The organism is Pseudomonas rubra (assembly GCF_028656935.1).
Classification (GTDB): domain Bacteria; phylum Pseudomonadota; class Gammaproteobacteria; order Pseudomonadales; family Pseudomonadaceae; genus Aquipseudomonas; species Aquipseudomonas rubra.
Map to the genome: position 1 here is coordinate 1 of NZ_JAMDGZ010000048.1, position 57219 is coordinate 57219.

At 58.0% G+C, this 57219-nt stretch carries 49 protein-coding genes and 2 pseudogenes (1 of these 51 only partly in view); 20 read left to right on the plus strand and 31 right to left on the minus strand.

Features of this window, described 5'->3' with window-relative positions; translation table 11 throughout:
• Positions 1-136: 136 nt before the first annotated feature.
• A complete protein-coding gene (locus tag M5G17_RS20535) occupies positions 137-772 on the minus strand; it encodes a hypothetical protein (RefSeq protein ID WP_273894739.1) in 636 nt (211 codons plus the stop codon).
• A 424-nt stretch (positions 773-1196) separates the two neighbouring features.
• On the opposite strand from M5G17_RS20535, the gene M5G17_RS20540 reads away from it, so the two are divergent.
• Positions 1197-2915 carry an ATP-dependent nuclease gene (locus tag M5G17_RS20540; protein ID WP_273894740.1) on the plus strand — a complete coding sequence of 573 codons (1719 nt, stop codon included), beginning with the start codon at positions 1197-1199 and terminating at the stop codon, positions 2913-2915.
• 2 nt (positions 2916-2917) lie between these two features.
• Positions 2918-4546 (plus strand): UvrD-helicase domain-containing protein, encoded by a 1629-nt coding sequence (locus M5G17_RS20545; RefSeq protein WP_273894741.1) that lies wholly within the window; start codon positions 2918-2920, stop codon positions 4544-4546.
• Positions 4547-4776: 230 nt separating this feature from the next.
• Here the strand turns inward: M5G17_RS20545 and M5G17_RS20550 are convergent, their stop codons facing one another.
• From M5G17_RS20550 to M5G17_RS20560, 3 genes are read right to left on the minus strand one after another with little or no spacing between them, the layout of a single operon-like run.
• A complete protein-coding gene (locus M5G17_RS20550; protein WP_273894742.1) occupies positions 4777-5589 on the minus strand; it encodes an SIR2 family protein in 813 nt (270 codons plus the stop codon).
• Complete coding sequence (locus M5G17_RS20555) at positions 5586-6146, minus strand: non-canonical purine NTP pyrophosphatase (RefSeq protein WP_273894743.1); 561 nt, start codon at positions 6144-6146, stop codon at positions 5586-5588. The genes M5G17_RS20550 and M5G17_RS20555 overlap by 4 nt, the downstream gene beginning before the upstream one ends.
• Positions 6143-7117 carry an adenosine deaminase family protein gene (locus tag M5G17_RS20560; protein ID WP_273894916.1) on the minus strand — a complete coding sequence of 325 codons (975 nt, stop codon included), beginning with the start codon at positions 7115-7117 and terminating at the stop codon, positions 6143-6145. Before M5G17_RS20560 ends, M5G17_RS20555 begins: the two co-directional genes overlap by 4 nt.
• A gap of 356 nt (positions 7118-7473) precedes the next feature.
• On the opposite strand from M5G17_RS20560, the gene M5G17_RS20565 reads away from it, so the two are divergent.
• Entirely contained in the window at positions 7474-8298 is an 825-nt protein-coding gene (locus M5G17_RS20565; RefSeq protein ID WP_273894744.1) for a restriction endonuclease, read from the plus strand.
• A gap of 590 nt (positions 8299-8888) precedes the next feature.
• On the opposite strand, the gene M5G17_RS20570 is transcribed toward M5G17_RS20565, so the two are convergent.
• The 4 genes from M5G17_RS20570 to M5G17_RS20585 form a co-directional block, all read right to left on the minus strand.
• Positions 8889-9344, minus strand: coding sequence for a toll/interleukin-1 receptor domain-containing protein (locus M5G17_RS20570; protein ID WP_273894745.1), 456 nt, complete (start codon positions 9342-9344; stop codon positions 8889-8891).
• Positions 9345-9457: 113 nt separating this feature from the next.
• Positions 9458-10003 (minus strand): hypothetical protein, encoded by a 546-nt coding sequence (locus tag M5G17_RS20575; RefSeq protein WP_273894746.1) that lies wholly within the window; start codon positions 10001-10003, stop codon positions 9458-9460.
• Between the two features lie 286 nt (positions 10004-10289).
• Positions 10290-10757: a TIR domain-containing protein gene (locus M5G17_RS20580; RefSeq protein ID WP_273894747.1), complete on the minus strand. Its 468-nt coding sequence runs from the start codon at positions 10755-10757 to the stop codon at positions 10290-10292.
• Between the two features lie 2 nt (positions 10758-10759).
• Positions 10760-12205, minus strand: coding sequence for an SIR2 family protein (locus tag M5G17_RS20585; RefSeq protein ID WP_273894748.1), 1446 nt, complete (start codon positions 12203-12205; stop codon positions 10760-10762).
• 286 nt (positions 12206-12491) lie between these two features.
• Between M5G17_RS20585 and M5G17_RS20590 the strand changes: the two genes are divergently transcribed.
• From M5G17_RS20590 to M5G17_RS20600, 3 genes are all read left to right on the plus strand, one after another.
• Positions 12492-13184, plus strand: a complete 693-nt coding sequence (locus tag M5G17_RS20590) for a hypothetical protein (protein ID WP_273894749.1) — start codon at positions 12492-12494, stop codon at positions 13182-13184.
• A gap of 107 nt (positions 13185-13291) precedes the next feature.
• A complete protein-coding gene (locus M5G17_RS20595; RefSeq protein ID WP_273894750.1) occupies positions 13292-13651 on the plus strand; it encodes a histone-like nucleoid-structuring protein, MvaT/MvaU family in 360 nt (119 codons plus the stop codon).
• Positions 13652-13680: 29 nt separating this feature from the next.
• The gene (locus tag M5G17_RS20600; RefSeq protein WP_273894751.1) at positions 13681-14961 is read left to right on the plus strand and encodes an SH3 domain-containing protein; all 1281 of its coding nucleotides are present in this window, start codon (positions 13681-13683) and stop codon (positions 14959-14961) included.
• A gap of 63 nt (positions 14962-15024) precedes the next feature.
• On the opposite strand, the gene M5G17_RS20605 is transcribed toward M5G17_RS20600, so the two are convergent.
• The 4 genes from M5G17_RS20605 to M5G17_RS20620 form a co-directional block, all read right to left on the minus strand.
• A complete protein-coding gene (locus tag M5G17_RS20605) occupies positions 15025-16122 on the minus strand; it encodes a tyrosine-type recombinase/integrase (RefSeq protein WP_273894752.1) in 1098 nt (365 codons plus the stop codon).
• Positions 16123-16382: 260 nt separating this feature from the next.
• Positions 16383-16892 carry a hypothetical protein gene (locus tag M5G17_RS20610; RefSeq protein WP_273894753.1) on the minus strand — a complete coding sequence of 170 codons (510 nt, stop codon included), beginning with the start codon at positions 16890-16892 and terminating at the stop codon, positions 16383-16385.
• 3 nt (positions 16893-16895) lie between these two features.
• Entirely contained in the window at positions 16896-18830 is a 1935-nt protein-coding gene (locus M5G17_RS20615) for a site-specific integrase (RefSeq protein ID WP_273894754.1), read from the minus strand.
• Positions 18830-20941, minus strand: a complete 2112-nt coding sequence (locus M5G17_RS20620; protein ID WP_273894755.1) for a hypothetical protein — start codon at positions 20939-20941, stop codon at positions 18830-18832. Before M5G17_RS20620 ends, M5G17_RS20615 begins: the two co-directional genes overlap by 1 nt.
• An 82-nt stretch (positions 20942-21023) precedes the next feature.
• On the opposite strand from M5G17_RS20620, the pseudogene M5G17_RS20625 reads away from it, so the two are divergent.
• Both M5G17_RS20625 and M5G17_RS20630 read left to right on the plus strand, forming a co-directional pair.
• Positions 21024-21471: pseudogene (locus M5G17_RS20625) on the plus strand (magnesium chelatase subunit ChlI family protein); the annotation flags it as partial.
• A gap of 55 nt (positions 21472-21526) precedes the next feature.
• Positions 21527-22954, plus strand: a complete 1428-nt coding sequence (locus M5G17_RS20630) for a mechanosensitive ion channel family protein (protein ID WP_273894756.1) — start codon at positions 21527-21529, stop codon at positions 22952-22954.
• 3 nt (positions 22955-22957) lie between these two features.
• On the opposite strand, the gene amaA is transcribed toward M5G17_RS20630, so the two are convergent.
• A complete protein-coding gene (amaA, locus tag M5G17_RS20635) occupies positions 22958-24244 on the minus strand; it encodes an L-pipecolate oxidase (RefSeq protein ID WP_273894757.1) in 1287 nt (428 codons plus the stop codon).
• Positions 24245-24340: 96 nt separating this feature from the next.
• Positions 24341-25831 carry an L-piperidine-6-carboxylate dehydrogenase gene (gene amaB / locus M5G17_RS20640; protein WP_273894758.1) on the minus strand — a complete coding sequence of 497 codons (1491 nt, stop codon included), beginning with the start codon at positions 25829-25831 and terminating at the stop codon, positions 24341-24343.
• A gap of 135 nt (positions 25832-25966) precedes the next feature.
• On the opposite strand from amaB, the gene M5G17_RS20645 reads away from it, so the two are divergent.
• Together M5G17_RS20645 and hglS are read left to right on the plus strand one after the other, a co-directional pair.
• Positions 25967-26863, plus strand: a complete 897-nt coding sequence (locus tag M5G17_RS20645; protein WP_273894759.1) for a LysR family transcriptional regulator — start codon at positions 25967-25969, stop codon at positions 26861-26863.
• A gap of 95 nt (positions 26864-26958) precedes the next feature.
• On the plus strand, positions 26959-28356 hold the full coding sequence (gene hglS / locus M5G17_RS20650; RefSeq protein WP_273894760.1) for a 2-oxoadipate dioxygenase/decarboxylase HglS: 1398 nt from the start codon (positions 26959-26961) through the stop codon (positions 28354-28356).
• A 66-nt stretch (positions 28357-28422) separates the two neighbouring features.
• Here hglS and M5G17_RS27700 read toward each other — a convergent pair whose 3' ends face one another.
• From M5G17_RS27700 to M5G17_RS20660, 3 genes and pseudogenes are all read right to left on the minus strand, one after another.
• Complete coding sequence (locus tag M5G17_RS27700) at positions 28423-29292, minus strand: methyl-accepting chemotaxis protein (RefSeq protein WP_420793614.1); 870 nt, start codon at positions 29290-29292, stop codon at positions 28423-28425.
• A pseudogene (locus M5G17_RS27705) lies at positions 29290-30402 on the minus strand (Cache 3/Cache 2 fusion domain-containing protein); the annotation flags it as partial. The pseudogene M5G17_RS27705 and the gene M5G17_RS27700, both read right to left, overlap by 3 nt.
• Before the next feature lie 155 nt (positions 30403-30557).
• The gene (locus M5G17_RS20660) at positions 30558-31502 is read right to left on the minus strand and encodes a LysR substrate-binding domain-containing protein (protein WP_273894762.1); all 945 of its coding nucleotides are present in this window, start codon (positions 31500-31502) and stop codon (positions 30558-30560) included.
• A gap of 157 nt (positions 31503-31659) precedes the next feature.
• On the opposite strand from M5G17_RS20660, the gene M5G17_RS20665 reads away from it, so the two are divergent.
• Positions 31660-33051 carry a NorM family multidrug efflux MATE transporter gene (locus tag M5G17_RS20665; RefSeq protein WP_273894763.1) on the plus strand — a complete coding sequence of 464 codons (1392 nt, stop codon included), beginning with the start codon at positions 31660-31662 and terminating at the stop codon, positions 33049-33051.
• Positions 33052-33117: 66 nt separating this feature from the next.
• On the opposite strand, the gene M5G17_RS20670 is transcribed toward M5G17_RS20665, so the two are convergent.
• Positions 33118-34782: a putative bifunctional diguanylate cyclase/phosphodiesterase gene (locus M5G17_RS20670; protein WP_273894764.1), complete on the minus strand. Its 1665-nt coding sequence runs from the start codon at positions 34780-34782 to the stop codon at positions 33118-33120.
• A 265-nt stretch (positions 34783-35047) separates the two neighbouring features.
• Here M5G17_RS20670 and rep point away from each other — a divergent pair, with 265 nt between their 5' ends.
• Positions 35048-37057: a DNA helicase Rep gene (gene rep, locus M5G17_RS20675; protein ID WP_273894765.1), complete on the plus strand. Its 2010-nt coding sequence runs from the start codon at positions 35048-35050 to the stop codon at positions 37055-37057.
• 63 nt (positions 37058-37120) lie between these two features.
• On the plus strand, positions 37121-37693 hold the full coding sequence (locus M5G17_RS20680) for a xanthine phosphoribosyltransferase (RefSeq protein ID WP_010225834.1): 573 nt from the start codon (positions 37121-37123) through the stop codon (positions 37691-37693).
• Positions 37694-37771: 78 nt separating this feature from the next.
• Here the strand turns inward: M5G17_RS20680 and M5G17_RS20685 are convergent, their stop codons facing one another.
• The 6 genes from M5G17_RS20685 to dadA all read right to left on the minus strand — a co-directional run bounded on the left by M5G17_RS20685 (position 37772) and on the right by dadA (position 43823).
• Positions 37772-39685: an acetyl-CoA hydrolase/transferase C-terminal domain-containing protein gene (locus M5G17_RS20685; RefSeq protein WP_273894766.1), complete on the minus strand. Its 1914-nt coding sequence runs from the start codon at positions 39683-39685 to the stop codon at positions 37772-37774.
• Positions 39686-39807: 122 nt separating this feature from the next.
• Entirely contained in the window at positions 39808-40212 is a 405-nt protein-coding gene (locus tag M5G17_RS20690; protein ID WP_130266740.1) for a c-type cytochrome, read from the minus strand.
• Between the two features lie 157 nt (positions 40213-40369).
• Positions 40370-40918 carry a cupin domain-containing protein gene (locus tag M5G17_RS20695; RefSeq protein WP_010225839.1) on the minus strand — a complete coding sequence of 183 codons (549 nt, stop codon included), beginning with the start codon at positions 40916-40918 and terminating at the stop codon, positions 40370-40372.
• Positions 40919-41026: 108 nt separating this feature from the next.
• Positions 41027-42100: an alanine racemase gene (gene alr / locus M5G17_RS20700; protein ID WP_273894767.1), complete on the minus strand. Its 1074-nt coding sequence runs from the start codon at positions 42098-42100 to the stop codon at positions 41027-41029.
• A gap of 96 nt (positions 42101-42196) precedes the next feature.
• On the minus strand, positions 42197-42550 hold the full coding sequence (locus tag M5G17_RS20705; RefSeq protein WP_273894768.1) for a RidA family protein: 354 nt from the start codon (positions 42548-42550) through the stop codon (positions 42197-42199).
• On the minus strand, positions 42522-43823 hold the full coding sequence (gene dadA, locus M5G17_RS20710) for a D-amino acid dehydrogenase (RefSeq protein WP_273894769.1): 1302 nt from the start codon (positions 43821-43823) through the stop codon (positions 42522-42524). Before dadA ends, M5G17_RS20705 begins: the two co-directional genes overlap by 29 nt.
• A 156-nt stretch (positions 43824-43979) precedes the next feature.
• On the opposite strand from dadA, the gene dadR reads away from it, so the two are divergent.
• Positions 43980-44468, plus strand: a complete 489-nt coding sequence (dadR, locus tag M5G17_RS20715) for a transcriptional regulator DadR (protein ID WP_008366790.1) — start codon at positions 43980-43982, stop codon at positions 44466-44468.
• A gap of 3 nt (positions 44469-44471) precedes the next feature.
• On the opposite strand, the gene M5G17_RS20720 is transcribed toward dadR, so the two are convergent.
• Complete coding sequence (locus M5G17_RS20720; protein ID WP_130262014.1) at positions 44472-44825, minus strand: YkgJ family cysteine cluster protein; 354 nt, start codon at positions 44823-44825, stop codon at positions 44472-44474.
• 114 nt (positions 44826-44939) lie between these two features.
• Between M5G17_RS20720 and M5G17_RS20725 the strand changes: the two genes are divergently transcribed.
• The gene (locus M5G17_RS20725; RefSeq protein WP_273894770.1) at positions 44940-46232 is read left to right on the plus strand and encodes an NAD(P)/FAD-dependent oxidoreductase; all 1293 of its coding nucleotides are present in this window, start codon (positions 44940-44942) and stop codon (positions 46230-46232) included.
• Here the strand turns inward: M5G17_RS20725 and M5G17_RS20730 are convergent.
• Positions 46229-46459 carry a DUF1127 domain-containing protein gene (locus M5G17_RS20730; protein WP_273894771.1) on the minus strand — a complete coding sequence of 77 codons (231 nt, stop codon included), beginning with the start codon at positions 46457-46459 and terminating at the stop codon, positions 46229-46231. The genes M5G17_RS20725 and M5G17_RS20730 overlap by 4 nt on opposite strands.
• 178 nt (positions 46460-46637) lie before the next feature.
• Between M5G17_RS20730 and M5G17_RS20735 the strand changes: the two genes are divergently transcribed.
• Positions 46638-48068 (plus strand): aminotransferase-like domain-containing protein, encoded by a 1431-nt coding sequence (locus M5G17_RS20735; protein WP_273894772.1) that lies wholly within the window; start codon positions 46638-46640, stop codon positions 48066-48068.
• A gap of 60 nt (positions 48069-48128) precedes the next feature.
• Positions 48129-49685, plus strand: a complete 1557-nt coding sequence (locus M5G17_RS20740) for a phospholipase D family protein (RefSeq protein ID WP_273894773.1) — start codon at positions 48129-48131, stop codon at positions 49683-49685.
• Here M5G17_RS20740 and M5G17_RS20745 read toward each other — a convergent pair.
• Positions 49682-50821, minus strand: coding sequence for an MFS transporter (locus M5G17_RS20745; RefSeq protein WP_273894774.1), 1140 nt, complete (start codon positions 50819-50821; stop codon positions 49682-49684). The two genes, M5G17_RS20740 and M5G17_RS20745, sit on opposite strands and share 4 nt — an antisense overlap.
• Before the next feature lie 89 nt (positions 50822-50910).
• Positions 50911-52404 carry an aldehyde dehydrogenase gene (locus M5G17_RS20750; protein ID WP_130262020.1) on the minus strand — a complete coding sequence of 498 codons (1494 nt, stop codon included), beginning with the start codon at positions 52402-52404 and terminating at the stop codon, positions 50911-50913.
• Between the two features lie 199 nt (positions 52405-52603).
• On the opposite strand from M5G17_RS20750, the gene M5G17_RS20755 reads away from it, so the two are divergent.
• On the plus strand, positions 52604-52969 hold the full coding sequence (locus M5G17_RS20755; protein WP_273894775.1) for a cupin domain-containing protein: 366 nt from the start codon (positions 52604-52606) through the stop codon (positions 52967-52969).
• 80 nt (positions 52970-53049) lie between these two features.
• On the opposite strand, the gene rpmG is transcribed toward M5G17_RS20755, so the two are convergent.
• Complete coding sequence (rpmG, locus tag M5G17_RS20760) at positions 53050-53205, minus strand: 50S ribosomal protein L33 (RefSeq protein WP_010225867.1); 156 nt, start codon at positions 53203-53205, stop codon at positions 53050-53052.
• Between the two features lie 11 nt (positions 53206-53216).
• Positions 53217-53453 (minus strand): 50S ribosomal protein L28, encoded by a 237-nt coding sequence (gene rpmB, locus M5G17_RS20765; RefSeq protein WP_010225868.1) that lies wholly within the window; start codon positions 53451-53453, stop codon positions 53217-53219.
• Positions 53454-53815: 362 nt separating this feature from the next.
• Here rpmB and M5G17_RS20770 point away from each other — a divergent pair, with 362 nt between their 5' ends.
• Positions 53816-55405 (plus strand): ABC transporter substrate-binding protein, encoded by a 1590-nt coding sequence (locus M5G17_RS20770; protein WP_273894776.1) that lies wholly within the window; start codon positions 53816-53818, stop codon positions 55403-55405.
• Here M5G17_RS20770 and radC read toward each other — a convergent pair.
• Entirely contained in the window at positions 55402-56076 is a 675-nt protein-coding gene (gene radC / locus M5G17_RS20775; protein ID WP_273894777.1) for a RadC family protein, read from the minus strand. The genes M5G17_RS20770 and radC overlap by 4 nt on opposite strands.
• Before the next feature lie 133 nt (positions 56077-56209).
• Between radC and coaBC the strand changes: the two genes are divergently transcribed.
• Positions 56210-57219 carry the 5' portion of a bifunctional phosphopantothenoylcysteine decarboxylase/phosphopantothenate--cysteine ligase CoaBC gene (gene coaBC / locus M5G17_RS20780; RefSeq protein WP_273894778.1) on the plus strand. It continues 199 nt past the right edge of the window, so only the first 1010 of its 1209 coding nucleotides appear in the window; its start codon is at positions 56210-56212; the stop codon falls past the right edge of the window.

The window sequence follows — 57219 nt, forward strand, 5'->3', positions numbered from 1 at the left end:
AGTTCGCCGGACGCTTACGCTTGATCATCCTCCAGAACCCAATGAGGCGCTCCGCAACCTCCTCGCGCTACGCTAAGCACTACCGATGGCATTCATAACTCAACGTCGGCAAGTCGGTTGCAGCCACTCACTTCGGCTACTGAGAGTCTTCGACGCCAGGCTCGCCCAGAACTGTCGGGTCGAACAGCCAGGAGTGATCAGGATTTCGAGTACATCGCACAATGGTCGCTCGCTGCTCTTTTTTTCCAATATCCCGCAGCTTCAACACGCCATCGCATTTAGAGCATTTGCCCTCGATTTTGGTCAGAAACACATCGCCTGCATTGTTCGACTCAATAGTGAGAAATTGAGACAGTCGTGTGAAGCGCTGACGGCTCAGGCCCATGCCCACCACTAGCGTTACCATGCTGAATCCCATCAGGAATATCCAGAAGTACTGGGTTGTCGACTGCCATACGCTCCAGATACTGGCGATACTTCCCACCATTCCAAGAGCGCCTGAGAATATTAGCCAAGCGGCTTTGACCGGATGCCCAGCAATCGTCAAAGGACGAGTTTTGACTCGATCAATGTAGGCCTGCGGCTCAGGATCACTTCGACTTGGTTCCAGATTGATCGTATTTCCGGTGAAAACGTTATGTTGACCAGCGTTGAAGCTGCGGTCGCCAGAGGTGGATACGTTGTGCTGGGTCGAGCCAGCAAGGCTTTCTCCACACTGACTGCAGAACCGATCAAGCTTGTCGTGAGATGCGCTGCAATGGATGCAGTACATTTGTTGCTCCATTTGAGGCTGAAGAAGGTCGGTGGAGGCAATGAGTCAGGCCATCACCGGGCATGTTCCATATGCTCTTTGGACACCTTTGAAATTGCAATCCTACTGGTTGCAGTTACCCATGTTCTCCACCTTCCGTCACGATTCACGTCAACCACTTAATCAGCCGATGCCCCCTGTTCTAAAAGACTCAGTTCAAGAGCGTAATCCCTGTGGATTCAAGAAAAACTCCCACGCTTGATCTGCTGTAGGAATTGAGATGGCCAAAATGGCGGGTGTCTTTTCGGGTGCGCACTGCTGGCTCTTTGATGCGTCGCGGGCTAGCATGATTTTGCGAACTACATGTCCAAGATTATGGCCAAAATAACCGGATTCCATCGTCGACAGCCCCATAACAACGGTAGCAGGAAGCTCTCCGGCACTTATGAAAATTGATTACGTTGAACTGAAGCGGTACCGAAACTTTGCTGACGCTCACATCAATCTGGCCAAAAACAGCTTGGTGATTGGAAGCAACGACGTCGGCAAAACGAACATGATCCATGCGTTGCGGCTTTTGCTGGACAAGAGTTTGTCGGACGCCGATATCGAACCGTCGACGCATGACTTCCATTGCGCTCAAGACGGCGCTCAGGCTGACTCGTTTTCTATCCGAATTGCCTTCTCCGAGGTGACTCAGGATGCAGTGCTCTCTCAGCTCAAGGGGCATGTCAGTGCCGATGGTTGCTTTTTCCTTGAGTTTCGAGGCTACAGCCCGGAATACCGCTATGAGATCGCTGCCGGCCATGATGCCGATGCGCTGGAGGTTATTCCCAGCCGCTTTTATCTAAAGTACCTGCATCTGAAGTACATCCATTCTCAGCGTGACCTTGTGCGATACATCCGCTCGGAGAAACGGCATTTGCTGCGCCTCGCTCAGGCCGCCCGCGGCCAGCCAGAGACGGAGGCCGATACTAAACAATTGCAGGCGCTCAATAAGCTACTGAAGTCTGTAAACGATGGGGTCAGGAGCCTGCACTACGTAGCTGAAGCGACTAAAGACCTCAACGATGAATTGAAGGCGCTCTCCCACCATCATGCTGGGTACAACGTGTCTCTAGATACCGGGGCGATCGGCATCGAACAATTCATCGAACAGTTGGAGTTGGGAGCAAGCACCAACGGTTCGCGGGTGATGCTCGGTGGTGACGGTCGTAACAACCAGATTTTGCTCGCCTTGTGGAAAGCCAAAAGCGTGCTTGAGCACGATCAGAATAGCGAGGTAGTGATCTATTGCGTTGAAGAGCCTGAAGCGCATCTGCACCCTCATCAGCAGCGCAAACTGGCGAGCTATCTCATCAGTTCGCTTCCCGGCCAGACCATTGTCACCTCGCACTCTCCACAGATCGCCGCAAGCTATCGGCCTGACTCCATCGTCCGGCTGCTACGAGACAATGGTGCGTCCCGCGCTGCCAGTCAGGGCTGCTCTGCCTGCATCGACGACGCATGGACAGGGCTTGGCTACCGAATCAGTATCCTTCCTGCGGAGGCGTTTTTTGCCTCGGCAGTCATGCTGGTCGAGGGCCCGTCCGAAATGCTGTTTTATGCCGCATTGGCACGAGCTCATCAGATCGATCTTGATCACCGCAACGTATCGCTATTGTCCGTCGATGGCGTTGCATTTCAGGTTTACAAACGCGTGTTGGACGCCTTGGAAATTCCATGGGCCATGCGAACCGACAATGACATCTCCAATATCCTCCTAGGTCCTCAGGGAGCACAGGTGATACATCGGCATGTGGCGGGTATCAACCGTGCTCTTTCGCTAGCGGGGATGCCTTCCCAGCCTCACCGCCCAGTGCCATATGATCATGCGGCCTGCCAAGCCGATGGCAATTGGCAAGCGGTGAGTGCCGCTGTCGCCCCTTTTGGTATCTATCTCTCGAAAGTCGATCTAGAGAACGACATCGCCATTGAGCTACCGGCGCTGCTGGCAGGTTTTAAAGGCTATACACTGCCTGAAGCTATTGCATACCTTCAGGGCAAGAAGGCTATCCGCATGCAGGAATTCCTTGAGGACTGCGGGGATCAGCTCATCGCACCAGTGCAAGGGGATTTGTTGAAGCCGCTGATGTACTGCCTCAACGCTGCCGAGCAGGCTTAGTGATGACCATCTTCAAACCCAGTCCGGAGCAAGAGCAGGCCATTGAGTTTGTGGGCGACATGGTTGTCGTGGCGCGTCCCGGCAGTGGTAAAACCAGTGTCCTTTCCCGCAAGGTTCGCCACCTTGTATCAGAGTTGCGTCCCTATCAAGGCATCATCGCCATCTCGTTCACGAACAAAGCAAGTGATGAGCTGGAGCGCCGTTGCAAAGCCGACGCTTTTGATGTGAAAAGCTCGTTTTTCGGCACGATCGATGACTTCTGCCTGCGCGAGATCGTCTTTCCGTTCGCGCGACAGTTGATGCCTGTCGCCACCGACGTAAAGACCGCCAAGCTCCGGGAACTGCCTGAAGCGGTGACGCTAACGCTGCCGGAAATTCTGATCCAGGACGCGACTGTTACCAAAACAGCCGATTTCCTGCCTTTCCTGCATGAGGCGTTGGTGCAGGGGTTCGTCCCGCTTGAAGCTGTGGGCATGCTGGCTCGCTACATAATCGAACAGTCTCCGGCTTGTCAGAAATATCTCACGGCCCGGTATCGCGCGGTGTACATCGACGAATATCAGGACAGCGGACATTTCCAGCATGAGTTGTTTTTGAGGCTCAAGTCTCTGGGGTTAATGGCTGTTGCGGTTGGCGATAGCGATCAGTCGATTTATGGGTTCGCGCACAAGGACCCTAGGTACCTACTTGAGCTAACGGCGCACGGCAGTGGCTTTGCACCCTTTGCCATTACTACGAACTTTCGCAGCCACCCATCGATCAACGATTTCGCACTTCGATTGCTTGATCCGAACCACCCTATCGCTCCGACAAACGATATGCGGGTGTTCATTAAGACAGTCGTAGGTGATCAAAGAGCGATTGGGATTTGGTTGAAAACTGCTATTCCGCACCTCATGCAGTACTACCAAGTTGCTTCGGCCGACAAGGTCGCAATTTTGTGTCGGCATCAGCATTCTGCGCGCTTGATTGCTGACAATTTGGAGCTTACTCACCGCCTCGTCGAGGATAGCCCTTTCGAAGCTACGTTGGCTGCTGAGGCAAGCCTTTTCTCGGATTTACTGCGGCTGCGTTACGACCCTCAGATGACTGCCGAGGCGTTGATTGATCGAGCGAATTTGCCCAAGCTCGCCACCCACGAACGGCGTGCGGTTCGTAGAGCAATACTGAGTTGCAGATCCTGTCTTGAATGCCACCTGGTCCAGACAGTGGTGGATGCCGCCACATGCCTGCTGGGACATCAGCCATCAGCGGATGGAGCAATGGAGCTTGGAGTCATTTGTGGGGATGCCAACAAACTCCGATGGTTTCAAAGATCCGATGATGCCGCCATTCAGATCATGACGCTGCATAAAGCCAAAGGGTTGGAATTCGAACTGGTTTTTCATGCTGATCTCTACGATCACGTGATCCCGACACGTCTTTATCCGCCGGGTGCATACGGTCAAGTTATTTTCCAGGATGAAATCCAGTGCCTAAATCTGCATTACGTGGGAATCACCCGTGCAATCAAAGCTTGCGTGTTGATGACATCGAGTTTTCGCTTTAACACGCGGGGAGAAGTCAAGAATGGCTCACCATCCCAGTTCATTGGCAGAAATGGAGCAAACGCGATACCGCTCACTTGGTAAACACGATATCTCGACAGCGCTCCAACAGCGCTGTCGAGGTGCTTGGTGCATGCTCGTACTTTACGCAGTGATCGCCTGGCGAGGACCATCGGCCGCGCCAGTGTTCCCATCCGTGCGCCATATCCCTAGGAGCCAAAAAGCACCAGTGGTAACGTGCCTCTGGCGATGGTAAGAATTCCCATGCCCTGCGCGTAACATGGCTGCTCGGAGAAAGAATGAGCGATCCTTGGTTACCGCGTTGTGCCAGACTCGTCCACCAATTGCCGGAGAAAATCGGTTAGTGCCTGTTTCGGATCGTCTTCCTCGGAAATGATCATTTCGATGCCCCATTGCCCGAGCACTTCCTTAGCAACCGGATTTGGGCGGTTGGTCAAGAAATAAGACTTAGGGCGGGTGGATGCAAGGGAGGAGTGGCCCCACATCTGGGTCAACCTAGAGAACATCAGACGGATGTTGATATCACTTAGGCTGTATCCAATGAACAGTACCGAGTTGCAGAGGACATCGTGACTGAGCTTGATGTCGAGCGGGGAGTCGTAATTCAACCGTTGAAAGTAACTGGTTTCGCCCAAAACTATCGTGGCGTCGTCGTCAAAGTCGCCATGGAACTTGATGATCTGACGGCGGCCCTCTGATGTATTGGCGAGGTCGGCCACGTTGGCAATCCTGTCATACGCAACGCCAAAGGCCTTGTGGGCCAGCTCCAGCCAACGGTCATAGTTTGTGGTGTAAATCCGCGAGAATTGTCCCTCGGCTATCAAACGATGGATATCGGACTGAGTGACATCGGTGGTAGTTTTGTGCCATTCGCGGTCCATCCAACTGCGAAGGGCTCCCAGGCTGCCTTTTTTCTTTATGTAGTACTCTGCTAGGGCTAATGGTGTGCCGTAGGTGGCGAAAATCTTGGGGTCGTACCCTAACTCTCTCGCGATGTGCGCAATCAGCTCGTCCCAGGTAGGCAACTTAAGATTGGCGGAAACGCCGGCGCCGACGAATAGCATCAATTTGTTGGTGCAGTAGGCCTGCAGCAATTCGGCGTTCATCGTGGACCTCTTGCGGTTTTCAGGTGGGCGGCGAACTGGTCCAAAGCTTTGCGACGCATAGAAATGTCGTCCTTGGCGGCACCCATTTCAGCGAAGGTTTGGGTGGAACCATCTGGCACGAACACGCAGTCCCATTGAAACTCCTTCGAGCCGGCCGGCAAAGGGGGCACCGTGCCATCGATGGCGCCTTCGAACAAATAGATTTCACATCCATCACAGTACCCCAGCACCGTTTTCGCCGTGACTGCGGTCTCCCCAAGCCCCGCAACGAGGGCAGCGAAACGATCCGCTTCCAGCCGGTCCCAAAAAATTTGGGTCAGGCCTGCCGGCAACCCATTGAGACCCTTCAGGTACAGGCCAGTGTGCTCGATGAACAGTGGGTGACCGATCGCCTGAAACGCTTTGATCAACTTATCTCTTACCAAGCGCTCGACATCTTCAGTTTGTAATTCCTCGATCTTCCGTGCCACCGGCACGATTTCCACGCCAACGGGACCAAGAATGCGCTGAACTTCGGCAATCTTGTGCTGATTGCCGGACATAAAACGAATTTTCAACTCAGATCCTCTAGGAAGGAATAGCGTTTGGCGGTCGCAAACTGCTGGGCTAGCTCATCCGCAGTGAGACCTTCGGCCATGGCAACTGCGTAATCATCCGCCAAACCACGCTGATGGATGGCTGGATTGTCTGAACAAATAACAAAGGGTACTCCGCGTCGGCGGAACTCCTGCAGAGGGTGGGCCTGGTCGGCAGGAACCGCGCCGGTTAGTCGGTTGCTGATCGGGCAGACCTCGATGCAGATGTCCCGAGCAGCAAGCATTTCCAGCAAGGCAGGGTCTTGGCTAGCGGCTGTGCCATGACCAATGCGGTCGGCGGCAAACAGTTCGACGGCGGCCCTGACGTTATCCACGCGTCCAGTTTCGCCCGCATGGATAGTTACGCCAAGGCCAAAGCGCTCCTTGGCCTCGCGGAACAACGATGGCAATTCTGCAGGATATGGGATCTCCTCATCGCCGGCGAGATCAAGCCCTACAATATCGTCTGGCTCTCCTAGATCGCGATAAGCCTGAAGCAAGGTAGCTAGGTTAACCGCAGCGTAGTCGCCGCGCGTTACCGTCATGATCAGCCCGCAACGCATGCCATAGCGCTCCGCCGCATGACGGGTCGACTCTATGAGGCGTTCCAACGCCTGTGTGGCTGAGCATCGTTGGAGCGTTGACAAATACAGCACGCTGCTGCGCAACTCGACAAAACGGATTCCGTTCGCGGCGAGGCTGGTGACCACTGCCTGGGAAATTACATCTAGATTCTCGCGCTTTTTCGGAATTAGTCGCAGCACCTGCCAAGGCCTCAGGTAGGTGGCCAGGGATGTGCAGGGCGAGCTACGAAGTAGGTCCTCCTCAATCACGAAACCGGGTGGCAGCGCCGTTGCTTCGTCTCTCAGGATCTCGCGGATGGTCGCTGCTGGAATCGCGCCGTTCATGTGGACATGGAGCTCCCCGCGATCGAGGGTTAGAGTTGCCGGCACGGGGGCAGGGAGCGCACCGAGGCGGGGATGGCTGTCACCCAGCGAACGCGCGTAGTCATATGGGCACTGGTTCAAGCGAGGTCCTTTTCTCGTCGGCGTTTAGGGCAGGAGGGAGAATCCTACCTGCTGGTAGAGGTGGGGCACCAGCCAGTTGCTGGGGGGGGCGATGGGGCTGGCCGTTATCGACCGGTTGAATCCACAGCCAAAAGCGGTCAGGCACGACAGGTAGAGTCGACCCAGAGCTTACGCTCGGCAGCATCATTATCGTGTCTGGAGTGGGACGGAGTTATGCAGAAACCTCTACTACCGGTTTATGAAAAAATCCATCTATCCGTTATGCATCAAGGGTACAAGGCATGAAAATCTCTGAAACCTCCACAGATTATGAGAAGTTGGCTCAGAAAATTTATGAGGAGATCCTTGCTCTTCAGGGCGTAGAAAATATTGACGTAAGACATAACGTGAAAATCAAGGGTAAGTCTGGCGTCGAACACCAAATAGATGTTTTTTGGGAATACAAATACGCGGGAATAGCCCACCGGATACTCATAGAATGCAAGCACTATAGCCACGCAGTCAGTTTGTTGCACGTTAGAAACCTACATGGGCTTACAGCAGACATCCCCAATAGCACAGGAATAATAGTTACAACCATAGGCTTTCAATCTGGCGCCAAAGAGTACGCGGAATTTTACGAAATCGGCCTCAAACTGATTAGAAAGCCTCGGGGAGAGGATTGGAATGGCTTTATCCAAATAGTCAATATTCAAATTAAATTCCTCAGAAATCATTACATTGATTTCAAAGTGTCGTATGACGGAAAGGATCAAGCAACGAGGGATATTGTTGAGCAAGATCCATCGGTAATGTCTACCAACTCAGCTGAAATAGTTGTCAGAGACGAGGGTCATGAACCCTGTGCTTTTAATTTATGGCTTGATCGGCATGTCCTGTCAGGATCTGATGGCTTTGGTGTTGAATGCGAGACAACACTGCTTCCTGAGAAGTCTTATCTCGTAACTCCAGACAATCGAGAATTAAAGCTAGGTAAAGTCGTGGTTACGTATTTGTCTACGCAGCTCGAACAAGACCTTGAAGTTGACGCTATGAATCTTGTAGAGGCGGTACTGCAAGATTTCAGCAGTGGAGAAGTTGAGCACATGCATCATAAAAATTCTTAACACGCGCAGACACTTTTGAAAAATTTCGCTTCGCTACAATTTTGCCTGTGCTGCGGGTTTTATACTCTATCTTAAACTACGGAATAAGTAATCAGGGGACAGACCACCGCAATCGACCAATTTCTATCTGTCATCACCGTCAGCTTTGGGTCATTTTATGCCTCTCGCGACGGGCAGACAACGGCTATGTCCGGACATTCGTGGCAGGCATAAAATCGCCAGCGTGACAGGCTTCGGTTGTAGAACCCGGCCCTGAGAAATCGCGAGCATATAGGAGTCGCACCCCATCCGGCTCAGAGCCACAGCTATCGCACTTCATTTAGCAGATAATTGAGCACCTGCGACAGGCCCACGCGACACCGCAAAGCTATACTCTCCGGTGCGAGCGAATCGTTGTATAACTTAGGAATAAAGCGACGACTGTGGCGTGGAGCGACGGTAAACCATCGGTAACCACTTGTCGTCAAATGTACCTTAACTAACATAACGTCTTCGTGAATTGGAAGCTAATGTAGGCTTTGGCACCGTCTCAGGCACAAGAAGTGACAGAGATCGGATGTAGAAATTCACGAGCTTGTTATGTGTTCAGCTTATTTATTTAAATCCCCCAGGTTGAGTTTTTCCAAAACCATATCAGCAAATAAAGGAGGCATAGGTGTTAAATTGATACATAGAATTTCTTTGTTAATTATCGAAGCATGCTCAAGCTCAATTTTCACCCAAGGAGATAACACCCCCCCATTTTCATTAACTGATTTTTCAGTTTGCAAAAACAAAACCCTGGCCGATTGTTCAATTCGAACTTTTATTACAGCTTCGGTGTATTCGCTAACCAGCTCCCTTCTGAGAAAGTCATTATCACTGGTCCAATCGCAATAAATGTTAAATCCATTTTCGTTAAGCACCGGTAGCAACCTACGAACTAAATCGTTATCTTTATAGCTGTGCGAGATAAATAGATCGAAAACTTTCCTGCTTTGAATGCTGCCAGATTTTAATTTGTCAGCAAGGTCAGCTGGCGTCACGATAAACTTATCATTGCTCAAGTAGTATTCTTTTATATTGCCTTTAAATGACCTCCTCTTTCTTACATATGCGTTGATTGATTGCAAATATTCAAAGGCAATGTTTCTGATTTGGTTATTTCTCTCTGAATCATTCAGCTTCTGAAAAATTTTATAATACCAGGAGTTTTAAATTTTTTTAGTTCATTAACTATTTCAATTTTTTCATGTTGAGTCGCTCCACGTTTGTGGTATGCCGAAGTGAAGATATTGAAATGGTATGGATCTGTAAACTGAAGAGTTGAAGATATTGCCTTCGGCTTTTTAGTTTTTCCTGCCAGGTCGTTGATTGCCTTTTCTCTTCTGTCCTCACAATAAGATTTCTTGTGCTCAAGCTTGTAGCCGCCTGAACAAATATATTTAACTTTTTCCAAGCTGTAAAAAAAATCATCGGGATTGCTGTGGTTGTATCTTCTCCTTTTCCCAACACTAACTAGATGCTGATCTTTATCTAGATAATAGTCGCAACGACTGACTAAATTAAGCCATTGATTAGGGAAGAATATTTTATAGTAATCTAAAACGATTTTCTTATCATATTCAAAAGGGAGTGCGACAACCAATTTTTTTAGCTGAGGTGTGAAGGCTGCAATGTACCTCTCAGTGTCACTGCTAAATTTCCTTTTCATCATCCCAGGCATAATTTATCCCATAGCAATTTCTGTTGCGATCAGTCACATAGCGAACAAACAACCATAACCCATACGAAGAGCGATATAACTGCACTTAATGCATATTTTATCGCCCTCCCTGAGTGACTTATAAATTACAATTCTTTTTGCACTGATGCATTTCTCCCCATTGTGCTGAAGTTTATTTACCCACATAAATATTTGGCAAAGGACAGCTCTGCGCAGGACCCTCAAGGCAGCATATGGGGCAATTAAAATCAGCACGCTGGGTCAAAAGCGAATCAGCGCTAACAAGCTAGAGTTTGATGGCGTTTTCGATCCAGGTAGCCAAGTTTTCCTTGATGTCACCGTAGGCGTCGCTGGCCTTGGGCTCGTACACCAGTGGTTTGACGATTACGCCATTACGCTTAAAGGTGAAATTGTCAAAGGGATTGGAACCTTTCGAGCTATAGCTATTCCGAGGGCAATTGAGCCGATGGATGTAGACGCCGACGACCGGCTTATTAAGCTCCCAAGCACGCTTAATCTCGTATTTGACCCAAGGGCGTTCGGCTGTCTTGCTACCGATCAACACCACGAGACAGGATTTTCCATTTAGGTTTTGGTCGATCCACTCCCTCACCCCTTTCTCGGTGCGTTTAATCTGCTCCCAGGTATTGGGGCTGACGGGCTCGTCTCCTTCCAATGCGCCCATCTGGCGAATCTGTTGCACCCGCATCACATCGTTGTCGAAGTGAAAGCTATAAAAGACCTTGCGTTTCATCCCTAACCCCCAAGCTTCTTGATGATGGACAGAACTTGCTTCTCGATAGTGGCCCGATCAACTGCTAGATCTGCGAGCTTTGCTACTTTCTCCTCCAGCCAAGGGTGCTGGAAGAAGTGATCCGCCGGATTGGCCAGCATCTCGTCAGCCAGCTCCTTGGCCATGTAACCGGTGGCACCAATAGGTAATGCAACGCACCCTTTCCCTTGGGCGATCGAAAACTCACTGCGCACGCCATCAGCATTAACGATGGTGCCGTCTTTGGCCTTATTGCCGAAGACAAACAGAGCAATACCAGAAAGCCCAATCATTCGATGCCTATACTCTTGCCATAGCTCTCTCAGGTCTTTGCCGTTAGAGGCCACCTGCGGGAACGGTCGCATGATGAGCTGGTCTTCGGAATACTTCTCGGGCTTGGAGTAGATGGCGTCGAGTGCACCGTTGATGACGGCACTACCGATGCCCCAGCCAAACCCGTTAACGACTCGATAACCCTCTTTCACCAGGGCGGCGGAGAGGGAGTGCATGAAATTCAGAGCTTCTTGCTTCTCCCAGACGCCATATTCCTCGGCGCTGCCTGAGATGAAGATGGTCTTTTTGAGGAAACGGCTCTCGATCTCCCTCAGGATCTTCGGGATATCTTCATAGTTGTCGACCAGCAGAGCCTGAATTCCGAATCGCTGCAGATCACGGACGTGGTACTCCTGCCGACGCTGGCGGTACTTAGCTAACTCGGCGTCTTCTTTGCCTTGAGGTTCTGCAGGTTCTTTGCGAAGGAAGCAGTAGTGGGTCCGGCGAAAATTATCCGCGACATGGAGGCGGCTTAATACGTAATCTAGGTTCGGGTCCGTGAAGCTGAAGCCGATGAACAGAAATGTTTTAGAGACCAGATCCCCGCTGAGGGCCGTTATAAAGGCTTCATGGGTTCTGTGGTATTTCTCATACTGCTCTTTGTAGAGGACGGCATCACCAGGCAATGACACGTCACCGTGCATCTTGTAAACCACAGCGTCTCGCTTGGGGCGTGTGGTGATGAGGTCATTGACCCTGCGCTTGATGTCAGCAACACGATAGTTCGCCTTGAGGCAATCTTCGATCAGGGTGTCGTAGTTGGTTGTCCAATAGGTTCTGATCGGAAGTCGCGAAACGATGTTATGGGCCTCAGAGGGTTCTGCCTGCTCGGAGAACTCTTCAAGGATTTTCCGTGCTAGGCCGGTGTGGCTATTTTTTTTGTTGACATGGTATTGGGCGACGGAAATCAGGTCGTGCTCCAGCTCAACCTTGAGGCCTAGCTCTTCGGTGATATCGCTGAGCAGCTCACTCCAATTCACGAAGCCACAACTCTTGGACAACCCGGCACCTGCGAATACGGCGGCCACTCCGGCTTCGATATCTTTCACGTAAGTTTTGATGAACGCTTCGATTTCAGGCGAAAACTGCGCAGTCATTCTCGGGTACCTCCTTGTATGAAGAAGCTGGCCACTAGCTATCACGAGTAAGCTATCTGGTGTCAACATGGCAGAATTTCAAGGTCTGTTTTGCACTGACGAGCTCTCGACTCATTCAGTGACTTATCGTGCAGCGCTACGAAGCTCTTCCTTTTGAGTCGCATCTATGATAGTGGACGCTTTCAAGCGTCAGCTTTAGGGGCAGAATCTGAACCGGGCATCTATGGGTTGCCCGCTCGGGCTTTAAGCTTTTTGGAAAGCTATAAATCAATTTAAGGAACCATTCATGATTCAAGAAATTGTGGCGCAGTTTAACAGCGGTTGGGCCGCAGCTGCTGCATTCGTGGGCATGTTGTTCTTCTTACCAACCAGGGCTATCAAGCTAATTAATTTGTACGACAGCCTCTTGGTGCGTCGGCAATATAAAATTCTAAAAGAGCTTCGCGCCGCTGAAAGCTCTCAGTCTCCTTATGCGCAGTACCTCGATGATGCCATCTATCTCGAGAGCTTTCGTATCGCCAGTGGTGTCAGAGCAGATCGTACTAAAGCTGATTTCCTGATCCGCTTGGCCCGAACTGCTCATTGGAATAACTGGCAGATTCGCCAGATCGCTCGTTTTTTGTGGGTCACGCCGGAGCAGCCTCGCATAACGCTCCGTATTACCGCGCACGAGACCACGGCGGCCTGGTCTGTATGCGTGTTCGGCTTTTTATTTATGGGCATCGGATGTATCACTGGGCTGGCGATCATGTTGAAGGGCGGGACCTTCAGTGCCTTCCTGGCAGGTGCGGGCGTTGAGGTGATGTTCATTTTTGGCGCTGCCTTGATCATGTCTCCCTACAATAGCTACCGCGCCGCGCGCCGTTTCCAGAAGTATTTGGAAACCCATCCTGAGATCCTCGATGAGGTTGCAACAACGCCCTCCGGTCCACGAAGCAAGAGCTCAGTTCCTGAGGTTGAGGATGCCGGCGCTGCTTAGGAACCGAATGTCTCACTCGATGTAAGCAGGCTCGGTTGATCGTACAGATGTTGTGATTTGAGCAGGTAAGCTAGATGATGTGGGCATCCCACAAATAGGAGTACTCCATGTCCCGTCTTGCCGAGTTTCGCGCCTTGGAACAGCAGCTGGCAGCCCAGCTTGCCGAGCTCGAATCTCTCAAAAATGATGACGGCCTTAAGCGTGAAATCGAGTTTGAGAAAAATCTGCGTGATTTGCTAGCCGAGTACGGTTATAGCCTACGTAACGTCATCGCCATTCTTGACCCGAAGGCTGCCGCTCGTCCGGCAGCTTCCGCGGCCCAGGTCACTCGGAAGCCGCGCCAGATGAAGCGTTACAAGAACCCTCACAACGGCGAAGTCGTTGAAACCAAGGGTGGTAATCACAAGGTGCTGAAGGAGTGGAAGTCCAAGTACGGCGCTGAAGTGGTAGAAAGCTGGCAGGCTTGAGTTCGAAATTCTAAGGATTGGAGTTCACCATGACACGGTCGGATGACAAAGCTGGGAACGATCTGCCTGCCCAGGGCCAAGAAAGCGTCTCCGAGAAGGCCTGCGATCCCATAGTCCATTTGGAGGGGCCATCCCCGTCTTTGATTGACAGTCTGCGTGCTCAGCTAGAGCCAGCTCGGCTCGAGTCATGGAAAGAGATCAGTTCACAGCTTGCGACCGCTCGCGTGCTGCCGGCGATTGACCCTCTTCGAGAGCTGAGAGCTACACTCGCTTCGGTGTCACGTCTGTCCGGCTTCCGTGAACAACTTGCCATGTTCCAGCCTCAGCCTTGGAAGGAGACCATTGGCAGACCCTTGGCCGCTGTCCAGGCACTCCCTTCGTTAAGGGGAATACGATCTCAGTTGGAACCTATCCAGGCCTTGGTTTCGTCGAGGGGGCTCCTTTCTCAACTGGCCACAGCCAAAGTCTTCCCGTCTATGGAGGGGCTTATTGCCCAGTTGGCAGTAGCCCGTGTACTTCCGTCGTTAGAGGGCTTCCGAGCTCAGTTGGCCGATAACCAGGTGTTCTCATCGGCTGCTGGATTCCAGGCACAGTTGTCAGCGGTTAAGGCACTGCCGTCTATTGCCGGACTCAGCGCGGAGCTCGGTTTACGCAGTGCTCAGGGTAGAAAGTTCAGTAGTGCCTTGGAAGGCGTTGTCGCCTCCTATGACAACTTCATCAAGAGCTCCTCGCTGGCTAAGCTCCTTGTGGCGGAAAGCGGAGAGCTGAGGTTGCAGTCCCTCGAGGAGTTGCTTGCTCGGAACAAACCTGAACTTTCCGATTTTTTGGACAATGAACTGCCAGAAGTCGTAGAGAGCGAGGTTGTCGACTTCCTGAGTAGAGGCGGCCAGTTAAAGCAGCTTTCGAAGCAGGCATACTCTCACCTAGTAACCGTTTGGACAGTCCTTAAATGGCTAGCAAATACCTTTGTCTTACTCGTGGCCGTCGCGCAAGCGTACGAGTACCTTGAGAAGAAACTTGAGGGTGTGACATCGGCTCAACAAGTGCAGGACGTCATCAAGGGACTTCCATCGGAGCATCGAGCGCTGCTTACGTCCTACCGTATAGTTATTCGTGAGCAAGCGGTTCTGCGCGCCGACCCTGGATCAGGGGCGGAGGAGATCGGGCGCCTTCGTTTGGGTGAACGGGTGGAGGTTTTGGAAGAGCGAGATGGTTGGATTAAAGTCTCTGTCGACATGGCCGACGAGGAAACGGAGGGGTGGCTGTCCCGTTCCCGCACTGCACCAATCGCTGATAAGACGCAAGCATGACCGCTTTTCTCGCTGGTTCTGACTGGCCTTCTCGGCAGGTACTGGATTCAAGCCGTAACGTTCCTATCGTGTTGCTCGGCTTCGTAAGGAGTGAGCTAAGACACTACGGTTAACTGTGCCCCCAGTTTCTAGGGTGGTGATCGTTTCAAGTACAATTCTCAAATCCTGCACTAACGTGTCATCTTGACAGGCCTTCGCGTCTTCAATCATATCAACTATGATTTCTTTCGCTTTACTATTTGCGGAGACATCCGCATCCTCTGCTTGGTCTAGTTCATCAAACGCCCAGTCCACGTACTGCCATAAACTATCAATTGAAGCGTGTCCACTAACGCTTGCAAGCTGTGACAGAATGGTAGTGAGGAACTCGACGCCGATAGTCGATTTCGACCCAGCCTTCTTCAGTCGTGTCACGAGCTGAATAGTAATAAATCTATGCCGTAGCATATGTGCAGTTGCCACTTCAGAAACATTTGCGTGCTCGCGTAAGTCTGAAAACAACTGGGAGATGGTTGACGGGGCTAATCTTCCTCCATATCTAGTACAGAAAGCCCATCCTTCATCAATGAAACCTGCATGCCGCTTCTTCAGGCGTCTTATTAGAATTTCACGAGAAGTTTTAACGTATTCACACAGCGCGTCGGTTGTTTCCCGGGGCAAAGGGATCACTCTTTCAGGATTCCCCCTCCGTTTAGAGGTCTTAACCTTTATCATTCCATTTTCTGCAGACTGCAAAATACTTTCAACTGTTACTATAGTTAGTTCTTCTCTGCGGAGGCCTGAATCTGCGAGCAGTACCAAAAGCATTCTATTACGCTTCCTAACGAAGCCGGTCTTGCTTAATTTGTCACTGGAATCTAAAAGATTATAAAATACTTTAGTAGACATCGGATGCACAGTTCTTGGTACATTATTCGGAAGCATTGCCCTGTGCCGCCTTATTGAACGCCCCCTACCTCTCGGCACTTTAACTATCTTCCTACTAATGCTTATTTGCAGAAACTCACTGTCTCCGCCAACTATACGCTTTCCAAGAACAGTGTCCTGAGCCCATATGTAAAAATCTATGACCCTCAATAGCAATCTGTTGATATATCGACCAGAACGCTGCTTCCCTTCAGACAGCCAGTCGGCGAAGTCCGTAAGATCGTCATCATTCATGCTGAAAAGACCCTGCGACCTTAAAACGACAAACCTTAATAACGAGGTTAGCTCTGAGCAATATGTATTCACAGTTGAAACTGCGAGTCCTTGACGCCGGCAGTTAATCAGATAGGCATTAACAGGCCAACAGATCTCTCCTGAGGGCCAGTACATAGCTCGCATTCCCGGTGCGGACCATCTTGAACTGACATTGCTAACCAGAAAACCAGGCAAATGAAAATTTCCGGATGCACGCAGCCATAGCTGTTTATCTTCTTTCATTTTATGACCTTCAGGTGAGGGTTATGGCCATACCTCCTGAAATGTCTTTCAAGTTCCATCCGCGCGGACTCATTACGCTGAGCTAGCTTTTGAATCTTTTCAAGAAGATCCAAGTATCTAACGGTCATCTCCAACGCTGAGTCAACGGCTGCGCTCACCTTTTTCTCAAGACTTGTGACTCTACCAGTACTTTTCTCAACTGCACGATCAACCGGCCCAGCAAGGAACTTATTTGCATCAGTCAGAATACCCACTAGCCCCCCGCTATATAATTCAGCCATGTATTTTCTAAGGGTTTTTGGGCTTAGAGGCTCAATGCCCGCTGAGGGCTTCTTCCAACAGGAAAACGATTCCACATCACGAAAGTTAAGCCAATCAGGAGATAGCTTATCATTTGATTCTGTTAGATCGTTGAATACCTTAACTCGACAAGCGGCAGAGCACCTCGCCGCTTCTGCTTTAGATCTTATCCCCGGTGATATTTCACCTTTAGAAAGCCTAGGCATTAATCAATCCTTAATCATGGTTATCAATACAGTGAAAACCTTTTGCCCTCTACATTGGATCTGAATGGGCGAAGCCGAGTATAAGCCCTCCTCAGCCATCATTTCGAGATAGTCCTGAACCTCATCCTCGCCCAATAAAGTCATACTTTTGCAGCCGAAATATTTAAGAACCAATGCTCTTAAGGCGCAGACACTTTTAGTTTGATCGTTCGAGTAAATGGCTGCTCGTGCCATCGCTGCCTCAGATGCACTCATCTCCTTGCCAGTGAGACTTTCTTTTACATACCGCCAAGTTTTCTCAATATCGCTATGCCCCATAAACCAGGTGAGTGCCGGTAGCGAGTTCTCATTACCTTCCGAGTGGAAGAAAGACATTGCAAAATATCGCCTCAGCTCATGGGAGCGCAGCAACCATAGCTCTCCCTTAGAAGTGCGCAAATCTAAAGTTAGGCTTAGCTCTCTCAACAAACCATTGACGTCACTTTTAGTTATCAAGCCTAACCCTCTCGCGTTAAAACTGAAGAACGCGCACTCTTCGGACAATGGATCAGCAGAAGGCCTGATAGAGCTACAGACTGACTTGAGTTTAGTTAAAGAGATCAAGCAATCTACTGCAATCTGGGGCATGGGTTTTGCCATGATTCTTCGAGTATTGTCTATCCCAGACTTTTGGATAGAAAATTCCACGGTTTTACTTGCCACTCCATGCATAGGAGCTGCTCGCAAGGATATGACCTCATTAAGCCGGCCGCACCCGAGCATACCCAAAAGTACATAGCATACTGCATTATGCAGCTTTAACAGCACAACACTTGTAGTCAATGCCATATGCTGACTTTCACCGTAAGTTGGCCCAGATGGTGTACGCTGCCACCTATCAGCTATATTTGATAACTGCGGGTCAATCGCGATTCGTCGTTCGGCAAGTGAGATCGCCTTGATTAGACCACCCCTGCGACCATTACTGCCAAATTCGATTTTTTGTTGCACTTTTAAAACAAACTCGTAAATTTTTGGATAGATGTTTAGCATCCAATCGCAACAGTTTGCGAGAAGCTTACGCCCGACTGAAATTGGAAGCGTTGCAGTCCTGCCATTGGGACGATCAATATATGGTCTAACGGCTTCAGCGACTCGCACCACGTCAGAGAGTTCCGAGTGCTCAAATTCAGGAATAAAGTTAAGTGTCCTGCTTAGTATGACAGCCCACCGAGCTAAACTCGCCGTCCTCTGCACGGGGACCGTATAGTGTACATTTGCAGGCTGGCCTTCAAATCTTTCCAAATATTTCGAAAATTGTTGCAACCGCCTAGGTCGACCTGAGCGCATTCGCGTTGCGCTCGCTAGATAAGAATCCAACAAACGGCCTTTCTTATCGTACGCGTTGACAGTCGTCAAAAATTCTCTGACTTTATCTACTTCAGTAGGATTCAATCCTTGCGCTCGAAGAAATTGCTCCCACCTGGGAATCACCTGAGAGGTAGCAGTGACTCCTCCAGCCTCGTAAGTTTCAAAAAAATCCACCAAATCTTCAACTACAACAATTTTGAATCCGTGCTGACTGAATCGATCGCCGTATCGATTCATGAAAAACTCAGTCATCCAGTGTAGAAACAAGTGAAAATGTTTTATTGAACGTAAACTATTTCCACCCAAGCCAATCGTACCGTCATGGGCCCAAACCGTAATTGCCCTGCATTGACGTGCAAGCGTCTGATTCTTCTGACTGGCCATCGAACCATTCGGGAGATCGTGATCCCAACGGATTCTAGTACCTCCCCTTATTTCTCCGTTCACGATCCGAAGATCCTGATTATTATCAACCACCCAAACCAAATCTAATAATTCAGACCGAAGCCAGCTTGGCCTATGATTAAAATGGAATTCTCGAGTAGTTCTATCGAAGAATGCTAGAATCTCATTGGGTAAATTGCTCATTATTGGACCTCGGGAAGGGTGACTTTCCCTCGCATTAGCTCTTTCATAGTTAGTGCGGCCCTCGCAAGTCTGGTGTACTCGCCCATCACTGGCGGTAGATCCGACTGTAAAGCATCAATAAACTCAACCCAAAATCTTGGCGTTACACCTGTGCGTTTGTCAGGAGAGTCCAAAAAAACCTCACTTGCATGTGTTAACGCATCTCGATATAGCATTGCTACAGCCAATGCCTTGGGGTCGTCGGCAACGATTAGCGTACCAGATCTTGTTTCGACTTCGGGATTGGACGTGCATTGACCAGCGTCATCCATATACTCTCTACGATCGCTTGTTATAGCCAGGCCACTGAGAAAACTATGTAGCTCCTCCACAGTTTCAAAATCTGAGGCACGAAGCTTAATTTCGTCGCAATTTAAGGAAGAAACTATGAGATAGTTTTGATGGCGACGAATCTGCCTCTCGTATATTAGTTGGCGTAACGCAGGCGGAATATAATGACCAATTGTCGTTGCGACATTGTTATGGCCAAAGGCACGGGCCGTAGCAGCCAAATCGCCATCAGTTTCGAGATAGCGAAGAACTCCTGAATTTACGCGTAAAGCCTTGAATGTGATTTTTTTGCTCCAGGGACGCAGTTCCTCGTGCCGCTCAATGAAGGGCACTCTACGAGTAACATTGGCATCTTGGCCGTGTGCGCGGAAGGCCGGATTCATTCCAAGTCCATTTGTAAAAGCTTTGTCTGAAAACTCCACAATGTCATAGTTAAGGCTGCTCATTCCGATCCATAACGATGCGGCTTCATCATGCCTACCTTGGCGCCTAAGCTCATCTCGGAGCGGACGCGTCCACTCCAAAACCTTAGATATAACCAGCTCACCTAATTTACTCAATACTACTGTTTTCTGCTCATCCGCCCTTGGCTTTGCGACCGTAAGCCTTATGTCCTCACCGTTCTCGCCGGCGGAAGTCATCAAAATTGATCGCCCATGCTCGTCTTCAAGCTTTGCGCGGTATAGGGAGCACGCATTTAGCTTCGGATGCTCAATGACAAGAAGCAGGGCACAGATGACTGCCGCCTCACTCGACATAATTCCGAGATATGGTAATATTTTATTTTTACCGTAACTTTGTACGTAGTACCAATACGAATATGGGCTCGAACTTTCTACCGTGCGACCATCGGATCCGAACTTCCGGTGAGGCTTAGGCAAGCCTCCCATCTCCTCCGTTACGATCGCAAGTAGGTGACCTAGTAAATTAGGATGCCCTCCCTTTTTATCTAGGTAGTGTAGCCCATTAGCCGGATCGACGTACCTCCATCTGCCTCGAGTCTTGAGCCTTTCCAAAAAATCAAAATTAGTTTTTTGGATCAACACATGTCCTCGAGTTTGCGAGGCTACCAAGACACTGAAATCTTTAAGCGCACATAATTTTATTGTCGATATAGCTTCCCTCAAATTCATCCTGTATTCATCAAGATATTTTTCATTAGAAGTCACTATAGAAATCGGCACTAACAATTGTTCGTTATACGAGTCGGCCTCTGCATTTAAGTTCCTGGGCCCCGTAAGCATCTTATGCTGCTGGGCAATGATCTCTTCCCGGTGTATTAATATTAGTTTTCGATCTGGCGAGGCCAAACTTCCCAATGTAAGATTTATGAATGGAATCGCTTTGGAGTCGATGAGACATTTGAGCAGTCTCAAAAACATATCCCAGTTGTTTGAGCTTGTGCTAAGGGCCCTACCCGCTAGTGCGCCTCGCTCGTAAAAACTCCTTCTGAGAGCTGCGAGTTGCGTTACCAAGGTCAAAGGAAGCATCTCTTTACAAGGCGGGCTCCACCCTTCCTTTAAAGCGAACTCCATCCAGAAAACAAGAACTTTCCGTGCTGCATAGGTAGGCCCAGCGGCGCTATACGCACGAGAAAAGCGTTGCAACCCCCTCCAGAATGCCTCCTGGTCCACGCCCGGCCAGTGAGCTAAGAAGGAGAAATCAATGTCAGTAAAGCCGCTCTTACGATTGGAATTCGCGACCGTGAGAATGCCATCTGTATCCCTGCTCTTTTTACGCCGTTTAGCCGTCGATAGGCCCAAGGTCGGAGATGCCGTCATGCGCTGTAGTCCCTGTTTCAGAGGCCCCAGCATTCCTGAGACATCTATTTCCCTCAAGGGCCTTCGCTCACAAAATGTGACCATGAACCCCTGCCCCTGTGGCTACCTCGGCGACCCCACCGGCCGCTGCCGCTGCAGCAGCGAACAGATCCAGCGCTACCGCAACAAACTCTCCGGGCCCTTGCTCGACCGCATCGACCTGCACCTGACCGTCGCCCGCGAAGCCACGGCACTGTCCGCCGACAGCAGCCACGGCGAAAGCAGCGCCACCATCGCCGCGCAAGTCGCCACCGCCCGCGACCTCCAGCAACAACGCCTTCCTCGACCTGCCCGGCCTGCGCCAGTACTGCGGGTTATCCACAGCCGACCAGACCTGGCTGGAAAGCGCCTGTGAACGCCTGACCCTGTCCCTGCGCGCCGCCCACCGCCTGCTCAAGGTGGCGCGAACCCTGGCTGACCTGGAACAGGCTCAAAGCATCGGCCGCGGGCATCTGGCTGAGGCGCTGCACTATCGGCCCAGCAACCAGTAGTAATTGCCCGCATTCTGCTCTTAACTTGGCAACAGCCCACCGCGCCGAGACCAGCATGTTCGCATTCATCCACAACTCCCCCTTGTTGATCGGTACCTTGCTGCTGGTGCTCGACCTGCTGCTCTGGCGGGCCATTCCAATCGAGCGGCGTACCTGGCGGATTGCTGCACGGCTGGCGGCGTTCCTGCTGTTCAGCTGGGTGTTGATCAGCGCGGGGGTCAGCCCGCTGCAGCCCCCACCCTGGGCCGATGATGTACCCCGCAACCTGGTGGCGACGGTGCTGGAAATCGTCTGGTGGCTGTTCGCTGCGCGGACCCTGACGGTGGTGCTAGGGCTGATCCTGATTTCCCGCAGCGGCCATACCGGCCGCCTGCTGCAGGACGTGGTCGGGGCGCTGATCTTCCTGATCGCGGTTGTTGCCGCAGCCGCCTACGTCATGCAACTGCCCGTGAAAGGCTTGCTGGCCACCTCGGGGGTCATGGCGATCGTGATCGGCCTGGCGTTGCAGAGCACGTTGAGTGATGTGTTTTCGGGCATCGTCCTCAATACCACCCGCCCCTACCAGATCGATGACTGGGTGAGCATCGACGGCACCGAGGGCAAGGTGATCGATATCGACTGGCGAGCCACACGCCTGCTCACCGGCAACGGCAGCATGGCGGTGATCCCCAACTCGGTGGCGGCCAAGGCCAAGCTGCTCAACTTCAGCCGCCCCAGTGATGTGCACGGCGTCTCGATCAGCGTGGTAGTCCCCGCGCAAGTCCGCCCGCGGCGGGTCCTCGATGCCCTGGAAAAAACCCTGCAAGGCAGCAGTGCGCTACTGACCACACCCAAGCCGAAGGCGACGATCAAGAGCTCGACCCTGGAATCGGTGGAATACGAAGCCACCGGGTTCGTCAACTCAATGGACAAGAAGACCGAAGTGCGCAACCAAATGTTCGACCTTGCCCATCGCCACCTGCAAGCCGCCGGGGTGGTGTGGAATGCCGACAACACGCCACAGCCCTGGAGCCGTCAGCGTAGCTTGCTGGAGGATGTGCGAATTTTCCGTTCGCTGAGCAACGAGGAGAAGGACAGCCTCAGCCAGCGCATGACCTCGGTCGAGTACCTGGCAGACCAGGTCATCCTCGGCCTTGGCGAAGCTTCCGAGTATCTCCTGGTAATTGGTACCGGTGTGATCTCTGCGGCGATTCGCAGCGGGGACAAACTGCTCGAGGCCGGACGCATGGGCCCCGGCGAGGTGCTGGGGGTCGAAGGCCTGCTCGATGGCGACAATTCCATCGCTGAGTTTCGCAGCCTCACCAGTTGCGTGCTCTATCGCATCGACAAGCACGATGTGCGCAGTTGCCTTGAGCAGCGCGACGAGATCAAGGCGGCACTGAGCAAACTGCAGCGTTTTCGTCAGCAGGCCAGCCAGTCACTGCTGCTGCAGAAACCTGCAGCCATCAAGAAAGGTGGCTTTCTCAGCTGGCTGCACAAGTAGCCGTCAGAGCACCACGCGCAAACACTGCCCAGCGTGATACAGCGAGAACCCGGTTTCGTAGAATCCCGTGCGCAAGGCCGGCGCCGACACCGGTTTCATCGGCGAAAACGGAATCGGCAAAGCATCGGGATGGTCACGCAGCAGGTACTGGGCGAAGGCCTTGCCGATCACCGTGCCGGTGGTGTTGCCACGGCCGTTGTAGCCGGTAACGGCGACAATCCCCGGGGCCGGCTCGAACAGGCGCATCAGGTGGTCCGGGGTGAAGTCGATGCAGCCGGTCCAGTGCATTTCCCACTCGACCTTGCCCAGTTGCGGGAAGTAGTGGTTCTGAATCCGGTCAGCCCAACTGCGAATGAACCAGGCCGGCTTGTTGTCGACCCGGCCGAGACTGCCGAGCAGCAAGCGCCCTTCATCATCGCGACGGATGCTACTGAGCACCGTGCGCGTGTCCCACGAGCCCTGGCCGTGCTTGAGCACGTTGTCGGCGGCAGCGCCCTGCAGCGGCAGGGAAGCTACCTGGTAGTAGTAGCCGCGAAAGAACTGGCGCTGCAGGTTGGACCAGTCGCCCTCGGTGTAGGCGCCGGTAGAGATCACCACCTTGTCGGCACTGACCGAGCCCTGGGCGGTTTTCACCCGCCAGCTGCTGCCTTCACGTTCCAGGCCTTGCACGGCGGACTGCTGGAAGATCTGCCCACCCAAGCGCTCGACCGCAGCAGCCAGGCCTTGGGTGTATGCCATGGGGTTGATGGTGCCGGCGCGGCGATCAAGCAGCGCGGCGGAAATCTTGTTGGTACCGCAATATTCTTCGCACTTCGCACCGGTCAGCATTTCGACATCGGCGCCGCGGCGGCTCCATTGCTGATGCCGGGCTTCGAGGTCGGCAACGCCGGTGGCGTTGTGGGCCATGTGCAGGGTGCCGCTGTTATGGGCCTGGCAATCGATCCCCAAGCGCTCGATGGTGGCGAACACTTCACCCGGCGCCTCGCCCAGCACCTTGTTCAAGCGGCTGCCCTGCTTCTCGCCGAGGGTCGCTTCGACATCGTCCGGGCGAATCCAGGTGCCGGCGTTGACCAGGCCGACGTTGCGCCCGGAGCCACCGTGGCCGATTTTCCAGGCTTCGAGCAGGATCACCGTCTTGCCCTGTTCGAGCAGGTGGAGCGCCGCCGACAGGCCTGTGATGCCACCGCCGATGATGCACACATCGGCCTTGAGCTCGCTGCCCAGCACTCGGGATGACGCGGCAGGCTGGGTGACGTGCTCCCACAGGCATTGTTGACGCAGTCCTGGCATGGCCGGCTTCCTCTTTTATTCTTGTGCGGTGGTGTTCTTATCGCGGGGCAAGCCCGCTCCCACAGTAGGAGCGGGCTTGCCCCACGATAGGGCCCATCAGTCGAACACAATCCCCTGCGCCAACGGCAGCTCGCGAGAATAGTTCACGGTGTTGGTCTGCCGACGCATGTAGGCCTTCCACGAATCCGAGCCCGACTCACGGCCACCGCCGGTTTCCTTCTCACCGCCAAACGCCCCGCCAATCTCCGCACCGCTGGTGCCGATGTTGACGTTGGCAATCCCGCAGTCACTGCCCGCCGCACTCTGGAAGCGCTCAGCCTCGCGCAGGTCGGTGGTGAAGATGCACGAGGACAGGCCTTGCGGCACCTCGTTGTTCAGGCGCAGGGCTTCCTCGAATTCGTCGTAGGCCAGCACATAGAGAATCGGTGCAAAGGTTTCATGGCGCACCACGGCGCTCTGCGCTGGCATCTCGACAATCGCCGGAGCCACGTAATAGGCATTGGGGTACTGATCCTGAAGCTTGCGCTCGCCGCCGAACACCTGGCCGCCTTCATCGCGGGCACGGGCCAGGGCGTCTTGCATGCCTTCGAACGAGGCCTTGTCGATCAGCGGCCCGACCAGGTTGTCTTTACGTGGATCACCGATGCGCACCTTGGCGTAAGCGGCTTTGACCCGGGCAACCACTTCGTCCTTGAGCGAACGATGAACGATCAGCCGGCGCAAGGTGGTGCAGCGCTGGCCAGCGGTGCCGACGGCGCTGAACAGGATGCCGCGCACAGCCAGGTCGAGGTCGGCACTGGGTGCAAGGATCATCGCGTTGTTGCCACCCAGCTCCAGAATACTGCGGCCGAAGCGCGCGGCCACACGTGGGCCGACTTCACGCCCCATGCGCGTGCTGCCGGTAGCGCTGACCAAGGGTACACGCGGGTCGTCAACCAGCGCTTGGCCGGCGTCGCGATCGCCGATGATCAACTGGCTCAGGCCTGCTGGCGCTTCGCCAAAGGCTTGCAGGGCTTTCTCGAACAGGGCCTGGCAGGCCAGCGCGGTCAGCGGGGTCTTTTCCGACGGTTTCCACACCACCGCATTGCCGCACACCAGCGCCAGGGTGGTGTTCCAGGCCCAAACGGCGACAGGGAAGTTGAAGGCGCTGATCACCCCGACCACACCCAGCGGGTGCCAGGTTTCACGCATGTGGTGGCCCGGGCGCTCGGAGGCAATGGTCAAACCGTACAACTGGCGCGACAGACCGACGGCGAAGTCGCAGATGTCGATCATTTCCTGCACTTCACCCAGGCCTTCCTGGGTGATCTTGCCAGCTTCGATGGACACCAGCTCGCCCAGTTCAGCTTTATGCTTGCGCAGCACTTCGCCAAACAGGCGGATCAACTCACCGCGGCGCGGGGCCGGCACGTTGCGCCAGGCCTGAAAGGCGTGTTCGGCCTGGTCGATCCTGGCGCTCACCTGGGCTGGGCTTTCCAGGTGCACCGAGGCAATCGCGCTGCCATCGATAGGGGTGTGAACGGGATGGTTGCCATGGGTATAGGCAGTGGCCGGAACACCGAGGCGGTCAAGCAGTCCATCAACCATTTTCTTCTCCTGCATGCGATGAGTGGTTGAAATAGTGATAGGGATCAGTATTAATCCGATCACTCTGGCGCAACAAACGACCTTTATTCTGCATATCATTCCGCCAGGTAATGATCTACCGGCTTAGAGACCGCTATGTCCAAACGTCTGGTGCCATCGATGGCCGCCCTGCAGTGTTTCGAGGCTGCCGCCCGGCACCTGAGCTTCACCCGTGCCGCCGAAGAGCTGCACCTGACCCAGAGCGCGGTAAGCAAACAGGTGGCCCAGCTTGAAGACATGCTGCGCCATCACCTGTTCCTGCGCATCCGTCGGCGCCTGCAACTGACACCAGCAGGCGCGCTGTACCTGGCCGAGGTCAACAAGATTCTCACCCAGGTCGATATGTCCAGCCGTTACATCATGTCCTACGGCGAACAGACCGAAGTGCTCAAGGTCGCCACCCAACCAAGCTTTGGCGTGCGCTGGCTGATCCCGCACCTCAAAGGCTTCGGCAAGCAGCACCCGAACATCCACCTCGACATTCGCAACGAGATGGAGCCCTTCGCCCTGCTCCAGGCCACCGCCGACGTAGTGTTCTTCTTTGGTCAGGGCACTTGGCCGGGAGCCACCTGCATCGAGCTGTTCGGCGAAGACGTGCTGCCAGTGTGCGCCCCTGAACTGCTGCAAGGGCGTACGCTCAAAGACGCCAGCGAACTGGCGGAACTGGTGCTGCTGCAAAGCACCTCGCGCCCGCAAGCCTGGCACGAGTGGTTCCTGGAGCAGGGCCTGCATTCGGCCAACAGTTATCACGGGCCGCGCTTCGATACCTTCTATATGAGCCTCAGCGCTGCCCAGTCTGGCTGCGGCGTGGCCCTGGTGCCGCGTTACCTGGTTGCAGAGGAGCTGGCCGAGGGCAAACTGATCGTGCCCTGGCAGCACAGCATGCGCAGCAAGGGCGCGCATTTCCTGGCGTTTTCCGAGCATGCCGCAGAGGTGCCGAAGGTGCGCGCGTTGGTCGACTGGATACGCGCGGAGCTGAACGGGCAAGATTGATATTTTTTGGAATGACAGATCGACTTTTTTTCGCTTGTGTCGGTGCTGCATTCCTCGCTTTCATGTAAGGGTGACTAATTACCAGGAAGCTTTCGATGCCCGCCCAAGAGTTCGTCAGCCCGGACAGCATTCGCGCGCAGTTCTCTGCCGCCATGTCGCTCATGTACAAGCAGGAAGTGCCGCTGTACGGCACGCTGCTGTCGCTGGTGAGCGAAATCAATCAGCAGGTGATGGCCGAACAACCCGCAGTTGCCCAGGCCCTGCGCTGGACCGGCGAGATCGAGCGCCTGGACCAGGAGCGCCACGGCGCCATTCGCGTCGGTACGGCCGAAGAGCTGGCGACCATTGGCCGCCTATTCGCAGTGATGGGCATGCAGCCGGTGGGCTACTACGACCTGAGCTCAGCCGGCGTGCCGGTGCATTCCACTGCCTTTCGCGCCGTGCACGAACAGTCGCTGCATACCAGCCCGTTCCGGATCTTCACCTCGCTGCTGCGCCTGGAGCTGATCGACAACCCGGCGCTGCGTGAGCTGTCGCGCGAAATCCTTGCCCGGCGGCAGATCTTCACCCCACGCGCCCTACAGCTGATCGAGCAATTCGAACGTGATGGCGGCCTGAATGCCGACGATGCCCAGACATTTGTCGACGAAGCCCTGCACACCTTCAGTTGGCATCGGGACGCCACCGTGACCGCCGAGCAGTACCAGCAACTGCACGACCAGCACCGCCTGATCGCCGATGTGGTGGCCTTCAAAGGCCCGCACATCAACCACCTGACCCCGCGCACCCTGGACATCGATGCCGTCCAATTGGGCATGCCGGTCAAAGGCATTGCGCCCAAGGCGGTGATCGAAGGCCCGCCCCCGCGTGTCTGCCCGATACTGCTGAGGCAGACTAGCTTCAAGGCGTTGCAGGAAAAGGTCGCATTCACCGATCAGCAGGGCGAAGGCAGTGGCAGCCATACCGCACGCTTTGGCGAAATCGAGCAACGTGGTGCCGCACTGACACCCAAGGGTCGTAAGCTTTATGACCAACTGCTCGATGCCACCCGCACAGCCTTGGGCGGTGTCCCGGCCGAGGCCAATGCCGAGCGCTACATGAATCTGCTCAGCGACAGTTTCAAGGCTTTCCCGGATGACCTGGCGCAGATGCGTGAACAGGCGCTGGCGTACTTCCGTTACTTCCCCACCGAACGCGGCCTGGCGGCGCGCGGCGATGCTCAGCGACCGATGTCGTTACAGGGATTGATCGACGCTGGGCACATCCACTTTGAAGCGCTGGTGTACGAAGACTTTCTGCCGGTCAGTGCGGCGGGGATTTTCCAGTCCAACCTGGGTGATGATGCGCAGAGCGAGTACGGCAGCAATGCCAACCGCGAGGCGTTTGAACAGGCGCTGGGCAAGCCGGTGCAGGATGAACTGGCGTTGTATGCCGAGAGTCAGCGGCGTTCGTTGATGGCCTGTGCGCAAGCGTTGGATATTCCTCGGTTTTGAGGGCCTTATCGCGGGGCAAGCCCGCTCCCACACCAACTGTGGGAGCAGGCTTGCCCCGCGATAGCGTCACCGCCTAACCCGAAACCTATCCACTTCCTGCCTCAACTGCCCCGCCAAGCCCTCAAGCTCCCGCGCCGTCGCCGCAAGGTTAGTCGCCACCTCACGCTGTTCGCTGTTGGCCAGGGCAATGCTCTGCAGGTTGCGGCTGAGCACGTTCGCCGTGCTGCTTTGCTCCTGGGTCGCGGTGGTAATGACGGCAAACTGTTCCCCCGCCGAGCGGCTGCGCTCATCAATCTGCGCCAGCGCTGCGGCAACCTTGGCGTTGCGCTGCAACCCTTCCTGCATCAGGCGGTTGCCCTGCTCCATGGTGCTGATGGCATTACCGGTTTCCTGCTGGATGCTGCCGATCATGGTCGAGATTTCATCGGTGGCCTGACGGGTGCGCGAGGCCAGGCTGCGCACCTCGTCCGCGACCACGGCAAAACCCCGACCCTGTTCACCGGCCCGCGCCGCTTCAATGGCCGCGTTCAGGGCCAGCAAGTTGGTTTGCTCGGCAATCGAGGTAATCACCCCGACGATGCCGCCGATTTCCTCGGAGCGCAGGCCCAGGGTATCGACCACTTCGGCGGTGCCGGCCAGGGCACGGGCAATCTGCTCCAGGGACGACGACGCCTGGTCCATCGCTTCGCGACCAATGCGGGTTTGCTGGACGTTGTCCTGGGCCATGCGCTCGGTGCTGCCCATGTTGTCGGCGATGTTCATCGAGGTGGCGCTGAACTCCTCGACAGCACCGGCCATGCTGGTGATTTCACCGGACTGCTGTTCCATCCCCTCACAGGCACCGGAGGACATTCCCGACAATGCCTGAGCGCGGCTGCTGACCTGCTCTGCGGCTGTGCGAATGTGCTCGACCATGCTCGCCAGTGCTTCGCCCATCTGGTTGAAACTCTGCGCCAGCTGGCCAATTTCGTCGTGACTGGACACCGGCAAGCGCGCCTGCAGGTCACCGGCACCCAGTGCTTGCGCCTGCTGCAAGAGGTCGCCCAATGGGCGTAGACGGCGGCGCAACAGCCACAGGGTAGCAGCGACTGCCAGCAACATCGCCAGCAAACTGCCGATAGCCAGCCGGGTGCCGACGCTCCAGGTCACCGCGCGGATTTCGGCCTTCGGCATGCTCGCCACCACGGTCCAGGGCCCGCCAGCAAACGGCGCGGTAACGCTGAACAGTTGCTCCACACCGTCATCCCAAAAACGCCCTTCGCCCGCCGCGAACCCCGCAAGCGCTTGCGCCGCCTGGCTGTCCGAGCGCACACCGGCTGGCGCTACCAGCCAGTGCTGCTTGTCATCGAGCACGGCCAGCGAGCCAGTCTGCCCAATGCGAAAGCGCGCAAGGTTGGCGAACTGGGCCTTTTGCGCGTCGGTGTAGTCGAAGCCGACGAACAGCACCGCAATCACCCGACCGCTGCCATCACGCACCGGGGTGTACTGGGTCATGTAGTCGCGCTCGAACAGGTTCGCCCGGCCGACATAGGCCTGGCCGGCCAGCAAGCGGGCATAGGCCGGGTGCTGGCGGTCGAGCAGCGTGCCAATGGCGCGGCTGCCGTCCTGCTTGGTCAACGAGGTGCTGATACGGATAAAGTCATCACCGCTGCGCACGAACAAGGTGGCGACCCCGGCGGTCATCTGGCGGAAGTCATCCACCTGGCGAAAGTCGTTGTTGAGCAGTTGATCGCCCAGGTACAACGCAGGGGTAGAAACCCCGGCGACCGCCAGCGACTCACCCGGATGCAGCTGCAAGCCTGCGGCAAAACGCTTTTCGAACAGGCCGCTCAGGCGTTGGGTGCTTTCACGCAGGGTGCCGTGAAAGGTGTCGAGCTGATCAGCGAGCAGTCGCGCTTCACTGGCCAAATGCTCCTGGCGGGTAATCAGGTTGGCGTTGTCCAGCGAACGCAGGGCAAACAGGGTGCTGCCGGTGATCACCACAGCCAGTACGAGGGCTAGGGCGATACCGAGCTGCGAGGCAATCCGGGCACGGGGTTGAGACATGGAAGCTCCTGGCAAGAGGGGCCGGGATCGTCCTGATCACGCTGACCGTTCGCATCGATACGGGAATCGAGCCATCTAGGCGTGGCTCTGCTCTCTCTGCTTCGGCGGCGCGCGGCAATACTTGAGTGAGGTACAGGGTTATGGCGCGCAAACGATCAACTGCTGGAGATGGCCGCCGTTGCCTCCAGAACATCGACCCTGGGTAGATCCATGGCCTCTGCTTCGCCTTGCAGAAAGTCGCTCAAGCGGCGCAGACGCTCGCCCCCCGGACGGGTCTTCGGCCAGACCAGATAGTAGTCCAGGCCACTGGCCACCGCCGTCGGCCAGGGCAGGCTGAGTCGGCCCTGGGCCACGTCTTCGGCAACCATCAGCAAATCGCCCATGGACACGCCGTAGCCCCGGGCTGCGGCGATCATGCCCAGTTCCAGGGTATCGAACACCTGGCCACCCTTTAGCGATACCTGGTCGGTAAGACCCATGCGCGCAAGCCAGCTGCGCCAGTCGCGCTTGTCTGGAGTTGGATGCAGCAGCTCGATACCTGCCAACCGCCGCGCGTCCCACGGCCCTTCCTTGAGCAACTCCGGTGCACCGACCGGGATCAGCAACTCACCGAACAGCCGCTTGACCTCCCAGTCCGGGGGGAAGTGGCCATCGCTCAGCAGCACCGCACAGTCGAAAGGCTCGTGATTGAAATCGACATGATCGACGTCCATCCAGGCACTGGTCAGTTGCACCTCATTGCCCGGCTGCAGATGGCGAAAGCGACTGAGGCGCGCCAGCAGCCAGCGCATGGTCAGGGTCGAGGGGGCTTTCATGCGCAAGATGTCGTCTTCGCTGCGCAGCGTGCTGCAGGCCCGCTCCAGTGCCGCAAAGCCCTCACGCACGCCCGGCAGCAATAAGCGCGCGGCTTCACTGAGCTGCAGGCTGCGACCGTTACGCACGAACAAACGGCAGGCAAAGTGCTCCTCAAGGGTGCGAATGTGCCGGCTGACCGCGCTCTGGGTGATCGATAACTCATCCCCGGCGCGGGTGAACGAACTGTGCCGAGCGGCCGCTTCAAAAGCCCGCAGTGCATACAGAGGCGGTAGACGACGAGACATGAAGGGTGTGCTCCGAGTTATCCACAAGCGATCATCAGGATCATACTCCCATGAGTTTTAATCATGCCAACCATCGCTATTATCCCTTTGTGGATAACTGTTCAAAGGCTCAGACTTTCACGCTTTGACTCTTATCGTGCAAGAAAAGGACGACTCCATGCAGGCCGCGCCCACTCATGAACTCAAGGCTTTGCTGCGCCTGGCCGGGCCGCTGATTGCCTCGCAGTTGGCGCACATGCTGATGGTGCTCACCGACACCCTGATGATGGCCCGCATCAGCCCGCAGGCGCTGGCCGGTGGCGGCCTGGGTGCGGCAAGCTATTCGTTCGTGTCGATTTTTTGCCTGGGCGTAATTGCCGCCGTGGGCACCCTGGTGGCGATTCGCAAGGGTGCCGGTGACATCGCTGGCGCCACCCGCCTGACCCAGGCCGGACTGTGGCTGGCCTGGGCCATGGCCCTGGTCGCGGCGCTGGCAATGTGGAACCTGGAGCCGGTGCTGCTGTTACTCGGGCAGAGCCCGAACAATGTCGAGGCCGCCGCGCAGTTCCTGCTGTTGCTGCCCTTTGCCCTGCCAGGCTTCTTGAGCTTCATGGCCCTGCGCGGCTTTACCAGTGCCATTGGCCGTTCGACGCCGGTGATGGTCATCAGCCTGATCGGTACAGTGGTCAACTTCCTGCTCAACTACGCCTTGATCGAGGGCATGTTCGGCTTGCCAAAACTGGGCCTGGTGGGCATCGGCCTGGTGACGGCGATTGTCGCCAACTGCATGGCCGTGGCCATGGCCCTGTATATCCGCTGGCACCCGGCCTATGCGCCCTACCCGATTCGCCAGGGCCTTAGCCGCCCGTCGTGGCCAGCCTTGCGTGAACTGTGGCGCCTGGGCCTGCCGATTGGCGGCACCTATACCGTGGAAGTCGGCCTGTTTGCTTTTGCTGCGCTGTGCATGGGTGTGCTGGGCAGCACTGAGCTTGCTGCGCACCAGATCGCTCTGCAGATCGTTTCCACAGCGTTCATGATTCCGGCGGGTTTGTCGTATGCCGTGACCATGCGTGTAGGGCTCTACTACGGTGCCGACAACCTGTTAGGCGCCCGGCATGCCGGCCGAGTCGGCATCGGTTTTGGCGCAGCGATGATGCTGATGTTCGCCATCCTCTTCTGGGTGCTGCCGGACCCGCTGGTAGGGTTGTTCCTTGACCACAATGACCCGGCCTTTGCCGACATCATCCAGCTGGCCGTGAGCCTGCTGATGGTTGCCGCCTGGTTCGAGCTGTTCGATGGCGTGCAGACCATCGCCATGGGTTCGATCCGCGGCCTCAAAGACGCCAAGACCACTTTCCTGGTCGGGCTGTTCTGCTACTGGGTGATTGGCGCGCCAGCGGCCTGGTTGCTGGCCTTCAACCTCGGGCTGGGTGCGGTGGGCGTGTGGTGGGGACTGGCGCTGGGCCTGGCCTGTGCAGCGGTGAGCCTGACCCTGGCCTTTGAGTGGCGGATGAAGCGTTTGCTCGGGAGTGCTGCTGGGGTGAACAAGGCTACTGCTTCGCTGGTTTGAAGGTCCCCATCGCGGGGCAAGCCCGCTCCCACAGGGTTTGTGGGGGCTTGTCCCGTGATGCTGTTGCTACAACGCTATCGACTGCTGCGCCGGGCCACGCAGCAGGTACGCCATCAACTCCTCAATCGGCAACGGCCGGCTGATCAGAAACCCCTGCACCTGGTCGCAATCAAAACTGCGCAACAGGTCCATCTGCTCCGGGGTTTCCACGCCTTCGGCCACCACCTCGAGGTTGAGGTTATGTGCCAGGTTGATCATTGCATGCACCAGCTTGCGGTTCTCTTCGCGCTGCTCCATGCCGCCGACAAAGCTGCGATCGACCTTGAGCAAGGTGATCGGCAAGCTGTTGAGGTGCACGAACGACGAGAAGCCGGTACCGAAGTCATCCAGGGAAAAGCGCACGCCCAAACGCCCCAGGGCGTCCATGGTCTGTTTGACCAGGTCATTGCGGCGCATCACCGCAGTCTCGGTCAGTTCGAATTCCAGCCAGCGGGCATCAACGCCATGTTCGATGATCAGCCGGCTCAGGGTCGCCAGCAATTGGCTGTCCTGGAACTGGCGAAATGACAGGTTCACTGCCATGTGCAGCGGCGCCAGGCCTTGTTCGCGCAGCGCTTGCATGTCGCGCAGGGCGCGGGAGATTACCCAGTAGCCCAGCGGCACGATCAGCCCGCTCTGCTCGGCCAGCGGCACGAACTCGCTGGGCGGCAGCAAACCGCGTTCGGCATGCCGCCAGCGCACCAACGCCTCCAGGCCGACGATGCGTCCGTCGGCCAGGTTCAGCCGCGGCTGGTAGTGCAGCTCCAGCTCGTCACGGCGCAGGGCCCGGCGCAATTCGCTTTCCAGGTCGGCAAGGCTGCGGGCGTTGCGGTTGATGCGTTCGTTGAAGACGTGAAAGGTGCAGCCCTGGGTGCTCTTGGCCTGCTGCATGGCGATATGCGCATGCCACATAAGCGGGTCGGCGCCACCCTGGGCGCGGGCGTGGGCAACCCCCAGGCTGCAGCCCAGCAACAGGCTCTCGCCATCGACCCAGTAGGGTTCGGCCAGAGCTTCGGTGATGCGTTCGGCCATCCATTCGGCGCGCTGCGGCTCACGACGGGTGTCGATCAACAGGGCGAACTCGTCGCTGCCCAGGCGCGCCACCTGGTCACCGGCTTCCAGTTGGCTTTTCAGCCGCCCTACCACTTGCAGGATCAGCCGGTCACCGGCCTGGTGGCCGAGGGCGTCATTGGCATGGCGAAAGTTGTCGAGGTCCAGATGGCCGAGGGCGACACCGCGCCCGTCGTTGTCGGCCAGGCGCGCGGCCAGCAGGGTCTGAAAACCCTGGCGGTTGGCAATCCCGGTCAGCGGGTCCTGCTCGGCCAGGCGCTGCAAGGTCGCTTCGAGCACACCGCGCTCGCGCACATGGCGCAAGCTGCGACGCAGGAGGTTGCTGGTCAGTTGCTCGCGGATCAGCCAGTCACTGACCCCCAGTGGCGCTACCTGCGGCTCGTGCTCGAGCAGCAGCACCATCGGCAGGATGCAGCGCCCCGGCGCCGGTTGCAGCGGCGGGGTCGCCAGTACCAGCGCATTGCGGTCATTGGCGAACAAGGTGTCGACCGCTTCCCAGTTCGGCGCGGTCAGCAGCACGGCCTGGCCCGCCATCGGCAGCAGACACTCGCGCAAGGCAATGGCCCATTCCGGCTCATCGGCCAGCAGCAGCAAACGCAAGGGTTCGACGGGCGTAGACAAGCTGGCTCCTTAGGACGTAGACACACTCAAATGACGATGGGCCGCGAGGATGGGTATCCTAAACCATTAATGAAAATGATTTTCACTTAAAGTCATGCCATTCCATTGCCGACATCCCGCAGGTTTCGCCACGCATCCTGCGGGAAAGTATCAAATGCGGCAAATTTAGATCGCGTGCTGCGTCACACTGTCAGACGGTCGCGGCAGAAACTTTCTACCCCTGCTAAAATGCCCGGCTATTTTTCCAGCGTCCCCGGTTTTCGTCATGTCCCGACTCAACCCCCGGCAACAAGAAGCCGTGAACTACGTCGGCGGCCCTCTTTTGGTGCTCGCCGGTGCCGGCTCCGGCAAAACCAGCGTGATCACCCGCAAGATCGCGCACCTGATCCAGAACTGTGGCATCCGTGCCCAGTACATCGTGGCCATGACCTTCACCAACAAGGCCGCGCGGGAGATGAAAGAGCGGGTCGGCACCCTGCTGCGCAAGGGCGAAGGCCGCGGCCTGACCGTGTCGACCTTCCACAACCTGGGCCTGAACATCATCCGCAAGGAGCATGCGCGGCTGGGCTACAAGCCGGGCTTCTCGATCTTCGACGAGACCGACGTCAAGGCCCTGATGACCGACATCATGCAGAAGGAATACTCGGGCGACGACGGCGTCGATGAGATCAAGAACATGATCGGCGCCTGGAAGAACGACCTGATCCTGCCGCCCGAAGCCCTGGAGAAAGCCCGCAACCCCAAGGAGCAGACGGCGGCGATTGTCTACTCGCACTACCAGCGCACCCTGCGGGCGTTCAACGCGGTGGACTTCGACGACCTGATCCTGCAGCCGGTAAAGCTGTTCGAGGAACATGCCGACATCCTCGAAAAGTGGCAGAACCGCGTGCGCTACCTGCTGGTGGACGAGTACCAGGACACCAACGCCAGCCAGTACCTGCTGGTGAAGATGCTGATCGGTACCCGCAACCAGTTCACCGTGGTCGGCGACGACGACCAGTCGATCTACGCCTGGCGTGGCGCTCGGCCAGAAAACCTGATGTTGCTCAAGGAAGACTACCCGTCACTCAAAGTGGTGATGCTGGAGCAGAACTACCGCTCCACCAGCCGCATCCTGCGCTGCGCCAACGTGCTGATCGCCAACAACCCGCACGCCTTCGAGAAACAGCTGTGGAGCGAGATGGGCCACGGCGACGAGATCCGCGTGATCCGCTGCAAGAATGAAGATGCCGAGTGCGAGCGAGTGGCCATGGAGATCCTCAGCCTGCACCTGCGCACCGACCGCCCGTACAGCGATTTCGCGATCCTCTACCGCGGTAACTACCAGGCCAAGCTGATGGAGCTCAAGCTGCAGCACCACCAGGTGCCGTACCGCATGAGCGGCGGCAACAGTTTCTTCGGCCGCCAGGAAGTGAAGGACCTGATGGCCTACTTCCGCCTGCTGGTGAACCCGGACGACGACAACGCCTACCTGCGGGTGATCAACGTCCCACGCCGAGAAATCGGCTCGACTACCCTGGAAAAGCTCGGCAACTATGCCACCGAGCGCAAGGTCTCGATGTACGCGGCCAGCGAGGAGATGGGCCTGCGCGAGCACCTGGACAGCCGTTTCACCGATCGCCTGGAGCGTTTCAAGCGCTGGATGGACAAGGTCCGCGAACAGGTTGCCACCGAAGACCCGATCGCCGCCCTGCGCAGCATGATCATGGACATCGACTACGAGACCTGGATCCGCACCAACAGCTCCAGCGACAAGGCCGCGGACTTTCGCATGGGCAACGTCTGGTTCCTGATCGACGCGTTGAAAAACACGCTGGAGAAGGACGAGGACGGCGACATGACCATCGAGGACGCCATCGGCAAGCTGGTGCTGCGTGACATGCTCGAACGCCAGCAAGAGGAAGAGGACGGCGCCGAGGGCGTGCAGATGATGACCCTGCATGCCTCCAAGGGCCTGGAGTTCCCCTACGTGTTCATCATCGGCATGGAAGAAGAGATCCTGCCGCACCGTTCCAGCATCGAGGCCGACACCATCGAGGAAGAACGGCGCCTGGCCTATGTGGGCATTACCCGCGCACGGCAGACCCTGGCCTTCACCTATGCCGCCAAGCGCAAGCAGTACGGCGAGATCATCGATTGCTCGCCGAGCCGCTTCCTGGATGAGCTGCCCGCCGACGACCTGGCCTGGGAAGGCCTGGACGATGCGCCGACCGAAGTGAAGGCCGCCCGCGGCAACAATGCACTGGCCGATATCCGTGCCATGCTCAAACGTTAGATAATCAACCTTTGCTGCGGCGTACTGCCGTGGCCACTCTTGCTACATCGAGGAAATACCACAGTGGAAGCACTGCACCAGAAGATTCGCGAAGAAGGCATCGTGCTTTCCGATCAGGTTCTCAAAGTCGATGCGTTTCTCAACCATCAGATCGACCCTGCGCTGATGCAACTGATTGGCGACGAGTTCGCCCGCCTGTTCGCCGACTCCGGTATCACCAAGATCGTCACCATCGAAGCCTCGGGCATTGCCCCGGCGGTGATGACCGGCCTGAAACTGGGCGTCCCAGTGATTTTCGCGCGCAAGCACCAGTCGCTAACCCTGACCGAGAACCTGCTGGTGGCTTCGGTGTACTCCTTCACCAAGCAGACTGAAAACACCGTGGCAATCTCCCCACGCCACCTCAACAGCAGCGACCGCGTGCTGGTGATCGACGACTTCCTGGCCAACGGCAAAGCCTCCCAGGCGCTGATCTCGATCATCAAGCAAGCCGGTGCCACTGTTGCCGGCCTGGGTATCGTCATCGAGAAGTCGTTCCAGGGCGGCCGCGCCGAGCTGGACAGCCAGGGCTACCGCGTTGAGTCGCTGGCCCGGGTGAAGTCGCTGGAAGGTGGCGTGGTTACTTTCATCGAGTAATTCGCGCTGGCCTCATCGCTGGCAAGCCAGCTCCCACGGGTACTGCTTGTGGGAGCTGGCTTGCCAGCGATAGCGTCCTCAAGGGGACGCCGTAGCCTGCAACCCCGCCAGCAACAGCCGCTGATACAACTCCTCCTTCAGCCCCTGCGGCTGCGCCAACCCCATCCGCGCCACCTGCGCAGCAAACGCCTCGGGTGCCGGTGCATCCAGCGCCGCCTTGCCCAGCTCCAGCACTTCGCTCAGCTTGAACTTGCTCTTGAGCCAATTCAGCGCGCGCAACAAATCACGCTCCTCGGCGCTAAAGTCACTGCCCAGCGGATACTCCGGGAACAACCCTGAGTGCCTGGCCCGCAGCGCCTGTAAACGTTGCGGGGTGTTGTCGGTGAAGCGCTGATCCAGCCGGAAATCCTTCGGCAGCTTGCCGGCCTTCTGCGCCCGCTCGATCAACCCCGGCTGAAAGCGCGAGTCACTGATCGCCAGCAAACGGCCAATGACCTCGGCATCGGTCTGCCCGCGCAGGTCGGCAATACCGTACTCGGTGACGACGATATCGCGCAGGTGCCGGGGAATGGTGCAGTGTCCATACTCCCAGACCAGGTTGGAGCTGACCTCACCACCGGCTTCACGCCAGCTGCGCAACAGCAGAATCGAGCGCGCACCTTCAAGAGCATGGCCTTGGGCGACGAAGTTGTACTGCCCGCCGACCCCGCTCAGTACCCGGCCATCTTCCAGTTGGTCGGCCACCCCGGCGCCCATCAAGGTCATGCTGAACACCGTGTTGATAAAGCGTGCATCCCGGCGCTGCAGGCGCTTGAGCGACTCCTGGCCGTACAACTCGTTGATGTAGCTGATGGCGCTCATGGCAAAGCGTTTACGCAGGCTTGGCGGCATTTCCCGCAAGCGCTGGTAAAACCCCTGCGGGCCGAGGAAGAAGCCACCATGAACCAGCACGCCCTGATCATCCAGTTGCCCGTTGTTGGCCGCCTGCTGGCGAGCCTCGTCGGGGTAGACCGGACGACGGATTATCCCGGCCTCGACCAGCGCCAGCAGGCCGTTGACGAACATTTCACTGCAACCATAAAGGCCATGGGCGAAGGGTTGAATGCCACCTTCGCGTTCGATCAGGGTATGCCAGGGCTGCACGTCAAGATCGTCCAGCAACGCCTGATACGCCGCGCTGTCCGCCTGGCGCGCCAGCAGCCCGGCGGTGAGCGCATCGCCCATGGCGCCGATGCCGATCTGCAGCGTGCCGCCATCGCGCACCAAGGCGCTGGCGTGCAGGCCGATGAAGTGGTCCTGGGTGGTAACCGGCATGTTCGGTGTGGAGAACAACCGGGTGCGTTCGGGGCTGTCGATCAGCAGATCGAAGTCTTCTTGCGCCAGCTCCGAGGCGCCCGGCATGTACGGCAGTTCGGCGTGGACCTGGCCAAGCATCAGAATGGTTTCACCAGCCGCTCGGCGGCGGGCGATCATCGGCAGCAGATCGAGGGTGATGTCCGGGTTGCAGCTCAGGCTCAGGTGGCCGGGGTGTTCCGGGTCTTGCGCAACCAGTTGCGCCACCAGGTTCAAACCCTTGGCGTTGATATCCCGCGCCGCATGGCTGTAGTTGCTGCTGACGTAGTCCTGCTGGGCTGTGACGCTGTGCAGCAGGCTGCCGGGCTGCATGAAGAACTGTTCGACGCGGATGTTGGCCGGTAGCTGGTCGCGACGCAGATCGTGCAGGTACGCAAGCTCGAGGTAATCGGCGAATACCCGCTCGATGAAGGGCTCAAGAAAGCGTCGCTGCAGGCCGTCTCCCAGGTCCGGGCGGCCAAGGCTCAAGGCGGTGTAGATCGTCAGTCGCCGCTCGGGCAATTGACGTATCCGCGCGTACAGGGCGTTGACGAAACGGTTGGGCTTGCCCAGCCCCAGCGGCAGGCCCATGTGGATATGCGCCGGCAGGCGTGCCAGTACTTCATCCACGGCATTGTCGATCGAACAGCTGTGCGCCATCTCGGCCTCCTGCGGCATTGCTTGAACAGGTTGGACCGAGCATGCCGCCTGATTGCCGCGCTGACCAGCGCTAAAAAGCACAAAGCCCGCACGTGGCGGGCTTTGTTGAGCAAGCGCTGGGCTTACAGGCCGGACATCTTCTTGATGGCGCCCATCAGGTCGTCATCCGAGCAGTCGGCGCAGGTGCCTTTGGGCGGCATGGCGTTGATACCGGTAATGGCCTTGGCAAGGATGCCGTCCAGACCACCCTGGTGGTCGGAGCGCTCTTTCCAGGCAGCGGTATCGCCGATCTTCGGTGCGCCGAGCAAGCCAGTGCTATGGCAAGCATTGCAGTGCTTGGCGATGATTTCGTCCGGGGTCTTGGCTCCGCCACCGCCAGCAGATGCTGCGACTTCCATACCCTTGCATTCCTGACCCTGCACACACACCTGGCCGACCGGTTCGAGTCGCTTGGCGATGTCGTCGTTGGTCACAGCTTGTGCGCTGACTGCCCAAAGGGCCAATACGGCAGCTGGTACGGCCAGCATTTTCTTGATTAGATTCACGCGTACACCCTCATGGTGGCTAGTCACGCCCGCGGCCACGGTTTCGCAGGCGGCGCAAGTATAACGGGAACCCTGCCTCACCGAAACAACCCTAGTGTCCAAAGGGTCTTAGCCGCGACAATCCGCCGCGCAATGGCCGCTAGAAGTTGGCCGGCGTCGCCGCGCTGATCAGCCGGGCCGGCTCATCATAAGGATTGCGGAAACGGTGCGGCTTGGTACTTTCAAAATAGTAGCTGTCGCCCGCTTCGAGGATGAAAGTTTCCAGGCCAACCACCAACTCCAGGCGGCCTTCAAGGAGGATGCCGGTCTCTTCGCCATCATGGGTGAGCATTTCTTCACCGGTGTCGGCACCTGGCGGATAGACCTCGTTGAGAAAGGCGATAGCCCGGCTCGGGTGTGCCTTGCCGACCAGCTTCATGGTCACCGCACCGTCCGAAATGTCGATCAGCTCGTGGGCTTTATAGACGATCTGAGTGGGGTTTTCCGGTTGCAGCTCTTCGGAAAAGAACTCGACCATGGACATCGGAATGCCGCTCAGCACCTTGCGCAGCGAGCTGATGGAAGGGCTGACGCTGTTCTTCTCGATCATCGAGATGGTGCTGTTGGTGACGCCCGCACGTTTGGCGAGTTCACGCTGTGACAGGCCCTTGAGCTTGCGAATGGCTTGCAGTCGTTCACCGACGTCCAATGCTTGCGCCCTCCTAAACGAACGAGTGGGGTCGAAATTGAACGGTATCATCGCAACAGCGTTCAGTATTTACAACACTTCGACCCGCAGCCTGTCCGCTTTGGCGCCTTAATCGCCGCTGTAGTCCAGCGGTACGCGCTTGAGGTTGCAGAAAATCTGGTAAGGGATGTTGCCAGCATGCATGGCGACTTCGCTGGCCAGCACGTTTTTGCCCCACAGCTCTACTGGGCTGCCGAGGCCCGCTTCCGGCACGTCGGTGAGGTCAATGCAGAGCATGTCCATCGATACCCGACCGATCAGCTGGGTACGTTTACCGGCTACCAGCACGGGTGTGCCGTTTGGCGCCTGGCGTGGGTAGCCATCGGCGTACCCCATGGCTACCACGCCGACCCGGGTCGGGCGCGGGCTGATGAACTTGGCGCCATAACCCACAGGTTCGCCAGCCGGCAGCTCACGCACGCTGATCACCCGCGACTGCACGGTCATCACCGGCTGCAGGCGCGCAGCTTCGGCCTGAGCCACCTCGAACGGTGTGGCGCCGTAGAGCATCAGGCCCGGGCGCACCCAGTCGCTGGGCATGTTCGGCCAACCGAGCACGGCGGGCGAGTTGCGCAGGCTGACCTCAGCGCTCAGGCCCTGGCGTGCAGCCTGGAACACCGCCAGCTGTTCATTGCTGGCATCGCTGTCGAGTTCGTCGGCACGGGCAAAGTGGCTCATCAAGACGATACGCGCGACCTTGCCGCTGGCCAGCAGGCGCTGGTACGCGACCTGGTAATCCTTGGCGTGCAAGCCAACCCGGTGCATGCCCGAGTCGAGCTTGAGCCACACCGTAATCGGCTTGCTCAGGTGCGCCTGCTCGATCGCTTCCAGCTGCCACAGTGAATGCACCACACACCACAGGTCATGCTGGGCGATCAGTTGCAGCTCACTGGCTTCGAAAAAGCCTTCGAGCAGCAACACTGGCGGCTTGATCCCGGCGGCGCGCAGCTCCAGCGCTTCTTCGATGCAGGCTACGGCAAAACCATCGACTTGCTGCTCCAGCGCCAGGGCGCATCGCACCGCACCATGACCATAGGCATCGGCCTTGATCACGGCCAGGGCTTTGGCGCCGGTCAGCTCGCGGGCAAGTTGATAGTTGTGACGCAGGGCTTGAAGATCGATCAGGGCACGGGCAGGACGCATGACGGCAGCCTTCTGGGCAGTCTGGTTAGAAGTAAAAAGCCCGGCGCCCGCAGGCGGCTGGTCGGCCGCCAACGGCACCGGGTGAGGGATCGGGTGTTACGGCAGTGCGGCGACCACCGACAGCTCGACGAGGATTTCCGGTTCGCACAGCTTGGCTTCGACGGTGGCGCGGGCCGGCGCGACGCCCTTGGGCAGCCACTTGTCCCATACCGCGTTCATGCCCTGAAAGTGCGCGTCGATGTCCTTGAGGTAAATGGTCACCGACAACAGGCGGCTCTTGTCGGTGCCTGCCAGGTCCAGCAGGCGCTCGATATTGCCCAGGGTTTCACGGGTTTGCTGTTCAATCCCGGCATTCATGTCGTCACCCACCTGGCCCGCGAGATAGACGGTGCCGTTATGGGTGACGATCTGGCTCATGCGCTCATTGGTGAGCTGGCGCTGGACTGACATGCTTGGCAGGCTCCTGGTGTTTTCCGTAGCGAGAGATATCGAGGCCTTCGGCACTGATCTGCGGCTTCTTGCGCGCAATCAGGTCGGCCAACAGGCGACCGGAACCGCAGGCCATGGTCCAGCCCAGGGTGCCGTGACCGGTGTTGAGGAACAGGTTACGGAACGGTGTGGCACCGACGATCGGCGTACCGTCCGGGGTGGTCGGGCGCAGGCCGGTCCAGAAACTGGCCTGGCTCAGGTCGCCGCCACGAGGATAAAGGTCATTGACGATCATCTCCAGGGTTTCGCGCCGACGCGGATTCAGCGACAGGTCAAAACCGGCGATTTCAGCCATGCCGCCAACGCGGATGCGGTTGTCGAAACGGGTGATCGCGACCTTGTAGGTTTCGTCGAGAATGGTCGAAGTCGGCGCCATGCCCGGGTCGGTGATCGGCACGGTCAGCGAGTAGCCTTTGAGCGGGTAGACCGGGGCCTTGATGCCCAGCGGCTTGAGCAACTGCGGCGAGTAGCTGCCCAAGGCCAGCACGTAGCGGTCGGCGGTTTCCAGCTTGCCGTCGATCCAGACACCATTGATGCGGTCACCGGCGTAGTCCAGGCGCTGAATGTCCTGGCCAAAGCGGAACTCGACACCCAGCTTGATCGCCATTTCCGCCAGGCGGGTAGTGAACAGCTGGCAGTCGCCGGTCTGGTCGTTGGGCAGGCGCAGGGCACCGGCGAGGATATCGGTGACATTGGCCAGGGCCGGTTCGACGCGGGCAATACCTTCGCGGTCGAGCACCTCGTAAGGCACACCGGACTGTTCGAGGACGGCGATATCCTTGGCGGCGTTGTCCAGTTGCGCCTGGGTGCGGAACAGTTGAGTCGTACCAAGGGTGCGGCCTTCGTAGGCAATACCGGTTTCGGCACGCAGCTCGTCGAGGCAGTCACGGCTGTACTCGGACAGGCGTACCATGCGCTCCTTGTTCACCGCATAACGATTGGCGGTGCAGTTGCGCAGCATTTGCGCCATCCACAGGTACTGGTCGATGTCGGCGGTGGCTTTGATGGCCAGCGGTGCGTGGCGCTCGAGCAGCCACTTGATGGCCTTGAGCGGCACACCCGGGGCAGCCCAGGGCGATGCGTAACCAGGCGAGACCTGGCCGGCGTTGGCAAAGCTGGTTTCCATGGCGACTGCCGGTTGACGGTCGACCACGACGACCTCGAACCCTTGCCGTGCCAGATAGTAGGCACTGGCGGTTCCGATCACACCGCTACCAAGCACCAGAACTCGCATGTTTATTACCCTCGACGCAGCGTACCGCTGACATTTGTTGTTAATGGCGTAGATGCGCGCAGTATAGGAAGGTATGACCAGTGCTTTTCACTGTATAAAAGCCTATATTTGGCGAGAATTCTCGGCAAGGTTGGCTTTTACGGAGGGGCATCCACTATGAGAACCCAGCACCAAAGCAAACGTGAACTGGACAAGATCGACCGCAATATCCTGCGCATCCTGCAGGCAGATGGACGTATCTCGTTCACTGAACTGGGCGAAAAGGTCGGCCTGTCGACCACCCCCTGCACCGAGCGGGTCCGGCGCCTGGAGCGCGAAGGGATCATCATGGGCTACAACGCCCGGCTCAATCCGCAGCACTTGAAGGGCAGCCTGCTGGTGTTCGTCGAGATCAGCCTGGACTACAAGTCGGGCGACACCTTCGAGGAGTTCCGACGTGCCGTGCTGAAATTGCCCCATGTACTGGAATGCCACCTGGTGTCCGGCGACTTCGATTACCTGGTCAAGGCGCGGATTTCCGAGATGGCGTCCTACCGCAAACTGCTGGGTGACATTCTGCTCAAGCTGCCGCATGTGCGCGAGTCGAAGAGCTACATCGTCATGGAAGAAGTGAAGGAAAGCCTCAACCTGCCCATTCCGGACTGAGGCTCAGACCAGCACCTGGCGGGTGCTGGCGATGTACTGGTGCACCAGCTTCTCGGCCTGCGGATCGATCATCTGGGCCGGAGCACGGCCATTGGGGCATGGCAGCTTCGGCGTGGTGCCAAACAAGCGACAAATCAGCGGCCGCTCTTCGTACACCGTGCAGCCGTTGGGGCCCAGGTGCACGCAGTTGAGTTCCGCCAGTGCAGCTTCCTGCTCGGCGGCGCTCTTGCGCGGCAGGCGGGCCATTTCTTCCGACGAGGTGGTTACCGGCCCGCAGCAATCGTGACAGCCGGGCACGCACTCAAAGGACGGGATCTGCTCGCGCAGGAAGCGGATCTTGTGGCTGTTGCAACTCATGGTGGCCTGCGGCAAAGAAGTGGGGCGCTCTATTTTGCCCTACGGTTGCCCAGCCCTGAAAGCGCAGCTTATCCTGCGTAAAATTTTCCACACACTCAGAACCAGGACAATGCCATGCACGCCGGCGTTCCGCACACTGCTTCCTACTACGCTGCAAGCAGCGCCCCACAGGTGGATCATCCACCGCTGCAGGGCGAGCTGAGCTGTGATGTCTGCGTGGTGGGCGGTGGCTTTTCCGGGCTGAACACCGCCATCGAGCTGGCCGAGCGCGGCCTCAATGTGGTGCTGCTGGAGGCACACAAAATTGGCTGGGGCGCCAGCGGGCGCAATGGCGGGCAGCTGATTCGCGGGGTCGGCCACGGCCTTGAGCAATTCACCCCGATTCTGGGCAGCGACGGCGTGCGCGAACTCAAGCTGATGGGACTGGAAGCGGTGGACATCGTCCGCGAGCGCATCGAGCGCCATGCCATCGACTGCGACCTGACCTGGGGCTACTGCGACCTGGCCAACAAGCCCCGCGACCTACAGGGTTTTGCCGAAGACGCCGAAGAGCTGCGTGGCCTCGGCTACCGCCATGAACTGCGCCTGGTGCAGCCGGAGCAGATGCACAGCGTAGTGGGCTCGGACCGCTATGTCGGCGGCTTGATCGACATGGGTTCAGGGCACCTGCATCCGCTCAATCTCGCCTTGGGCGAAGCGCTTGTGGCCAGCAAGCTGGGGGTACGCCTGTTCGAGCAGTCAACGGTGAACCGCATCGACTATGGCCCACAGGTACGCGTACAGACCGCGCAAGGATCGGTGCTGGCCAGCACCCTGGTACTGGGTTGCAACGCCTACCTCAATGACCTGAATGCCGAACTCGGTGGCAAAGTACTGCCTGCCGGCAGCTACATCATCGCCACCGAGCCCCTGAGCGAGGCTCAGGCTAACCAGCTGCTACCGCAAAACATGGCCGTGTGCGACCAACGCGTGGCCCTGGACTATTATCGCCTGTCAGCCGATCGCCGATTGCTGTTCGGTGGCGCCTGCCACTACTCCGGGCGTGATCCTCAAGACATCGCGGCCTACATGCGGCCGAAGATGCTCAAGGTATTCCCGCAGCTTGCCGACGTGAGCATCGATTACCAGTGGGGCGGGATGATCGGCATCGGTGCCAACCGCTTGCCACAGATCGGCCGCCTGCCCGGCCAGCCCAACGTGTACTTCGCCCAGGCCTACTCCGGCCATGGCCTCAATGCCACTCACCTGGCCGGCAGGTTGCTCGGCGAAGCCATCAGCGGCCAGCACAGCGGGCGTTTCGACCTGTTCGCCCAGGTGCCGCACATTACCTTCCCGGGCGGCAAGCACCTGCGCTCGCCGCTGCTGGCCCTGGGCATGCTCTGGCACCGGCTCAAAGAGCTGGTCTAGGACCGCCAGAAGGGTTTGAGCCCCTCTTCGCGCGCCTGCGCGCGGGTCAGCCCAACGTCGCGCAGCTGTTCGGCGTCCAGCTCAAGCAGCGCCCTGCGAGTATGCCAACGGTGCAACATCAGGCCCCAGCGACTGAGGCCAGCCGGTGCGCTGAACAGCCGGGCACGCTGCTCGCGGCTCAATTCTTCGGCGTACAGTTTCAGGCGTACATCGCTCATGCCGCTCATTGCTCGTTACCTCCAGGTTGTGTGAACCGTGGAGCAAGCATGCGCGCGCGGGCAAAACCATTACAGATCCAAAGACTGGCTATTATTCCCATACAGAATTGGCATATTTCCTACTGAATGCAGTAATTTTCCCTAATCTGTATTGGTCACTCGCTGCAACTGTCTTTCGGAGTATGCCATGACGCTGTACATCAACCTGGCCGAGCTGCTCGGCGCCCGTATCGAACAAGGCTTGTACCGCCCCGGTGATCGCCTGCCCTCGGTGCGCGCCCTGAGTGTCGAGCACGGCGTCAGCCTGAGCACCGTGCAGCAGGCCTACCGCTTGCTCGAAGACAACGGCCTGGCCGCGCCACGGCCAAAGTCCGGCTACTTCGTACCCCACAGCCGTAGCCTGCCCGCCTTGCCGGAAGTCAGCCGCCCGGCTCAGCGCCCGGTGGATATTTCCCAGTGGGAGCAAGTGATCGAGCTGATCCGCAGCGTCCCCAGCAAGGATGTGGTGCAACTGGGCCGCGGCATGCCCGATATCAATAGCCCGACCCTCAAGCCACTGCTGCGCAGCCTGGCTCAACTGAGCAGGCGCCAGGACATGCCCGGCCTGTACTACGACACCATTTCCGGCACCCAGGCCCTGCGCGAACAGATCGCCCGGCTGATGCTCGACTCTGGCTGCACCGTCAGCCCCAGCGAGCTGGTCGTGACCACCGGCTGCCACGAAGCGCTGTCGACCAGCATCCGCGCGGTGTGCCAGCCAGGCGATATCGTCGCAGTGGAATCACCGAGCTTTCATGGTGCCATGCAGACCCTCAAGGGCCTGGGCATGAAAGCGCTGGAAATCCCCACCGATCCGCTCACCGGGATCAGCCTCGAAGCCCTGGAGCTGGCCCTGGAGCAATGGCCGATCAAGCTCATCCAGATCACCCCGAGCTGCAACAACCCGCTCGGCTACATCATGCCCGAGGCGCGCAAGAAGGCTTTGCTGACCTTGGCGCAACGCTTCGACGTAGCGATCCTCGAAGACGATGTGTATGGCGACCTTGCCTACACCTACCCCAGACCACGGACCATCAAGTCGTTCGACGAAGACGGCCGGGTACTGCTCTGCAGCTCCTTCTCCAAGACCCTCGCCCCGGGCCTGCGGATCGGCTGGGTCGCTCCCGGGCGCTACCTTGAACGGGTGCTGCACATGAAGTACATCAGCACCGGTTGCACCGCCACCCAGCCACAATTGGCCATCGCCGATTTCATCGAGGGCGGTCATTACCAGCCGCACTTGCGGCGCATGCGCAGCCAGTATCAGCGCGGACGCGACCAGATGAGCGATTGGGTGACCCGCTATTTTCCACCAGGCACTCGCGCCAGCCGGCCTCAGGGTGGCTTCATGCTGTGGGTCGAACTGCCGGAAAGTTTCGACACGTTGCGCCTGAACCGGGCTTTACTTGGGCAAGGGGTGCAGATTGCCATTGGCAGTATTTTCTCGGCCTCGGGCAAGTACCGTAACTGCCTGCGGATGAACTTCGCTGCGCGCCCCAGCGCCGAGATCGAAGCGGCAGTGCGCAAGGTCGGCGAGACCGCCATTCGTCTACTGGCCGAGGAACATAGCGACAAGTAACGTTGCCCCGACGCTTGCGGCCCCTATCCATACATCTCAGTTGTAACAGGACGAATTTTGTTGAAAAGCCAGCGGGTGCTGCCACTTCTGCTGTCGCTACTGCTCGGCCTGGGGGGCTGTGCCAGTGTCAACCAGCCACGGGAAGTCAGCCAGGCCCTGCCGGCCAGCGATTCGGCCTTCGGCCGCTCGGTACAGCGCCAGGCCTCGGCCTACGACGGACGCTCCGGATTTCGCCTGCTGCCCAATAGCAACGAAGCCTTTCTCGCCCGCGCCGAACTGATCCGCAACGCTCAGTCGAGCATCGACCTGCAGTACTACATCGTCCACGACGGCCTCAGTACCCGCATCCTGGTGCATGAACTGTTGCAAGCGGCCGACCACGGTGTGCGCGTGCGCGTTCTGCTCGATGACACTACCAGCGACGGCCTGGACGAACTGATGGGCACACTGGCGGCCCATCGCAATATCCAGATTCGCGTCTTCAACCCCTTGCACCTGGGCCGCAGCACCGGCATGACCCGCGCCATGGGCCGGTTGTTCAACCTGTCGTTGCAGCATCGACGCATGCACAACAAGCTGTGGCTGGTGGACAACAGCATGGCCATCGTCGGCGGACGCAACCTGGGCGATGAGTATTTCGATGCCGAGCCTAACCTGAACTTCACCGACATCGACCTGCTTGGGGTCGGCCCGGTCGCCGAACAGTTGGGGCACAGCTTCGACCAGTACTGGAACAGTGCGCTGAGCAAGCCGATCGGCGATTTTCTGTTTACCCAGCCCGACGCCAACGACCTGCGCGACAGCCGCCAGCGCCTGGAGGCGTCACTGGCTGAGGCGCGGATCAAGCGCAAGGCTCTGTACGATCGGCTGATGGCCTATCAAACCCGGCCACGCCTGGATGTCTGGCACAACGAGTTGATCTGGGCCCACAACCAGGCACTCTGGGACGCACCAAGCAAGGTCCTGGCCCGTGATGAACCCGACCCGCGCTTGCTGATGACCCAACAGCTGGCCCCGGACTTGAACAATGTGCAGCACGAATTGATCCTGGTCTCGGCCTACTTCGTGCCCCGCGAGTCTGGCCTGCTGTACCTGACCAGCCATGCCGACAAGGGCGTATCGGTGAAGTTGCTGACCAACTCCCTGGAAGCCACCGATGTACCGGCCGTGCACGGCGGCTACGCACCCTATCGCAAGGCACTGCTGGAACATGGCGTGCATTTGTATGAGCTGCGCCGCCAGCCCGGCGATCGCAGCGGCCGGCGCGGCTTGGGCTTTCACGGTAGCTCCGACTCCAGCCTGCACAGCAAGGCGATTGTCTTCGATCGCAAAAAGACCTTTATTGGTTCGTTCAATTTCGACCCGCGCTCGGTGCTGTGGAACACCGAGGTTGGCGTACTGGTCGACAGCCCGGAGCTGGCCGAATACACCCGCGAGCTGGCGGCCCAGGGCATGGCCCCGGCCCTCAGCTATCAGCCGCAACTGATCGATGGCCAGTTGGTGTGGATCACCGAAGACAACCACCACCTGCACACCCTGACCACCGAGCCCGGCGGTTTGTGGCGGCGCTTCAACGCCTGGGTCAGCAAGGCGGTGGGCCTGGAAAAGATGCTCTAGACCGGCGCCGGCTCGAAAGCATTGGGCCGCCGCGCGAGCAACACCAGGCCCAAAGCACCGATCGCCATGAACAACGGCAGCGCGTGCCCGCTGAGCCACTGGCTGCCCGCCCCTGCCGCCAGCGGCCCGATCAGGCAACCAATGCCCCACAGTTGCGCAACATGGGCATTGGCGCGCACCAGGGCATCGTCGCGGTAGCGCTCGCCAATCAGCACCAGCGACAAGGTGAACAGGCCCCCGGCGCTGGCTCCGAACAGCACCCACAACGGCCAGATCAGCGGCGTTTGCAGCAGCAGCGGAATCGCCAGGCTCGACGCCAGCAGGGTCAAGGCACAGCCACTGAACAAGGTACGCCGCGACATGCGGTCGGCCAGCGCGCCAATCGGCAATTGCAACAGCGCATCACCGACCACTACGGCACTGACCATGAACAGGGCGATTTCGGTGGTGAAGCCCTGCTGCAGACAGTAGACCGGCAGCAAGGTCAGAATCATTGCCTCGAACGCGGCAAACAGGGCAATAGCCCAGGCAATCACCGGCAAGCGTCGGCAGAAGCCGAACAGGTCGGCGAAGGTCACGCTGCAGGCGTCGGCGCTGGGCGCCCCATCACGGCCGAGCAGCACCAGCGGCGCAGCAATCAACAGGCCAGCACCGATCCAGAACCCTAGGTCGTCTTCCGAGCCCACCACGCCGAGCAATAGCGGACCGGCCAGTTGGCTCAAGGCATAACTGCTGCCGTACAGCGCCACCAGACGCCCGCGCCACTGCTCGACCACCAGTTGATTGATCCAGCTTTCGCCAAGGATGAAGACGATGGTGAGGATCACCCCGATCAACAAGCGCAGGGCCAGCCATAACGGGTAGCTGGGCAGCAACGCCAGCAGGCCGATGGAAAACGCCCCCGCCCACAGGCACAGGCGCATCAGCCCCGGCGTACCAAAGCGCGCGGCCAGACGGCTGGACAGGCTGGCGCCGATCAAAACGCCGATGGCCGGCATCGCGGCCATTACACCGATGGCAAAGCTGCCGTAACCCCAGCCTTCCAGGCGCAACGACACCAGTGGCATGCTGACGCCCAGGGCCAGACCGACACTGAGCACGGCCGCCAGCACGGCGAAATAGGTTCCCCAACGCACGCTTTTTTCCTCCAGAAACAGTCGCGGGACAAGCCCGCTCCCACACTACGGTGGGAGCGGGCTTGTCCCGCGATAAGGGCACCCAGGTCTTACAGCTTGATCCAGGTCGCTTTCAGCTCGGTGTACTTGTCCAGCGCATGCAGCGACTTGTCACGGCCGTTGCCCGACTGTTTGAAGCCGCCGAACGGCGCGGTCATGTCGCCGCCATCATACTGGTTGACCCACACGCTACCGGCACGCAAGGCCTTGGCGGTCAGGTGTGCCTTGGAGATGTCGGCGGTCCAGACACCGGCAGCCAGGCCGTACGGCGTGTCGTTGGCGATGTTGATCGCCTCTTCGGTGGAGTCAAAGGTGATGACCGACAGTACCGGGCCGAAGATTTCTTCCTGAGCGATCTTCATGGCATTGGTCACGCCGTCGAAGATGGTCGGCTCAACGTAAGTGCCGCCGGTTTCTTCAAGAATGCGCTTGCCGCCTACCAACAGCTTGGCGCCGTCACTGTGACCGGCTTCGATGTAGGACAGCACGGTGTTCATCTGCTGGGTGTCGACCAGCGCACCCACGGTGGTGGCAGGGTCAAGCGGATTGCCCGGCTTCCAGGCCTTCAGTGCTTCTAGCACCAGCGGCAGGAATTTGTCCTTGATCGAACGCTCGACCAGCAGGCGCGAACCTGCGGTGCAGACTTCGCCCTGGTTGAAGGCGATGGCACTGGCGGCCGCTTCGGCGGCGGCGTTGAGATCCGGAGCGTCAGCAAAGACGATGTTCGGGCTCTTGCCGCCGGCTTCCAGCCAAACGCGCTTCATGTTCGACTCGCCGGCGTAGATCATCAGTTGCTTGGCGATCTTGGTCGAACCGGTGAACACCAGGGTATCGACGTCCATGTGCAGGGCCAGGGCCTTGCCGACGGTGTGGCCATAACCTGGCAGCACGTTCAGCACACCAGCAGGAATACCGGCTTCGATGGCCAGCTGGGCGATGCGGATGGCGGTCAGCGGCGATTTTTCCGAAGGCTTGAGTACCACCGAGTTACCGGTCGCCAGGGCCGGGCCGAGTTTCCAGCAGGCCATCAGCAACGGGAAGTTCCAAGGCACGATGGCAGCAACCACACCCACAGGTTCGCGGGTCACCAGGCCCAGCTGGTTGTGCGGGGTAGCGGCGACTTCGTCGTAGATCTTGTCGATCGCTTCACCGTTCCAGCTCAGGGCCTGAGCGGCACCTGGCACGTCGATGTTCAGCGAGTCGCTGATCGGCTTGCCCATGTCCAGGGTTTCCAGCAGCGCCAGCTCCTCGACGTTCTGCTTGAGCAGGCCGGCGAAACGGATCATGGTGGCTTTACGCTTGGCCGGGGCCAGACGCGACCAGACGCCGGAGGCGAAGGTGGCGCGGGCGTTTTCCACAGCGCGCTTGGCATCGGCCTCGTCGCAGCTGGCGATCTGCGCCAGGAGGCGTCCGTCGACCGGGCTGAGGCACTCGAACGTCGCGCCGGAGACGGCAGCGGTGTATTCACCATTGATGAAGGCACGGCCTTCGATCTTCAGTTGCTGGGCACGCTGGTCCCAATCCGCACGAGTCAGGGTGGTCATACGAAACTCCTCCTCTTGTTAAGGTGCAGGGCCGCACGAGAGTTTGACGGCACTGTCGAAAATTCTGGCTGAGCGACACAGGCGCACAGGCACCTGTCACCCTAAACCACCGGCGCCCTAGTTTTCAATATATTTGACAGAATCACGACAAACACCTACTGATGTTCATTTTATTAAACAACAAAAAGGGGACCCGACCATGAATATTGCCCAGATCATCGACTTCGCCCAGGTGCTGACCGAAGCGGAACGCTATCGCCCCGCCGCAGAAAAGGTACTCAAGGGCGATCCCGAACAGGCGGTGTACAACCACTACTCCAGCCCATGCTCGCAGTTTCATGCTGGCGTCTGGGAGGGTGCCGTCGGGCAATGGACCGTCAATTACACCGAACACGAGTACTGCGAGATCGTTCAAGGCGTCTCGGTGCTGCGTGATGAAGCAGGCGGCGCGAAAACCCTGCGGGCCGGTGATCGCTTCGTGATTCCAGCGGGCTTCAAGGGCACCTGGGAAGTGCTGGAGCCGTGCCGCAAGATCTATGTGATGTTCGAGCAAAAAGCCGGTTAAGGTCTATCCCCCGCTCCTGCAGGCATAAAAAAAGGGCCCGTATCCTGAGATACGGGCCCTTTTTTCGTCAGCCGGATCAATTACTTGATCTTGGCTTCCTTGTAGATCACGTGCTTGCGAACAACCGGATCGAATTTTTTGATTTCGATTTTGTCCGGAGTGGTGCGCTTGTTCTTGTCGGTGGTGTAGAAGTGGCCGGTATTAGCGGTCGACACCAGACGGATCAATTCACGCATGATTCTCTCCCTTAGACCTTAGCGCCGTTACGGCGAATGTCGACCAGAACGGCATCGATGCCGCGCTTGTCGATGATGCGCATGCCTTTGGCAGAGACGCGCAGACGCACGAAACGCTTCTCGGACTCGACCCAGAAGCGATGATGCTGCAGGTTCGGCAGGAAACGACGACGGGTTTTGTTATTCGCGTGGGAAATGTTATTCCCGGTTACCGGACCCTTACCGGTAACTTGACAGACTCTCGACATGCCTCAGCCCTCTAAAACCACATGCCCAACCCGGCATGGGTTGGCCGCTTAATCTCTCAGTCTTTGGCGCCAGGCGCCGTGTTTCTTCAGGGTCTTATCGACTCGCTCAGCAAATGCGACAAGCCGAGCCCCTAGAAAAGAGCGCTGCTTTATACCAGAAAGACCAGAGCACAACAACAGAAGATGTGCTTTGACGTGCTGTTCGACACGCCGGAGCAGCATAACCACTGGCCCGGCAAGCTGTCGACCGCTCGTCGCCAGGTGGCTAAAAAAGGAGATGGTCATTTGCCTCCCGGCACACTAGGGTAGGACTTTTCCAGACTGCACTGGCAGATGGGCCACCGATCAGCCAAGGAATCCCCATGCGTGCTGCCGTTTTACCCCTGTTGTTCGCCACCCTGCTCGGCCCGGCTTTCGCCCAGGCGGCTGCGCTGAGCGTGTGCACTGAAGCCAGTCCCGAAGGTTTCGACGTGGTCCAGTACAATTCGCTGACCACCACCAATGCTTCGGCCGACGTGCTGATGAACCGCCTGGTCGAGTTCGACGCGCGCGAGGGCCAAGTGGTGAAGAGCCTGGCTGAAAGCTGGACGGTGTCGCCGGACGGCCTGGTCTACGAGTTCAAGTTGCGCCCGGAGGTGAAATTCCACAGCACCGGCTACTTCAAGCCCACTCGCACCCTGGATGCCGACGACGTGCTGTTCAGCTTCCAGCGCATGCTTTATCCCGCGCACTCCTGGCACAAGATCGCCCAGAGCGGCTACCCGCACGCCCAGTCGCTGCAGTTGCCCAGCCTGATCAAGCAGATCGATGCGCTCGATCCGCTGACCGTGCGCTTTACCCTCGACCACCCCGACGCCACCTTCCTGGCCACCCTGAGCATGGGCTTTGCCTCGATCTACTCCGCCGAATACGCCGACCAACTGCTCAAGGCCGGCACTCCGGAGAAGCTCAACAGCCAGCCGATCGGTACCGGGCCGTTTGTGTTCAACCGTTTCCAGAAGGACGCGGTGATCCGCTACCGGGCCAACCCGGACTACTTTGCCGGCAAGCCGGGTGTCGATCCGTTGATCTTCGCCATCACCCCCGATGCCAACGTGCGCCTGCAAAAACTCAAGCGCGACGAGTGCCAGATCGCCTTGTCGCCCAAGCCGCTAGACATCGCCGCCGCGAGCGAAGATTCGGCACTGAAGGTAGAAAAGACTGAAGCCTTCATGACTGCATTCGTCGCTATTAATAGCCAGCATGCACCGTTGGACAAGCCCGAGGTGCGTCAAGCCATCAACCTGGCGTTCGACAAGCCCAGCTACCTCAAAGCGGTGTTTGAAGACACTGCCGTTGCCGCCAATGGCCCCTACCCGCCCAACACCTGGAGCTACGCCAAGGATCTGCCGGGCTACCCCGCCGACCTGGACAAAGCCAAAGCCCTGTTAGGCAAGGCTGGCCTCAAAGACGGCTTCAACACCACAATCTGGACCCGCCCGCAGGGCAGCCTGCTCAATCCCAACCCCAGCCTTGGTGCGCAATTGCTGCAGGCGGACCTGGGCAAGATCGGCATCAAGGCCGAGATCCGTGTGATCGAATGGGGTGAGCTGATCCGTCGGGCCAAGGCTGGCGAACATGACCTGCTGTTCATGGGTTGGGCCGGCGACAACGGCGACCCGGACAACTTCCTCAGCCCGCAGTTTTCCTGCGCGGCGGTCAAGTCCGGGACCAACTTCGCCCGCTACTGCGATCAGCGTCTGGACCAGTTGATCAGCGCCGGCAAGACCACCACCGACCAGAGCGTGCGTAGCCGCCTGTACCAGCAGGCCCAGACGCTGATCCAGCAACAGGCCTTGTGGTTGCCCCTGGCCCACCCGACTGCCGCCGTACTGACGCGCAAGGAGGTCCAGGGTTATCAGGTCAGCCCGTTCGGTCGCCAGGACTTTGCCGGGGTCCACACCTTGCGCTAGAGCCAGCCATGCTCGGCCATCGACAGCGGTTCGCCGTCGCCGATGACGAAATGGTCGAGCACGCGCACTTCGATCATCTCCAGCGCCTTGGTCAGGCGCCGGGTCAGCGAAAGGTCTGCATCGCTGGGCTCGCTCACCCCTGAGGGGTGGTTGTGGCAGAGGATCAACGCCGCAGCATTGTGTGCCAGGGCACGCTTGATGACCTGACGCGGATAGACACTGGTGCTGTTGATCGACCCCTGAAACAGCGCCTCGAACGCCAGCACCCGATGCTTGCTGTCGAGGAACAGGCAGCCAAACACTTCGTGCGGCTCGTGGCGCAGACGAGCTTTGAGGTAGTCCTTGACCGCCTGCGGGCTCTGCAAGGCTGAATCACGCCGCAGACGTTCAGCCAGATGGCGCCGGGACATTTCCAGTACAGCCTGCAACTGGGCGAACTTGGCCGGACCCAGCCCAAGCTCACCATTGAAGCTGCGGCTGTCAGCCTCAAGCAAGCCACGCAGGCCACCGAAGCGTCCGAGCAAATGCCTGGCCAGGTCGACCGCGCTACGCCCACGCACGCCGGTACGCAAAAAGATCGCCAGCAGCTCGGCATCCGACAGGCTACCCGCTCCCGATTCCAGCAGTTTTTCACGCGGCCGCTCCGCCGCAGGCCAATCCCTGATACTCATGACAATTCCCTCTGTCTTGCGGTTACTGCTCCCGGTTTGAGCCCTGTGCTACATTAGCCGCTCATTTTTACGCGACGAACCGGCCTGGGGAGGCGTCGTCGCCGCGTGTAATCACTGAGCAAAAGGCAAGCCTATGCAGCGGCTGTATCGGAAGCGCATCGTTCTCGGCGTCGGCGGCGGCATTGCCGCCTACAAAAGTGCCGAGCTGGTTCGCCGACTCCTGGAACACGGCGCCCAAGTGCGCGTCGTCATGACCCGGGGCGGGGCTGAGTTCATCACCCCGCTGACCATGCAGGCCCTGTCCGGCCACCCGGTGCACATGGATCTATTGGACCCTGCTGCCGAAGCGGCGATGGGCCATATCGAGCTGGCCAAGTGGGCCGACCTGGTGCTGATTGCCCCAGCCACCGCCGACCTGCTCGCGCGCCTGGCCCAAGGTGTCGCCGACGACCTGCTGACCACCCTGGTGCTGGCCACCGACGCCACCGTGGCCGTGGCCCCGGCGATGAACCAGGCGATGTGGCGCGACCCGGCCACCCAGGCCAACCTTGAACTGCTGCAAAGCCGCGATATCCAGGTGTTCGGCCCGGCCTCCGGCAGCCAGGCCTGTGGCGACGTGGGCCTGGGCCGCATGCTCGAAGCCACTGACCTGGCCTGGTGCGCCGCCGAGACCTTCAAGCGCGAGTCGCTGACCGGCAAGCACGTGCTGATTACTGCCGGCCCGACCCAGGAAAACATCGACCCGGTGCGCTACATCACCAACCACAGCTCGGGGAAAATGGGCTTTGCCCTCGCCGAAGCGGCGGTGGAAGCCGGCGCCAAGGTAACCCTGGTCACTGGCCCGGTGAGCCTGCCAACGCCCGATCGCGTTACCCGCATCGACGTGGTCAGCGCTCGCGACATGCTCGCCGCCTGTGAAGCCGCCATCCCTTGCGATGTGTTTATCGCCTCGGCTGCGGTCGCAGACTACCGCCCAGAGGTTGTCGCCCCGCAAAAACTCAAGAAAGACCCTACGACAGGTGACGGCCTGCTGCTGCAGATGGTCCGCAATCCGGACATTCTCGCCAGTATTTCCACCCGCCCTGACCGCCCATTCAGCGTCGGCTTCGCCGCCGAGACCGAACACCTGCTCGATTACGCCGC

Excerpts from the sequence above, each read along its gene's own strand:
- M5G17_RS20665 (WP_273894763.1), top strand. The coding sequence starts at position 31,660 with ATGCAGGCCGCGCCCACTCATGAACTCAAGGCTTTGCTGCGCCTGGCC.
- M5G17_RS20615 (WP_273894754.1), bottom strand. The coding sequence starts at position 18,830 with ATGAGCAATTTACCCAATGAGATTCTAGCATTCTTCGATAGAACTACT.
- amaB (WP_273894758.1), bottom strand. The coding sequence starts at position 25,831 with ATGGTTGATGGACTGCTTGACCGCCTCGGTGTTCCGGCCACTGCCTAT.
- M5G17_RS20595 (WP_273894750.1), top strand. The coding sequence starts at position 13,292 with ATGTCCCGTCTTGCCGAGTTTCGCGCCTTGGAACAGCAGCTGGCAGCC.
- radC (WP_273894777.1), bottom strand. The coding sequence starts at position 56,076 with ATGAGTATCAGGGATTGGCCTGCGGCGGAGCGGCCGCGTGAAAAACTG.
- rep (WP_273894765.1), top strand. The coding sequence starts at position 35,048 with ATGTCCCGACTCAACCCCCGGCAACAAGAAGCCGTGAACTACGTCGGC.
- M5G17_RS20645 (WP_273894759.1), top strand. The coding sequence starts at position 25,967 with ATGTCCAAACGTCTGGTGCCATCGATGGCCGCCCTGCAGTGTTTCGAG.
- M5G17_RS27700 (WP_420793614.1), bottom strand. The coding sequence starts at position 29,292 with ATGGGCGAAGCACTGGCGAGCATGGTCGAGCACATTCGCACAGCCGCA.
- M5G17_RS20550 (WP_273894742.1), bottom strand. The coding sequence starts at position 5,589 with ATGAACGCCGAATTGCTGCAGGCCTACTGCACCAACAAATTGATGCTA.
- M5G17_RS20580 (WP_273894747.1), bottom strand. The coding sequence starts at position 10,757 with ATGAAACGCAAGGTCTTTTATAGCTTTCACTTCGACAACGATGTGATG.
- M5G17_RS20565 (WP_273894744.1), top strand. The coding sequence starts at position 7,474 with ATGAAAATCTCTGAAACCTCCACAGATTATGAGAAGTTGGCTCAGAAA.
- dadA (WP_273894769.1), bottom strand. The coding sequence starts at position 43,823 with ATGCGAGTTCTGGTGCTTGGTAGCGGTGTGATCGGAACCGCCAGTGCC.
- M5G17_RS20630 (WP_273894756.1), top strand. The coding sequence starts at position 21,527 with ATGTTCGCATTCATCCACAACTCCCCCTTGTTGATCGGTACCTTGCTG.
- M5G17_RS20620 (WP_273894755.1), bottom strand. The coding sequence starts at position 20,941 with ATGACGGCATCTCCGACCTTGGGCCTATCGACGGCTAAACGGCGTAAA.
- dadR (WP_008366790.1), top strand. The coding sequence starts at position 43,980 with ATGAGAACCCAGCACCAAAGCAAACGTGAACTGGACAAGATCGACCGC.
- M5G17_RS20730 (WP_273894771.1), bottom strand. The coding sequence starts at position 46,459 with ATGAGCGGCATGAGCGATGTACGCCTGAAACTGTACGCCGAAGAATTG.
- amaA (WP_273894757.1), bottom strand. The coding sequence starts at position 24,244 with ATGCCAGGACTGCGTCAACAATGCCTGTGGGAGCACGTCACCCAGCCT.
- M5G17_RS20735 (WP_273894772.1), top strand. The coding sequence starts at position 46,638 with ATGACGCTGTACATCAACCTGGCCGAGCTGCTCGGCGCCCGTATCGAA.
- M5G17_RS20585 (WP_273894748.1), bottom strand. The coding sequence starts at position 12,205 with ATGACTGCGCAGTTTTCGCCTGAAATCGAAGCGTTCATCAAAACTTAC.
- M5G17_RS20750 (WP_130262020.1), bottom strand. The coding sequence starts at position 52,404 with ATGACCACCCTGACTCGTGCGGATTGGGACCAGCGTGCCCAGCAACTG.
- M5G17_RS20605 (WP_273894752.1), bottom strand. The coding sequence starts at position 16,122 with ATGAATGATGACGATCTTACGGACTTCGCCGACTGGCTGTCTGAAGGG.
- M5G17_RS20610 (WP_273894753.1), bottom strand. The coding sequence starts at position 16,892 with ATGCCTAGGCTTTCTAAAGGTGAAATATCACCGGGGATAAGATCTAAA.
- hglS (WP_273894760.1), top strand. The coding sequence starts at position 26,959 with ATGCCCGCCCAAGAGTTCGTCAGCCCGGACAGCATTCGCGCGCAGTTC.
- M5G17_RS20755 (WP_273894775.1), top strand. The coding sequence starts at position 52,604 with ATGAATATTGCCCAGATCATCGACTTCGCCCAGGTGCTGACCGAAGCG.
- M5G17_RS20770 (WP_273894776.1), top strand. The coding sequence starts at position 53,816 with ATGCGTGCTGCCGTTTTACCCCTGTTGTTCGCCACCCTGCTCGGCCCG.
- M5G17_RS20535 (WP_273894739.1), bottom strand. The coding sequence starts at position 772 with ATGTACTGCATCCATTGCAGCGCATCTCACGACAAGCTTGATCGGTTC.
- M5G17_RS20725 (WP_273894770.1), top strand. The coding sequence starts at position 44,940 with ATGCACGCCGGCGTTCCGCACACTGCTTCCTACTACGCTGCAAGCAGC.
- M5G17_RS20575 (WP_273894746.1), bottom strand. The coding sequence starts at position 10,003 with ATGCCTGGGATGATGAAAAGGAAATTTAGCAGTGACACTGAGAGGTAC.
- M5G17_RS20720 (WP_130262014.1), bottom strand. The coding sequence starts at position 44,825 with ATGAGTTGCAACAGCCACAAGATCCGCTTCCTGCGCGAGCAGATCCCG.
- M5G17_RS20690 (WP_130266740.1), bottom strand. The coding sequence starts at position 40,212 with ATGCTGGCCGTACCAGCTGCCGTATTGGCCCTTTGGGCAGTCAGCGCA.
- M5G17_RS20685 (WP_273894766.1), bottom strand. The coding sequence starts at position 39,685 with ATGGCGCACAGCTGTTCGATCGACAATGCCGTGGATGAAGTACTGGCA.
- rpmG (WP_010225867.1), bottom strand. The coding sequence starts at position 53,205 with ATGCGTGAATTGATCCGTCTGGTGTCGACCGCTAATACCGGCCACTTC.
- rpmB (WP_010225868.1), bottom strand. The coding sequence starts at position 53,453 with ATGTCGAGAGTCTGTCAAGTTACCGGTAAGGGTCCGGTAACCGGGAAT.
- M5G17_RS20705 (WP_273894768.1), bottom strand. The coding sequence starts at position 42,550 with ATGTCAGTCCAGCGCCAGCTCACCAATGAGCGCATGAGCCAGATCGTC.
- M5G17_RS20545 (WP_273894741.1), top strand. The coding sequence starts at position 2,918 with ATGACCATCTTCAAACCCAGTCCGGAGCAAGAGCAGGCCATTGAGTTT.
- M5G17_RS20600 (WP_273894751.1), top strand. The coding sequence starts at position 13,681 with ATGACACGGTCGGATGACAAAGCTGGGAACGATCTGCCTGCCCAGGGC.
- M5G17_RS20660 (WP_273894762.1), bottom strand. The coding sequence starts at position 31,502 with ATGTCTCGTCGTCTACCGCCTCTGTATGCACTGCGGGCTTTTGAAGCG.
- M5G17_RS20540 (WP_273894740.1), top strand. The coding sequence starts at position 1,197 with ATGAAAATTGATTACGTTGAACTGAAGCGGTACCGAAACTTTGCTGAC.
- M5G17_RS20590 (WP_273894749.1), top strand. The coding sequence starts at position 12,492 with ATGATTCAAGAAATTGTGGCGCAGTTTAACAGCGGTTGGGCCGCAGCT.
- alr (WP_273894767.1), bottom strand. The coding sequence starts at position 42,100 with ATGCGTCCTGCCCGTGCCCTGATCGATCTTCAAGCCCTGCGTCACAAC.